The organism is Companilactobacillus jidongensis (genome assembly GCF_003946575.1).
Classification (GTDB): Bacteria; Bacillota; Bacilli; order Lactobacillales; family Lactobacillaceae; genus Companilactobacillus; species Companilactobacillus jidongensis.
In genome coordinates this window covers 1-57,671 of sequence record NZ_RHOP01000018.1, presented here as the reverse complement: position 1 = coordinate 57,671, position 57,671 = coordinate 1, and the positions used below count along the sequence as shown (strand labels likewise).

The following is a 57,671-nucleotide window of genomic DNA, read 5'->3' as shown; positions in this document are numbered from 1 at the left end:
AATTCATCATCTGATTATAGTTGTGCATGACCCTGCCCGTACTCATATAGACTATCTGATCTAAATTAAATTGACCGATACTCAAATAAAAAATAGCATAACTGGCAAATATGGTTACAGTTATCGACAACGTTAGAATGAAAAAGGCCATAATTATCGTATAAAAAGTATCCTTCTGAAAATTAGACATTCCACAAATCGAGACTTTCTACTTGATAAGTTGGCTTTTTAGTTTGGGCAGCAATATCCTCATGTGTACTAACACCGGTATAAACCATCAAAGTATCTAGCCCGGCACTCAACCCACACTTAATATCAGTATTATAGTTGTCACCAACCATAATTGCGGTTGATGGATCAAATGCTTTAACAGATACAGCGAAGTCCACGATGTCACGTTCTGGCTTACCAATATATTTGGCCTTTTGCTGTGTTGATGTCTCAACTAATGAAATAACTGATCCGGCGCCAGGGACTAATCCACGTTCATTGGGCAAATTGGTATCGGCATTAGTTCCAATGAAGAATGCACCACGTTTGATTGCCAAAGTTGCTAACTCGAACTTGTGATAAGTAACATCGTAGTCCAATCCTACAATGACAACGTCTGGATCAACTTCATTAAGTTGCACTCCTGTACCAAAAATAGCACTCTTCAATCCATATTCACCAATAACATATGCTGAATGATTCTCAGGACCGTCACCAAACATCCCTTTGACATAATCGGCAGTTGCCAGTGATGGTGTAATAATTTGTTCTGCCGTTGCAGTTATCTGGTGATTATTCATCAAATTGTCTGCCACTTGTTGCGGTGTCTTAGTAGTATTGTTGGTCAAAAAATAATAATCCAAATTATTAGCATTTAGATTATCAATAAAAATTTTAGCTTCAGGGATCTTATCCTTACCACGATACATTGTTCCATCAAGATCAATTAAGTATGTTTGGTACTTTTTCATTAGCTCTTCTCACCTATTTTTCTAATTTTAAAATTGCGTGTTTTTGTAGGACTGTTAGTTTTTTTCTTATTATGAGTAACAGGCCGTTTTTTATTCTTGTGTATTTTTGGAGCATGCAAATTATTAGTCTTCTTATGGTTTGTACTGTGATTAGAATTGTGATTAGCATGAATTTTACCATTTTGCTTATGCGGTCCCCGTTGTTGACTGCGACGACGTTTGGCAATTGGTGTTTTCTTTTCTTTTTCCAATACAAAATAAGCACATCCGAAGTTACAATACTCGATCAAATAATCTTCTAAGTGAGAAATTCGATTATCGATTCCACTTTCTTTTCGTTCATCTTCATAGAAGCCCTTAAATCTAAGTTGATCGTATCCCCAATCTCCAACGATAAAATCATATTTATCCAATACCGTATTATATCGTTCTTCAACTTTTTCTTTGTCAAATCCACCATCATGATCTTCAACGATGTTGTACTTCTCACCATTGATGGTAATTAGTTGATCTGCCAAGACAATAACGTCAGCTTGCTTCGTAACTTCTTTTTCTTCAGGTTCTTGCAAAAATTTCACCTCACAATTTACAATGGATATTTTTTACTCAAATAATCTCCAAAGACATTTCTTAAAAACTTAGGATAAAGAATTTCATTTTGCCCAACAATCTCAATTGAAGGAAAATATGGTACAAACAAGTAATGATCCAGCAAAGCTAGGCTATATTCCTTGTCCATTTGTAATTCTTCACCGTTAATATAAACATTTCTCTTCTCGTCGATCGTGATTCCACGATAAACTAGTTCGCCAAATATCTTACCACGGAAACCCTGTCCTTTTTGCTGATGATTACGTAAATAAGGACGATTTTTTTCCATTTCCATGATTAGACGCCAGATATCCGCTCCACGCATGGTTGTTTTCATAGCATGAATTGCATGCGGCAGTATATCATGTAGGTCCTTTTCAGTAATTATACCCTTATGTAAACTTTCAAGAAATAACCCTGAACTAAGAACTCCTGCATCTGCTTGAGTATAATCCATGATAGCATCAAGTCCCTCTTCAATGACAGCATTATCTGCTTGAAAATCCTGGCTCATATCATGAGAAATATTGGCAACTTTCTTTTCGTCTAATAATTCTTCACCCTTTTCGAACTGTGTATCGATCCACCTTTGATCACTATCTAATTCAGGTAATTCTGACGTTTTCTGTGTAACAGCTTTTTTGTTAACAATCTTTCCGTCATCGTCCAAGATTACATTGATTGTCCCAACATAATAGCCATACTTGCCAGCTGCAGCTAGCAGAACCCCATTGTCCATTTCGCCATTCTTAAAAAGATGATGTGTATGTGCACCAATTATAATATCTATCTCTGGACGTTTTTTAGCAATCAATCGATCCATAGAAACTCCAAGGTGTGAAAGCAATATTATTACATCACACTTTTGCTTCTTCAATTCATTCAACCACTTAGGCAGCATTTCTTGAACCAAACGAATATCCCACCCTAATAATGGATAAGTCAAAATATAAGGAGCTGTGAATCCTAGAACACCAATTTTAGTATGAGCTTTTGTTTCTATTATAATGTAGGGTTTGACAAACTTGGCTAATTTTTGACTCTTCTTATCATATAAATTACCTACAATAATTGGAAAATTAGCTTTATCATACAAGTGATTCAAATCTTCTCGACTATTACCCAACCCTTCATTATTACCGATTGTTGCCGCATCATAATGAAGCTGGTTCATCCACTCAATGTTAGCTTGACCATTGGTCGCTTCACTCAGCGGATGAGCGCGATCCATCGCATCCCCAATATCAAATAGTAAAAATTCATCTTCAGTATGACTTTTTCTTGAATCATCAATGAAACGTTTTATTTTTGGAAAATTTTCAAAATGAGAATGTAGATCATTGGTGTGCATGATTTTTATAGTTTCCATACAAGCCCCTACTTTCTATTCAATTTTGCTATGTCGACTTTCTTCTTATTGTACATTTCCAAAACCTCTTCACCACGTAATGGCGAACCCCATGGTAAATTCTCTGACAAATAATCTCTTTCTGGTGCATCAACGCCAACATTGATATTTTCAGCAATTGGAACACTATAATGGTGAATGTGTCCATGTAAATTAATTATCTTATCGACTTTTCCCAACAACATCGGATAGTGTGTGCAATAGAATTGGTGATGGTCAAATTTCAATAGGGCACCGACATCTTCAAACGTGTATTTAACTTTTCCATCAGGCATTACCGGATTACGCTTGGCTAAAAACTTAAACAATTCTCGGTAATCATGGTTTCCTTTGATTAAAACAATATGTCCATTCAATTGTTTCAACATTGCATAAGTATCTTCATTAGTTGGTGTGTTCTGAGGACGCATTGAGATGTCCCCTAAGTGATAGACTGTATCATTATCATCAACTCGAGCATTCCAAGCATCGATCATAGCTTGATTCATTTGATCAACATCGCCAAAGTGCCTTGGTGCAAAGTTATTCGGTTCTAGTAATTGATAATGATAAAAATGAGTATCTGCTATAAAATAATTCATTGTTCAGCCTGATCTTCCTTTGAAATGATTTTATTTGCCTTTAGAATATCATTAAACGCTTCACTAATTCGACCTTCAGGCTTTTGCCATTCAATCCATTCAGACATATTCATTGGTGGTACGGTATAATTCTTGTTGACATAATCTTCATAAACAGCAACTGCAGATGAATGTGGAATATTTAGTTTGAGAATGCGAACCTCTTTAATGAAACCCAGTTCGGCCGCTTTTTCAGCCCGTCCATTCATAAGAACATTTGCCATTTCATAATACTTTGTGCCATCATTACGTGTAATCTGCTCGATAATATCGAGTGATAGTTGTTCATTATCCATTTTATTTGTACCTCACAATTATTACTATCTATTAAGTATATAATATTCAGTTCCATAGGGAGTTAATTATGAATCTTAGAAATAAATCTCTTTTTACTTTTTTACTAGCTAGCTTATTATTTTTCTTTGCTAGTGGTTTTACGGTTATCGGACATCGTGGTGATCCTATCAAGGCCCCTGAAGAAACATTCCAAAGTTTCAACACGGCCTTTTCAGAAGGTGCCGACTATGTAGAATTAGACTTACATGTTTCCAAAGATAACGTTCTAGTTGTATCACATGACAAGAACCTGGAACGAATTACCGGAACACCTTATGTTGTTTCTCAGCATAACTTCTCCGAGTTGAGTCAACTGACTCAAAAAAACGGTGAACCAGTTCATAGCTTAGATGAAGTCTTCGCACACTACAAAAATAATCCTAACGCAAAGTTTTTAATTGAAACAAAGAAAACCAGTAAGGGTAATCCTCAGAATATGGAGGAGCTTTTGAAAACTTGTGTTGATAAGTATGGCATGCAAAAACGTGTTATGTTCCATAGTTTTTCCACGAAAAGTCTACAAAACGAAGCTGAACTAATGCCTGACATCCCTCGAATCTTTATTGCCGGAACTATCAAACGAGTCAACTTCGAAGTATTGTCATATGTTACAGGTGTTAATCTTTCATCTAAAATCATCACACCGGAAATCATCAACACTCTCCATTATATGGGAAAATCAGTATATATATGGGATGAAATGAACGAAAGTCCTAAAAAATGGAATACGGTCATTAACATGCCGATCGACGGTGTGGTTACTAACTACCCTGCAACTGGTAATGAATATCGAAATCTCAAGGATAAGTCTAAAAGTCAGACAATAAATCAAAATGTCTACTATATGAGTAATAAAGACGAACCAATCTATGAAAATCCTTATCGTCTGATAAAAACGGATAAATCTGTTCATCCATTGGACGGATTTCATATAACTAATATCGTCAAATTTAACGATAAAGAGTATGTCCAACTGGGTGAGAACAAATTTGCTAACTCTGAAGGGTTCAATCCAGATTACGAATTAAGTGAACTACGACCATACTTTGGAGCAAAAGCCATCTATCGCAGTCAACAACCTAACAATTATTTATACGCTGAACCAAAGAAGTCGTCACAAATTATTGACTGGATGGACACCAATAAAGCTGAACAAATTCAAACTGTTGAAAAAAATGGTGGAAATACTTGGATCAAGCTCAGTGGTGGATGGATTCAAGCAAAATACGTTTTGATTCAGCTGGTTGATGAAAACTACCTTGGTAACAATAGTAAGCTGAGTTATCACAGCTTACCAGTTACTCAGAGGTTCAGAAACATTGATTTACTGGAAACAGAAAAATCATGGGAACCGGTTCAAAACAAACAGCTTCATAACACCATTCTCATAAGAAAACTGCAAAAATCTATTGCTCCATTTGTCTTCGATATTGAGAACGATTCCATAAATCACATATAATGACATTAGCTTATAGTAACAACGTTTGGTAAAATTTGGTAAAATGATTTATAAATGAAAACACTTCATGCGGAGGTTATAGATATATGTCTATAGATTGGGAAAAAGAGGTCGCACATCGTTCTGACGAATTGATCAACGACCTATCTGAATTAGTAAGCATCAATAGTCAACGCGATATCGAACACAAGACTAGTGATTATCCACTGGGACCTGGACCTGCTAAAGCACTACAAACATTTTTACATTTTGCAGATCGAGACGGATTCAATACTAAGAATGTCGACAATCTTGCCGGTAGAATCGAATTCGGCGATGGTGACGATACAATTGCTATTCTGGGTCACGTTGACGTTGTTCCTGAAGGACCGGGTTGGAAAACAGATCCATTTGAACCAGTAATCAAAGATGGTAACTTGTATGCACGTGGTGCAAGTGATGACAAAGGACCAAGTCTGGCATCATACTATGCTCTCAAAATTATTAATGAATTAAAACTACCAACTACTAAAAAAGTTAACTTGATTCTAGGAACTGACGAAGAGAGTGAATGGGTCGGTATGAATCACTATATGGAAAAAGAAACAATGCCTGAAACAGGTTTCTCTCCTGATGCTGAATTCCCAGTTATTAATGGTGAAAAAGGTATCGTTTCATTTAGAGTTAACTTTCCTACTCCAGAAGCTGGACTAGTTAAGAACTTTGAAGCTGGAATTAGACCTAATATGGTTCCTCAAAGTGCCACAGCTGAATTGGATTTAAATTTCAGTGATGTAGATACGATCAAATCAGCTTTTAATAAATTTTTAAGTGAAAATACTGATGTCAAAGGCACTATTAAAATTAACGATGAACTCGCTACACTAAATATGACTGGTAAAGGTGCACATGCCATGGAACCATTCAATGGTATCAACGCCGCAACTTATTTATCAAAATTTTTAAGTGATTTAGACTTAAATGACAGCCAAAAGCTATATTTTGACTTCATCGCAAATAACTTGCATTTAGATTTTGCTGGATCAAAACTTGGTATTCAAAATACTGACGAAGTCATGGGTGACTTAACTATGACTCCTGATATCTTTGTTCTCAATAACTCAGAAGCTAGCATCTTATTAAACATTCGTTATCCAAAGGGTGATACTGGTGACACATTGACCGAAAAAATCAATGCTGCACTTCCAGATGGTGTAACCGCTGAAATCGAAGGACATAATCAATTACCTCACTTCGTAGCAGCTAACGATCCACTAGTTCAAGCATTAGTTGGTGCATATCGTGATCACACTGACGATGATACTGAACCATTCACTGTTGGTGGTGGTACATACGGACGTATTCTCAAACATGGAGTTGCCTTCGGTGCAATGTTCCCTGGTGATGAAAATGTCATGCATCAACCTAACGAATATATCAACTTAGATAAGCTATTCAAAGCAACGGCAATTTATGCTGACGCCATTTATAGATTAATAAAATAGTCAATTAGCAAAAGTTCTGTGGAAGGTTCTTTCCATAAGAACTTTTTTGTTTTTGCACTTATTATAAAATTTTATTATATAATTGGTGTATGTAACTTTTTAAAGGGGCTTATTTAAAAGTGAAAAATTTATGGAATAGTATAGTTTCCGGCTTTAAAAGCATTAAAAGCTGGTCAGACTTTGCTACTAAAGCTAACTTAACCATCGAAGTAATTCGACGAATTATCATTTACACTATTGCAGGGATTTTCATTCTATTGAGTTTGGCTGTGGGACTTGGCATGGGATATGTTTCGGCATTGACCAACCAAGTAGCTGTGCCAACTAAACAAGAAATGAAGACTGAACTTCAAGATGTAAATAAATCAACTTCTTTGTATTTCGCTAATAATGAAAAAGTTGAAGATCTTCAAAAAGATCTAACTGGTAAAAGCATATCCTTATCTGAAATGTCGCCATATTTAAAGAAGGCCATAATTTCAACTGAAGATAGTGACTTCTATCGTCACAATGGTGTCGTTCCTAAATCTATTTTTAGAGCTATTATATCTGACGTTACTGGTATCGGTGCCCAAACTGGTGGATCGACTTTGACTCAGCAAACTGTCAAAATGCAAATGCTGTCATCGGAAACAACTTGGAAACGTAAAGCTGTCGAAATCTTCTTAGCTATGCGTGTCGACAAGTATTTCACCAAAAGTGAAATCTTACAATACTATCTAAATGCAGCGACCTTCGGTAGCAATAATAAAGGTCAAAACATTCAGGGTGTTCAAGCTGCCGCTAAGGGGCTATTTGGTAAAAATGCTGCTGATTTGAATCTAGCTGAATCTGCTTTTATTGCTGGACTACCTCAAAGTCCTTCAATTTATACTCCCTATACTACTGATGGTAAAATGGGCGGTAAATTGAAAGATGACTATAGTCTAGGTCTGAAACGTAAGGACATCGTTCTATATCGTATGTATCGTGATAAGCAGATAACCGATTCACAGTATCAAGCGGCTAAGAAATTTAATCTTGCAAAGGATTTCCAAAAACCCGCCAAGGCTAATAGTAAGACTATCAAATATGGATATGTCTATAACCTATTGACTGAACAAGCTAGAATTGTTTTGGTAAAACGTCTAGTCAAGAGTGATGGTCTTAAATACAGCGATGTCAAAAAAGACTCTAGTTTGCTAGAGAAATATACTGAGCAAGCTGATACTGAACTACATAACAAACACTACCGTATTGACAGTACCATCAATAAAGACCTTTATGTTGCAATGAATGAACAGGCTCAACAATACAAGGGAAATCTTGGTACGACGCACAATACTACAACTACCGATCCTAATACTGGTAAGACCATCAAAGTTACTGAACCTGTGCAAAATGGTTCTGTCTTACTAGATAATAAGACTGGACAAGTCCTATCCTTCGTTGGTGGTGTGGACTTCAAACAATCACAATTGAATCATGCTTTTGATTCAACTAGATCACCCGGTTCTTCTATCAAACCATTGATTACTTTTGCACCTGCAATTGAAAATGGCTTAATCGGTTCACAAACAATGTTGGCCGATTTCAAGACTAAGTTCAAGGGTTACTCACCTACTGATTACGGTTCAACAATTCAAAACCGCTTTGTTTCAGCTCGTGAAACACTTGAAGAATCATACAATATTCCTTCAGTTAATTTATACAATTATCTAAGAAACCAAGGTGTGGACTCAAGTAAGTACATGTCTGCGATGGGAATTGACTTAACTCAAAAGGAATATAGTCAACTAGGTATTACCCTTGGTGGTACTGCAACTGGTGTAACTGTTCTTCAACAAGCCAGTGCCTTCTCAACCTTTGCAAACAAGGGAGTTCACGTTAATCCATATGTGGTTTCTAAGATTACTGATCCATCTGGAAAAACGATCTACGCTCACAAGTCTGCCAAGAAGCATGTATTCAGTAAACAAACTTCTTATATCATTAAGAATATGCTTCACGGAGTTGTTACTAAAGGTACTGCCTCAGCATTGTCATATGAAGCAAACTTCAGTACCAAGAACTTATTTGGTAAAACCGGTACTTCCAATGACTATCGTGATAATTGGTTTATCGGTAGCACTGACGGTGTTACCCTGGCATCTTGGATCGGTTACGATGTTGTTGGTACTAACAATTACAACCTGGCAAGTAACTCTACTGATATTAATCAGGAATTATGGTCACGAATGGCAAATGCTGTCTATAAGCAAGATCCTGAAGTCATGAATGTCCATAAGCAATTCAAGAAACCAACTGGTGTCACAAGTTACAAGGTTGATAAAGAAACTGGTACTAAGACTGGTAATGTCAAGTACAATGGCATGACAGCTAGTGTCAATCAACACAAAACGACTTCGCTATATTACAAAGGAAGTCCTAAATCGATGTCATACAGTAACTTCGCTATTGGGGCTAAATCAAAGAATTATAAGCTATTCTGGAATAATTACTTTGGTCGTAGCAATGGCTATGGTGTTGTCACAACAGTTGGCGATACTAATAAGTCTGCCGATGAATTAGCTTCCGAAAACGGAAGCGGACGTACATCCGGATTCAGTAACAGCACTAACAGCAGCGACTCATCTGATGTTACGACTAACAATTACACATCAAACTCTACTAGTTCCACTAACTCGACAACAAGCAACGGTACCAGTGAAACAGGTACTGGATCAAGTGGTTCCGGAGGGACAGGCTCATCAACATCAACAGGTTCTTCTACTACTGGTGACACTACGACCTCAACTACCGAAACTGGCACCGGATCTACTGGCGATAGTACAAGTACTGAGCAAGGAACCGGTGGCGTAACTGGTGGAACAATTGGACAATAAAAAATCAAATCCTTCGGGGTTTGATTTTTTTATTTAAATATTTATTCGATTTAATGAGCCAGTAATGATAAAATGAAAACGTTATTCTTATTGTCAGAATTAAGGAGAATTATATGTACTTTAGTCCAATATTTTTACAAAACTCACTCTACGTGGTTGCTGCACTCCTGATTATTTTTATGATTGGCGTATCCATCTATAAGATCAGACACAACATCAAACTTTGGGATAAATCATTTACCCTGGCTCTCATCGTTTTGATTAACATCTGTTATTCACTGCTCGAAAGATTCATTGACTTACCTTACGAAATGAATTCGATCGTAACCGGCGGTCTTTCGTTAGTAGCATTTGGATACATCGTTGTAATTGTGTGGGAACTACATAAGCAGAATAAAATATCAAAAAGTAAATAATTAATATTACTGGGGGAAGTATCATGAACACATTTAGTAACGCAAGTGGTCCTGAATTAGCTAAGGATGTCATTACAATTGCTATAACTGTCTTATTGATCGTTATTTACGCAATTTATTTATTTTCAAAATGGAACAAACAAGAAAAGGTTCTTACGACAGATACAGTTCTTTTAAGCCTGATTGTGATTTATGCAATCTATACGACCTTTATTGGATTTGTCAGCATACCTGCAAGTCTTGAAATAGTTAACACAATCATTACCTTGATATTCATTATCGTCTGCATTGCCTTCATTTATCGTTCCGCCAAAGAACGACGTTCAACTAAAAAGTAAATACAAAATAAGCCGTCACTTCCAATTAAGAAGTGACGGCTTATTTTGTGTTCTGCAAATTATTTTGTTGATTCACGTTTTACGATTGAATATGGTAATTTAATCGTATTATCATCAATTGATTCTTGATTCATCATCTTAGTCAACAAACGCATGGCAACAGCACCAATATCATACAATGGTTCTTCGATTGAGCTCATCTTAGGACGAGTTACTTCACAAAGAATTGTATCGTTACTTGTAATTACTTCAAAATCATCTGGAATTTTTGTTCCAGATTTAACAGCAGAATTCAATAATCCTGAAGCCAATAAGTCTTCTGTTACGTAAGCAGCAGTTGCGCCACTATTCTTAACAGCATCCCAAATTGCTTCTCCAGCTCTAACTGAGTATTCAGCTTCAAATACCAAGTTTGATGAGAAGTTGATATGAGCTTTCTTCAAGGCTTTTTTATATCCGTCAAGACGGAACTTGCCATCAATAGGGTTCTCAAGACTTCCACCAACAAAGGCAATCTTCTTGTGACCATTTTGTACTAATTGATTTACAACACTGTATACAGCATCAGAAAAATCAATATTCACACTAGCTGTTTCGTTGTTCTTATCAACTGATCCAGCCAACACGATTGGTGTCTTAGAATTGGACAAATTACGTTTTAGCTTCTTTGATAATTGTTTGCCCATGTAAATCAAACCATCAACTTGCTTTGAAAGTAAGTTGTTCAAGATTTGTTCCTCATCACCAACTGATTCTTGCAAACTTGTCAAAATGATATTGTATTTGTACATTGAAGCAACATCATCAATACCTTTGGCAAGAGAAGCATAATACAAATCAGTGATGTCGGGTAAAATAACACCGATTGTTGTACTCTTCTTGCTGGCAAGTCCACGAGCCACGGCATTAGGACGATAGTTCAAACGATCAATAACTTCAAGAACTCTCTTTCTTGTTTCTTCTTTTACATTTGCATTTCCGTTAACAACACGAGATATTGTCGCCATGGAAACATTAGCGGCCTCGGCTACATCATATATTGTTACTACTTTTTTTTCCATTAATATCCACTCTCTCAAACAAATTTCCATTTAGATAACTCTAATTTATCAAAAGTTTTCACATTTTGCAAGCGGTTTCCATATTATCGTTGTAAGTTTTCATATTTTTTCAAAAAGAAAATCATTTTCAGTGATATACTTATACAAAATTATAAAGGAGTGTTTTTTCATGAAGAAGCAACTAACTGAATTACAAAATTACTTATCTCAAAATGGTTACGACGCTGCATATGTGTCAAATCCAACAGACATAAACTATTTTACTGGATTTTACAGCGAACCTGAAGAAAGAATTTTGGCACTTTTAGTTTTCCCTGATAAAGACCCATTTATCTTCGCCCCTCAACTAGAAGTCGAAGCTGCTAAAAAGGCTGGTTGGGATAAAGATGTTTTCGGATACTTAGATCATGAGAACCCATTCGAACTGATGGCTGGTCATATCAAGGATGCTGCTGGTACACCGGCTAAATGGTCAATTGAAAAAGATCATCTATCAGTCGACAAATTAGAATCGATCAAGAGTCAATTTCCAGATGCTGAATTCCCCGGAAACCTTTCACGTTATATGGAAAATGCTAAACTAATTAAAACAAACGAAGAAATCGAAAAATTAAAAGCCGCTGGTGCTGAAGCTGACTATGCCTTTGAAGTTGCCTTCAATGCTATTAAAGCAGGCCGTACAGAACAAGAAATCGTTGCCGAAATCGAATATGCCATGATGAAGAAAGGTGTCATGCACATGAGTTTTGACACAATTGTTCAAGCAGGCGCAAATGCTGCTAATCCACACGGTGGCCCTGAGAAGAATGCTCTTGTACCAAATGAACTAGTATTATTCGACTTAGGTACAATTCATGAAGGTTACATCAGTGATGCATCTAGAACAGTTGCCTTTGGCAAACCAGATGACAAATCATTGGATATTTACAAAGTTGACTTAGAAGCTAACTTGGCCGCCATGGATGCTGCTAAGCCTGGCATTACCGCCACTGAATTAGACAAAGTTGCCCGTGACGTTATCACTAATGCTGGTTACGGCGAATACTTCATTCACAGATTGGGACACGGTATGGGTACTTCGGAACACGAATTCCCATCAATCATGGAAGGCAATGATATGGTGCTCAAACCAGGTATGTGCTTTTCAATTGAACCAGGAATCTATATTCCACATGTTGCCGGTGTTAGAATTGAAGATTGCGTCTATATCACAGAAGACGGTTGCGAACCATTCACACACACATCAAAAGATCTTAAATATATCGACTAATAGGTACAAAAAAATCCATCAGGCACATGTCCGATGGATTTTTATTTGTATTTATTTATTTGAATCATTATCAAAGTTTTCAGATGCACCACTAGTTGCATCCTTATCTGAATCATCTGTTGCATTAGTTGTTTGTGATTCTAAATCTCCTTCATCGAAGACAATATTTGAAGCATCTTCATCTTCACGAAGTTTATCAGCTGTAGCAAGCATTTGTTCTTTCAAGGCATCAGTTTTTTCACTGAAGTTATTTACCAAGTCATTGTTGCCGGCAAAACCAACTCCACCGTTGTTAAAGTCACCACGAATAGTTTTGATATTTTCTAGTGCTGCTTGACCTGATTCGCTTGTCAAATACTTTGAGGCAGCGTAACCAGCCGCACTACCCAAGACTACTCCAAGTAAAAATTGATTATTTTTCATTACTATCTCTTCTTTCTTGGCATAAATTTGGCAATTGTTTTAACAAGAGTTGCTGCATTTCCAATTGTCATGATATTTTGTAATCCAAAACCAGTATTAGGCTTTTCAGCAGTAGCATTAGCTGACTTCTTACCTAGGTTCTCAACTGTATCAAATAGTGGATTCAACTTACTAGATTTACTGTTAACATCGTCCATCAATGTGTTCGTCTTATCCACTAATTGATTAGTTTGTTGCATGATGTCATCAGTATTCTTAGAAAGAACGGTAACCATCTTAGTTGTTTCTTTGATAGTATCTTGTAACTCATTCAATAACTTAGCTGTTGAAATAAGAGTTTTGGCTAAATATACTACCAAAGCTACAAAAGCCAACGCAGCTATAAGTCCTGCAATTTGTCCCAATGTCATATGTAATCCTCCTGTATACGCTCTCTTTAATTCTCGTACTTTATACTAGCATTATAACAATTTTACGGCAATTAATTACCAATTAATCCAACTTTGCCACTCGTCTTCTAGTTTTCTGATAGCACGACCTCGATGACTGATCTTGTTCTTCTCATCCATTGACATCTGCCCCATCGTTTTATCCATTTCTGGTAAATAAAACAATGGATCATATCCGAAACCATCATCGCCCTCGGGTAATGTTGCAATCAATCCCTTGACCTCACCTTCGACGATAAGGTCATCATCATTCTTAGGATTAGAGAATACCAATGTCGTAACGAATCTAGCTGTCCGCTTCTCCATTGGCATTCCACCTAATTCAGAGAGCAGTTTAGCATTGTTTGCAGCATCATTGTGATCACCCGCATAACGTGCTGAATAGATTCCCGGTTGACCAAACAAAGCGTCAACTTGCAATCCTGAATCGTCAGCAATCGTTGGTAAATTAAATTCTTGCATAACCGCATGTGCCTTTAACTTAGCATTTTCTTCAAAAGTAGAACCAGTCTCTTTAACATCTGGAAAGTTGGGAAAATCTAATAATGTTTTTAACTCGATCTCTGATTCGTCAAAAATTCTTTTGAATTCCTTAGCTTTGTTAGGATTTTTAGTAGCAATGATTATTTCTTTCATTTGTTATCTCCCACATTAACTAGACTAATTTCATCAACATCGATATGTAGCCATTCTTTGGCTAAACGTTCAAATTCATTGATGCCACCAGTGGCATGTAATTTGATGCTGCGGCTATCTTTGTTGTTAGTTAACAAGTGATTAGCTTCTAGATAATCTTTTACATAAGAGACTGTTTCAACGCCTGAATCAATTAACTTGATCTTGTTACCTAAGACCTCACGAATTTGTGGTTTGAGCATTGGAAAATGCGTACATCCCAATACTAACGTGTCAAACTTAGGATCCTTGTATGGACTTAATGTTTCAGCAATATTCTTCTTAGCTTCATCTGAATCAGCATTATCATTCTCAACAAAGGAAACAAATTTTTGAGCAGCAATTCCTAACACATCAACTGTTGGATCAGCTGCTGCAATGGCCTTACTGTAGCTTTTGGACTTAATGGTAGCCTCAGTACCAATAATTCCGACGTGTTTTGTCTTAGTGCTTAAGCTGGCAGCGACTGCACCTGGTTGAATTACACCAAACATTGGAATAGAAAATTCTTCCTTCAATGTGGGTAAAGCATTAGCCGTAGCAGTATTGCAGGCATAAATGATAACTTTTACATCTTGCGAGATGAGATATTTCACCAAGTCACGTGTATAGTCAGTAATTTGTTCCTTAGTCTTAGTACCGTATGGCATTCTGGCTTCATCCCCAATAAATACAACATCTTCATTAGGCATTTGTTTGATGACTTCTTTGGTGACGGTCAAACCACCTAATCCTGAATCTAATAAGCCGATTGGTCTTTTATCACTCATAATGCACCTTCTAATTTTTTTATTTCTGTAATTAATTAAAATTCTTATGCTTGGTGTTATACAATAGCTTAAAAACCTAATAGTCTAATGATATAATAAATTGTCTAGAAAAAGGAGTAAAAATAATGGCCGCAAAATCTAAAGATGCTTCAAAAAATACTGAAGAAGAGTTAACTGACATCCCTGACGTTCTGAAACCTGGCAAAAAAGGTGAAAGCACAGATGAGTTAACTGAAAGTTATTTTGCAGTTTCAGTACTCCGTGATTTCGTTCTCCCCGATCTGTTGGACAAAGATACTGTGGAACTACTATACTGGGCTGGAAAAAATCTGAGCCGACAATTAATTCTTGATATGTCGAGTCTTCCAGAATTGTTTTCAAAAGCTGGTTTGGGCAAGCTAGAGATCACTAAGCAAACCAAAAACAGTTATCAATATACCTTGACTGGTCCTGAAGTAGAACAACGTTTTAATCTTAACAACGACAATCCAGAATTCTCGCTCGAAACCGGAATAATTACTGAAACTGTCGAAAAAACTATTGAGGCTTTCTGTTTGGGCACATACACTGTCAACAGCAAAGCAAAGAGTGTTTCAATTAAAGTTCAAATTGATCGAAACTAAAGTTTACAACAAAAAAGATGCTTAGGCAAAACCGCCTAAGCATCTTTTTTTGTGCAACTTATTGAATTAATAAATTAGTCAGTGTAACCATCAAGAATCTTAGCAAGTTGAGCTTTGCTATGGAAACCAGTCAACTTTTCAACAACTTCGCCATCTTTTTTGATAACTAGTGTTGGAATAGCCATAATTCCAAATGATTCTGGAGTCTTAGGGTTAGCATCGACGTCCATCTTTGTAAACTTAACTGCGTCATTTTCGTCTGACAATTGTTCAATTACTGGTGATTGCATACGACATGGACCACACCATGTTGCCCAAAAATCTGTAATTACGACGCCATCTTTTGTTTCTTCTGCAAAATCCTTATCTGTTAGTTCATCAACCATAAGATCACTCCTCTTTATACTCTGTCCATAAAATATTAACACTTCGCTACTTTCCAGGGAAACATTTTGTTTCGAGATTACAAATCAACGATTGTTGCGCCTGAACCACCGGAACTAGCTGGTGCATATCCGAATGACTTAACACGTGGATTACGTTGTAAGTACTTTGTAACACCTTTTCTAATCACACCCGTACCAAATCCATGGACGATCGTAACTTGATTGTATCCGGCAAGTAAGGCTGAATCAATATACTGATCAAGCTCTGTCATCGCTTCTTCATATCTCTTACCACGTAAATCTAGCTTACTTGATAATCCAGTACTCTTAGTTCTTCTAATCATTGTTGGCTTCTTCTCAGCTTCCTCTGGCTTAGCATCAGTCTTCTCCAAGTCATCTTCTGAGAATTTCATCTTCAATATACCTAGTTGAACTTCATATTGGTCGTTCTTATCTTTACGAACGATTGTACCGATTTGACCATATGTCAAAGCTTTAACTTCATCGCCAACTTTAAGTTGTTGCTTACGTTTGTTTCGTCTAAGGACTTTATTCTTCTTAACTGCTTCATCTTGATGAAGATTCTTCAAACCAGTCTTGGCAGAAATAATCTGATCTTCCTTAACAGCCACACCATCTTGTTCTAATTTACGCAAACGATCAATGATCTTATCAGATTCCTTACGTGACTTAGAAACAATTTGATTAGCCCGAACCTTGGCTGCCTGAAGCTCAGATTCCTTAGAATTATCTAATTCTGTACGCTTCTTCTCATAATCATCTTCAATTTCTTTGTTATGAGTAAGTTGAGAACTAAGATATTCATTTTTCTTTTCAAACTCTTTACGACGATTTTCAAGATCTTTGATCATATTGTTCAAGTCTTGGCTTTCACCACTCATCAAACTTTGTCCACGATCAACGACTTCTCGATCCATGCCTAATCTAGCCGCAATATTAAAGGCGTTACTTGATCCAGGAATACCAATCATCAAACGATAAGTTGGCTTCAAAGACTTCTCATCGAATTCCATCGAAGCATTGATCGTATCAGTTGTATTGTAAGCATAAACTTTCAATTCAGGATAGTGAGTCGTTGCCATAATGACACAATTTGATTTGGATAATTTCTCCAAGATGGCAATTGCAATCGCTGCACCTTCTTGAGGATCAGTACCAGCACCTAACTCATCGATCAAGACCAAACTACGATCAGATACCTTGTGCATAATATTAATAATATTATCCATGTGAGATGAGAAAGTACTTAAATTTTGTTCGATTGATTGTTCATCACCAATATCAACGAATATTTCATCGAAGACAGAGACTTGACTCTCTTCATGAGCAGGAATGAATAATCCCGCTTGAGCCATTGCTTGAATTAATCCCAAAGTCTTCATTGTGATAGTTTTACCACCAGTATTAGGACCCGTGATCAACATTGTCTTGAAATCATCACCAATTTTTATATCATTCGCAACTACACGATCTGGATCAATCAAGGGATGTTTGGCTTCTTTTAGATCCACAACGTGATTATCCGAGATCAATGGTTCAGTTCCCTTGATTTCATTACCATATTTAGCCTTAGCATTAATCAAATCAAACTCACCTAAAACTTCGTTATTCTTGACAATATCATCGATTTCCGGACGTACCAGATCAGACAATTGATTCAAGATTCTAATTTCTTCAAGTTTCTCTGATGTTTGTGCATCGTGTAAACGATTATTAAGCCCTACAACAGCTTCTGGCTCAATATAAAGGGTTTGGCCACTAGCACTTTGATCGTGTACTACACCGCCAAATTTTGCACGGTACTCCGTTTTAACAGGAACAACGAATCTATCATCACGTAATGTCACAATAGCTTCACTCAAATACTTCGTACCTTTACCACGTGTGTATCGTTCCATCGAACTTCTGATCTCATCATTTAAACGACTGATTTGTTCACGAATATATTTGAGGTCTTCAGATGCAGTATCCAATACTCGACCCGTATCATCGACCGACTTAGTGATCCGTGATGTCAGACTGGGATTATCGATCAAGTTTTCATTCAAATCATATAATTGTCGTAAATCAACTTGATCATCTTTTAATTTTTCAAAAAATGCTTTTAATTCACTGGTATTCTTTAGAACTTCGCCAATCGATGCAAGTTCAGTTCCATTAAGATTACCATCTTTTTTTAACCGATTAGCCTGATCATGCAGATCAGCTAACTTTCTAACCGGAATTTCTCCCTTAAGACGGACAATATCCATTCCGTCTTTTGTTTGGTCGATCAAACGTTGAACGATCGACTCAACTGACATGGGCATAAGCTTCTTAAGAAGAGTATTCCCACGTGAAGTGATTAAGAACCTGCCAATCTCAGCTTTGATCTTGTCAAACTCTAACACGTTTAAAGCTTTATTATTCATATCTACTCCCTATACCTATAAAAGAAGGCTGAAACAAAATAAATTGTTTCAGCCCAATTATTAAATTTTATATCCATAAACCAGTTAACATCGAAGTTAGACCTGGTGTGCTTCTAATCATTGTTGAAGCTACAAATGAATGTTGCAATGCATTTTGAATGCCACTTACAGGAATCATTGCAAGTATTAAGAGAACCATGAAGACTGCAACGTAAGTAACAATCAATCCCAGAATTCCCCCACTCAACAAATTAACATCATTAAACATTGGATAATAAGTCAGACGCTTAAAATATAGTCCTGCGAAACGCACAATTATCCATCCGATAAAGCACACAAAGATAAAAGCAAAGGCACGATAAAATGCATCATCCAATCCCATCCCTACTTTAGTTGAGAAGAAAGCAAATTCACTTCCTAAACTAGCAGAAGGATAAGGAACAATCATTTCAAATTTTGGTCCTAATGCTCTGAAGGACAACAAGGCGATTCCAAAGAAAATCGCATATCCAACTGTAAAAAATGCTTGCATAACTAGTCCACGTCGGGCACCAACGTAAAAACCATAGACTAAAAATAAAATTAGTAACAGACTCAGCATTATATCCCCTTAAATAAAAAGTTCCAAAAACCATGGATCAATAAATAACTCGATCCATGGTCATTGATAAACTATTGATCTTGACCGTCATCTGACGTAAAAGTATTTAAAACTTCTTGAACCATATCCCATTCCTCTGGGTCTTCAATAGGAAGAAGGTCTCCGGCAGTAACATCACCGTTTTCATCTGGTTCAAATGAGTAAGCTTGAAGTTCTACTTCATCAGAATCCTCATCTGCTTTGGGATATAGAAAGACGTAAGACTTACCATAATCCTCTGAATCAAAAGTAAAAAGAATTTTATAAGTTTCCTCAGTACCCTTGTCATCACTTAGTGTAACTTCATCCAAATCTTTTGGTGATTCTGGATTTTCATTCATAAATATCACCTCAAACAGGTCTTCAGACCTGCCCTATTCTTTTGTTAATTTGCCTTTTGAATCGAGATAATTTTGTAAAATCATCTCAGCGGCAATTTTGTCGATAACTTTTTTTCTTTTACTGCGCGAAACATTTGCTTCATCAACTAACATTCGTTCAGCTTGAACAGTAGTTAGCCTTTCGTCAATAAAATCAACTGGCAAGTTAAATTTATCTACTACCATCTGTCCATATTCACGGGATTTTTCAGCTCTAGGTCCTTCGGTGTTATTCATATTTTTAGGTAATCCCAAAACAACTCCTGTTGCTTGTTTTTCCTTAATGATCTCACCTAATCTATCCAAACCAAAGTCTTCCTTATCCTCATTGATTCGAATGATCTCTACACCTTGGGCAGTCCATCCCAATAAGTCACTTACAGACACACCAACGGTTCTGGATCCGACGTCTAATCCTAATAACCGCATTTATTTACCTTCATTGAGATAACTTTTAACTAATTCTTCAATTATCTCATCTCGTTCGTGTTTTAAAATCAAGTTTCTAGCGTCATTATGACGTGGAATGTAGGCAGGATCACCAGACAATAGGTATCCAACAATTTGATTAATTGGATTATAACCCTTTTCTTCTAGTGATTGGTAAACACTTTGCAATGTCTCTTTGACGTCCTTGCCTTTATTTTCATTAAAATCAAAACTCATTGTTTTATCAAGTGAACTCATGGCAAACCTCCATATAGCAAAAATTTAAGTGACCAGAAAGATTCATTACAATTATAGCCCACTTTAATAAGATTTAATAACATCTTTGGCTAATTGTAACGCATTTGTAAGACCAGCCGGATTTTTACCACCAGCTTGAGCCATATCTGGGCGACCACCGCCGCCACCTTGAATTTCCTTTGCAATCTTCTTGATCACATCTCCAGCTTTGACACCACGACCTTGAGCATCCTTGCTAACAGCTACAACAAGACTAGCTTTTTGATCAGCACTACCACCTAATACCAAGATATCAGATGTCTGATCATTCTTCCATTTATCAGCTAATTGTCTCAATGTTGCCATGTCAGCTGGAATTGCATTCGCAATAACTTTGAAATCATTGATTTCTTCAACTTCATTGAAGACCTCAGCTGATTTTTGACTTGTAAGTTTGACTTTCAAGTTTTGATTATCACGAGCTAATGCTTTGTTATCATCAACCAATTGAGCTGCACGAGCTGGTACATCTTTCAATTGATTGACTTTCATATTTCTAGCTGTTTCTTGTAATAATTGTAATTGATTGTTTAAATATTCGAATGCTTCTTCACCAGTTACAGCTTCAACTCTTCGGATACCTGATCCAATAGCTGATTCTGAAGTTATCTTAAATAATCCTAGTTCAGAAGTATTACGAGCATGTGTACCACCACAGAATTCAGTTGAGTAATCGTCTATTTCAACAACACGTACGATATCACCGTACTTTTCGCTGAACATGGCAATTGCACCCTTTTTCTGTTTGGCCTCTTCAATTGGTAATACTTCGGTTTTAACAGGAATAGCATCCCAAATTTTTTCGTTAACGATTTTTTCAAGTTGACTAATTTGTTCATCAGTTAGAGCTTGATTGCTATTGAAATCAAATCTGAGATAACCCGGTTCAACCAATGAACCGGCTTGATGAGTTCTGTCACCAACAACTTCACGTAAAGCTTGATCTAACAAGTGAGTTGCCGTGTGATTATGACGAACTTTTTCACGGAAATCTCCATCAATCTTAAGTTCATATTCGCTATTCTTATTTATAGCACTTGAGACAGTAACGATATGAATATTTTGACCATTTGGCGCGTGCTGAACATCAGTAACTTCAGCCACTTGATTGCCGCTCATATCATAGATACCACCAACATCAGCAACCTGACCACCCATCTCAGCGTAGAATGGTGTCTTATCAAAGATTAATTGTGCTTGACCATCACTGACAGAATCCATCTCTGAATCATTTACAATGATATCTTTCAATGTAGCTTTAATTTCGTTGTTATCATAACCAACGAACTCACTCGGAGTTTTGATTTCCATCAAAGTTTCATCTTGCATACCCATTGATTGTAAAGTTCCACGAGCTGAACGTGCGCGTTGCTTTTGTTCTTCCATGTTCTTCTTGAAACCATCTTCATCGACATCAAGACTTTCATCATGGGCATACTCTCGAGTCATTTCCAATGGGAATCCGTAAGTATCATAAAGTTTGAAAGCGTCGGCACCGTCAATGATTTTTTTATTACTTTTATGAAGAGAATCAATTATACCATTCAATAGTGATAATCCATCATTAAGTGTTTCAGAAAAACGTTTCTCTTCTAATTCAATTGTTTTAGCAATAAATTCTTTTTGTTGGCTAACTTCAGGATAGTAGCTGTCCATGATTTGACCAACGATTGAAACTAGCTTGTATAAGAATGGTCCATCGATACCCAACTTCTTACCATTAAGAACTGCACGTCTGATCAAACGTCTGATAACATAGCCACGGCCTTCATTTGAAGGTAACGCACCATCAGCAACAGCAAACGAAACCGTTCTGGCATGATCAGCGATAATCTTAAATGAGACATCGTCTTCTTTACTTGCGCCATATTTGCGACCATCGCTCAACGACTCAACATGGTCAATAATTGGCTTGAACAAGTCAGTTTCAAAGTTAGTTTTTGTACCTTGAAGAATGGAAACCAATCGTTCTAGTCCCATACCCGTATCAATATTCTTATGTGGTTGTTCAACATACTTGCCACTTGGTAAGTGATTTAATTCTGAGAAGACGATATTCCAAACTTCAAGATATCTTTCATTCTCTCCACCAGGATAATTCTCTGGATCGTCCTCAGCCAAATTGTTAAAGCTTTGTCCACGATCAAAGAAGATCTCTGAATCAGGACCACATGGACCCTCACCAATATCCCAAAAATTGTCTTCTGTTTTTAAAATGTGATCTTGAGCAATACCAACTTCTGCCCAAAGTTTTTGAGTTTCAGTATCCTTGGGATAAGTTGTTATATATAGTAAATCCTTGTCCATATCTAACCAATCTGGACTTGTTAAAAATTCAAATGCCCAAGGAATAACTTCTTCCTTGAAGTAATCACCAACTGAAAAGTTACCAAGCATTTCAAAAAATGTTTGGTGACGTGCCGTTTTACCGACATTTTCAATATCGTTTGTACGGATACACTTCTGAGCATTAGTGATACGTGGATTCTTAGGAATCACAGTACCATCAAAATATTTCTTTAATGTAGCCACACCAGAGTTGACCCACAATAATGTTGGATCATTGACTGGTACTAGCGATGCACTAGGCTCAATCGTGTGACCTTTTGTTTGAAAGAAATCCAAGAACATCTTTCTTATTTCAGCACTTGATAAATTTTTCATTTTTACTCCCCTTAAAAAAAGAGAAAATCGTTGCATAACCAAGGACGCTACTGCGCGGTACCACCTTGTTTGCAACGATTTTCGTTAGCCTCTCAACAATTATCTATTTATATTTTAATTGGCAGCATCTAACGAACAACAACCTAGGCGTTCACACTAATTAGCCCTCTCTGATAGGGTTGACAGTTAGATATATCCAATGAAAATATTAACTACCGATGGAAAAAAAGTCAACTACTAACTTCCACGACGTTTATCTCTTTGCGCCTTCATAGCCTGACGATTCTTGATACGGGTCTTTTGACGTTTATCAGTTGAAATAGCTTGTCTAATTCTCTTTTTATAACCTGGCTTTTTCTTAGTCTTTTGTTTTTTAACGAATCCGACTAATTTTGGCTCAAGTTTTTCTTGTGTAGCATGACGTTGAGTACGACGATCTCTATCATAAGCTTCAACGATTTCACCATTCTTCAAATCCTTTGGTAAGAACTTGATTCCCATGTGTTCCAATTCAGCAATTTTGTTTTCTTCACCAGGATTATACAAAGTAATGGCAATTCCAGACATCTTGTTACGTCCAGTTCTACCGACACGGTGAATGAAGAAATCCAAGTCATCGGGGATTTCAGCATTAATAACATGTGATACACCATTGATATCAATTCCACGGGCTGCCAAATCTGTGGCAACAACGAATTGATATTCCATGTTCTCAACTTGTTTCATGACACGTTTTCTTTCACGAGGACTCAATCCACCATGAATTCTAGCTACCTTCAAGCCCTTAGACTTTAAGTAGTTATAAATTTCATCCACCGACTTCTTAGTATTGGCAAAAATAAGTGCCAAGTATGGTGAACCCAAAGTCATGAGTTGATAAATCATTTCTTTTTTGTCTCGTCCGTGGGCAAACATCAACCAGTTATCAACATTCTTAGCGATAACACTAGAATTCTTGAGTTCGACACGTTGTGGACCCTTCATGTACTTCTTCAAGAATGGTTCTAATCGCTGTGGAATTGTAGCTGAGAAGACCATCATTTCATGATTATCAGGCATCTTGGCAGCAATATGATCGATATCATCTAAGAAGCCCATATCTAATGTCATATCTGCTTCATCAACAACAAAACGTTGAACATCATCAACATGCAAGTCATTCTCACGAATCATATCCCATAATCTACCAGGAGTTCCGATAGCAATTTGAGGTTGATGTGCATCAAGCTTTCTCTTTTGACGGTCACGATCTGCACCACCAACATAAATAAAAGCATTGTATTCTTCTGGATAATTTTTAAGGATAGCTTGTGTATCCTCATAAATTTGGTAAGCCAATTCTCTACTTGGAGTTGCAATCAATGCTTGGACCGTCTGATCCTTAGTAATTGCATTCAAAATTGGCAATAAGAAAGCATGTGTCTTACCAGAACCCGTTTCTGATTGGACAATGATATCTTTCTTCTTATTAACAAGTGAAATTACAGCTTCTTGAACCGGTGTTGGTTCATCAAAACCTATCTCCTTGAGCGATTTATTTATCGCATCATTAAAATTGTATTGTGAAAATTTAGTCATCTATTCACCCTTCGATTTGAAATCTTCAACGATTTCAATCAATTCCTTAAACATTTGGTTTACTTCATCCAAATCCTTAGCATTTGCGCCACTAGCTAATGGATGTCCACCACCATTGTGTTCCTTAGCTAACCCATTAATAATTGGTCCTTGTGAACGCAGGTGCATTCTAAAAGTACCATCGTCTTTTTGAACAGCCTCTAACCATGAAGTTACTTCGTTCAAACGACCTGGTGTAGAAACTACTGAATTAGCCTTTTCTTGGTTAATACCCAATTTTTTCATTAAATCTAAATCGATAACAGCCATCGCTGCACCTGACTTATCAACATTTAGGCGATTAAACAATTCACCTTGTAACTTGGCTTGTGCCAAAGTGATTTCATTCATGTTCTGATTAATACCAGAAAAGTTAATACCTAGATCAACTAGTTTAGCAGCAATATTCAATGTGTGTCCCGTAGTAGCTGGATACATGAAGCGACCAGTATCCCCTACTATACCAGCATATAAATAATACGCAACGGATTTAGTCAAAGTAAGTTCATCAGTTGAATCAATTAAGTCAGCAATTATCTCTGAACATGAACTTGCATCAGTATCAACAAATAATTGATCACCATATGGTTCATCATTAGGATGATGATCGATTTTGATCAAAAAATTACCACTACTGAAACGTTCATCATCAACACGTGGAGTATTTGCGGTGTCAACGGAAATAACCAAGGCTCCATCATAGTCGTCATCACTAACTTCGTCCATGGTCGACAACCATTTGAGTCCTTCAGCATTCTTCCCACCAATCAAAACTTTTTTATCTGGATACGCTTGGCGTAATGCTGTTGCAAGTCCTGCTTGCGAGCCTAGCGCGTCAGGATCCGGATTCTGATGGCGCAAGATAACAATCTTATCATATTTTTTAATTGTTTCGATAATATCTGAAAAACTATTCATTTATTTCCCTCCGAGGTAAATAACTTTAATGAAACTTCTTCATAAGATAAAGAATCAAGATTGGTAAGTGTAATACCAAGTAACCTTATCTTTTGATCACTTATGTCTAATTTATCATAAATCTCTTTAGCAATACGATATATTTCACCTTTATCTTGCACATAATCTTGAAATGTCATGCGTTTAGTAATTGTTTCAAAATCAGAATTACGCAGTTTTAGAACAACTGTTTTCCCATGTTGACGTTGTTTCTTTAAATCCTTACTGACAAGATCTGCCAAAAACTTTAACTCTTTTTCAACTTGTTCCTTCAAAACCAAATTCTGATTATAGGTTCTCTCACGACCGATAGACTTACGAACACGATGTCCTTCAACTGAAGCATCATCGATTCCATGAACTCTCCGAAACATCACATAGCCCATTTTACCAAAGGTATTAATGAAGACATCTTGATCCAAGTTCTGTAGATCACCACCGGTGTAAATGTCCATATCATGTAATTTTTTTTGCATTGCTTTGCCAATTCCATTGAATTTTTCAACCGGAATTGGTTTCAAAAAATCCTCTGCATATTGTCCTAATATTATCGTACGACCAAATGGCTTGCGATAATCAGATGCCATCTTGGCCAGAAACTTATTATATGAAATACCAACTGAACAAGTCAGATGGGTTTCACGGATAATTTTTTGCTGGATATAATTAGCAACTTTTAATGTATTCGGCTCATTTAACTTATTAACCGTCACATCAAGGTAAGCTTCATCTAAGGCTACAGACTGATAATTATCCGTTACTTCCGCAAAGATACTATGAATGTAATCTGAAGTCTTACGATACAATTCAAAATTTGGCGGAACTATTACAAGTTTATCACGAGGTATAAGTTCTATAGCTTGCTGTGCCGGCATGGCCGAATGAGCTCCATATTTTCTAGCATTATAATTGGCTGTAGTAACAACTCCGTGATGATGGTTCTTCCGTGGATCAGGTGCTACGATCAAACATTTTTTCTTATATTGTGGATGTTCGCGTTCTTCCACAGAAGCGAAAAAAGCATCCATGTCAACATGGATGATTTTTCGATTTTCTTCAATTCTAATTGGTATTTTTAAAAATCCGATAGTGTAGCACCACCTAGTCTAGTCGTCCCAGACCCATGAATTACCCTCACGTTCAAGCAAGGTATCAGCTGCTTCTGGTCCCATAGTTCCACTAAGATAGTTAGGAAAATCAGGTTCTTCAGCATCCCATTGTTCTCTTACAGCATCAATATACTTCCATGTGCTTTGAAGCTCATCCCACAATGTGAAGTGAACATGATCACCAGCAAGAATATCGATGATCAAACTCTCATAGGCCTCACGAGCGTTGTCAAAATATGTCTTATCTTCTGGGAATTTGATAAAGTCTTGGTTTGCTTCAAGATAATCAATTCCGTTGATCAAAATACTGTGACCATCTTCTGGCTCAATTAATAAACTAACAGTTGTATTAGCTTTGATACCTAGGTCTGCAACTTTTTCATTAAATACAATATCTATTCTTGAAGATTTAGCAGGCATACGTTTTCCAGAACGAACGTAGAACGGTGTCCCATTCCAACGATCATCGCTAAATTCGATTCTTCCAGCAACATATGTCTCAATATTAGAATTTTCATCAACGTTATCTTCATCACGATAGGCCTTTTGGTCACCCAAATTGTCAGTATCGTATTGTCCACGAACGAATTCCGTCTTAACATCTTCTGGTTGGAGTACCTTCAAGCTAGCAAATAAGTCAGTCTTAACTTTATGAACAGCTTCAGCACTTAATTCCTCTGGCTTATCCATCGCAATTGATCCAATAATTTGCATGATGTGATTTTGAATCATATCACGTAAGGCACCAGATGTTTCATAGTAACCACCGCGATCTTCAACACCAAGTGATTCACCCAAGGTAACTTGAATGTTTGAAACATACTTACTATTCAAAGCTTCTTCAAACTTAGGATTATTCAAACGAATTTTCGAAATTTCTTGAATCATCTTTTTGCCTAAATAATGATCAATTCGATAAACTTCATCTTCTGGGAATACTCTTGATAGTGAATCGTTCAATTCAGTTGCACTTGCCAAGTCACGGCCAAAGGGTTTTTCGATAACCAAACGGTTATATCCGCCTTCAGTCTTCAAACCTTCTGACTTAATGTGTTCTGCAACTGTACCGAAGAATCTTGGTGCTATTGCCATGTAGTAGACACGATTATGACCTGCGTCAAACTTATCATCAAGTTTGGCTGCTAATTCCTTCAAAGCAATGTAATGTTCTGAATCATTAACATTATGTGATTGATAGAAGAAATGTTGTGCAAAAGCAGTCATTTCTTCCTTGTTGTCGTCGATGTCCTCTAGTGAAGTTATAACCGTTTCACGGAAATATTCATCACTCCATGGACGACGTGCAGTACCGATCACTGCAAAGTGATCTTTTAACATTCCTGCTTGATACAGACGATACAATGCAGGATAGAGCTTTCTGTGAGCTAAGTCACCAGAACCTCCGAATATAATAAAAACTGCTGATTTTTCTGTTGCCATTTTCCAAACCCCTTTAGATAACGTCATTAATTATATTTTACAACATGTCTAATTAAACATCTGTAATATTGTCTTTTTAGTTTTTGTTTTTTTGATTAGAGCCGCTTACGAGTGACAGTGATTCCACCTGCTGTGGGACCTTCACCATCGCTCTCCAGCTAAGGTACACTCCATTAATATTTACTATCTTAATTGCTAACAATCATAGTACAAGTACCAAGTGGAGTCAGGCAGATATGGTATCCCGTGTCGATGCAGTTAGTCAGCGTATTATGCTGGCTTACTGCATGGGACGACCTTGAAGACGTGATTTCCGGCTTCAAGGCGAGGCAATAGACCGCCCTTTGGCGATGGCCGTTCCCCACGGATACCATATCTGACCGACGGAACGACATTTACAAATTCAATACTAACCCTTAGAGTGCACTTTAAGGCAAGAAAAAAGATTGAAATTTTTACATTTCAATCTTAAATAACCATCTAAATAATTATTTTTCTTCTGTTGTATCTTCTGATTCTGTCTTTTCAGTAGCATCATCAGCCTTAGCGTCATCACTAGTTTCAGCTTTATCTGATGTAGTTTCTTCAACTTTTTCTTCTGGTTTAGCTTCTTCTTTAGGAGCTTCTTCAGTTGATTTGTCATCAGCTTTGTCATCTGACTTAACTGCTGGCTTATTCTTATTGTCTGATTCTTTAACATTATCCTTTGAACTTGCCTTACGGATAAAGTTCAAATCAAATGTTAAATAAATACCATCACAGTCAACAACAACTTCTTTGTTATCACGATCAATAGATGCGATTGTTCCCTTAATACCACCCAATGTAACAACTTTGTCGCCTTTACTCATATTGCTGAGCATTTCTTGACGTTTTTGTTGTTGCTTCTTTTGTGGACGAATAGAAATAAAGTACATACCAACGAACATGATCACGATAAATACTAAGAAAATCGTTGATGATCCACCTGCTGCAGCGCCTAATGTTAAATAATTCAAATTTTCCACCTCTTAATAGTTTACATACCTATATGTTATCAAAAATTCAAAGGTCTAACCACATACATTGCCCTTTTAATTAAAAATAATATTAAAAATTTCGTGCATTTGCTTTATTTAAGCCATATTCTTCAAAAACATGCTCTCTAAATTCTAATAAATTGTCATCTCGGATTGCTTGACGAACGCCTTTCATCAAATTCAACAGATAATAGAGATTATGATAACTTGTTAAATGCGTTCCAAATAATTCATTAGCATTAATTAAATGACGAATATAAGCTCGACTGTAGTTACGACATACATAGCAATCACAATCTTCATCAATTGGACGGAAGTCACGAGCGTACTTGGCGTTTTTAACAACCAAGCGTCCTTTAGTTGTCATACATGTACCATTTCTGGCAATTCTAGTTGGCAAAACACAGTCAAACATGTCAATACCACGGATAGCGCCATCGATCAAGGCATCAGTTGAACCAACACCCATCAAATATCTTGGTTTATTCTCAGGCAGTAGCGGAGCCGTGAAGTCTAACACGTGATTCATTTCTTCTTTAGACTCACCAACAGACAGTCCACCGATCGAATAACCGGGAAAGTCCATGCTTGTTAGATCCGCAGCACTCTGCTTACGAAGATCTTCGAATCCTGCACCTTGGACAATACCAAACAATGCTTGCCAGTCCGGATTACGGTGTGCTTCAAGTCCACGCTCAGCCCACCGGCTAGTACGAGCAATCGACTTCTTGATGTAATCATAACTCTCGAAGAACGGTGGACATTCGTCCAAACTCATCATGATATCTGGTCCCAAGTAATTTTCGATCTTAATAGCTTTCTCAGGTGATAAGAATTCACGACGTCCATTCAAATGGTTCTTAAAATGAACTCCTGCTTCAGTAATATCACGAGTATTGGCCAATGAAAAAACTTGGAAACCACCTGAATCAGTTAAGATACCCTTGTCCCAATTCATGAACTTGTGAAGCCCACCGGCTTCCTTAACGATATCCTCACCGGGACGAAGCCATAGATGATAAGTGTTAGCTAAGATAATACTGGCACCTATCTTTTTTAGATCCTCAGGCGCCATATTCTTAACTGATGCTTCTGTTCCAACTGGCATGAACATTGGTGTTTCGAATGTACCATGAGGTGTTTCTAATTTTCCAAGACGTGCGCCAGTGTGCTTTTCTTTTTTGATTAAAGTATATTTAACAGCTGGTTCCATGTATTCCCCTCTCTACTTGATAAACATTGCATCACCAAAACTAAAGAAGCGGTACTTCTCATCAATGGCGTGCTCATAAGCATTCAAAATATTTTCTCTTCCTGTAAATGCGGCAACCAACATAACCAATGTTGACTTAGGTAAATGGAAATTAGTAATGAACTCATCAACAACTTTCCATTCATATCCTGGTTTTATAAAAATATCTGTCCAACCGCTATCAGCTTTGATCTCACCGTTGAATTTGGTACCAATTGTTTCCAAAGTTCTAATTGATGTTGTACCTGTGGCAACGATTTTACCACCATTTTTACGTACATCATTCAATGTTTTGGCTGATTCTTCGTCCAAACGATAAAATTCAGAATGCATTACGTGCTTGCTGATATCTGATTCTGTCACTGGTCTAAATGTTCCTAATCCTACGTGAAGTGTTAAGTATACTAGTTTAACACCTTTCTCCTGTACCTTTTCAAGCAGGTCCTTCGTCCAGTGTAATCCTGCCGTTGGTGCAGCGGCTGAACCATTTTCCTTGGCATAGACTGTTTGGTAACGATCAGGGTCATCGAGTTTTTCTTTGATGTATGGAGGCAGAGGCATTTCACCTAACTTCTCCAAAATCTCTAAAAAGATTCCATCGTAATGAAATTCGATAATTTTACCACCATGCTCTAATTCTTCCAAAACAGTGGCTTCTAGTTGGCCGTCACCAAATTGAACCTTCGTGCCAACTTTTGCACGACGAGCTGGTTTCATCAGTACTTCCCATTTGTCGCCTTCAATATTGTTCAATAGCAACACTTCTTCGTGACCATCGGTGTCTTCCTTAGTACCGTAAAGGCGAGCTGGCAAAACACGGGAATTATTCATAACTAGAGCATCCCCGGGATTGAGATAATCTAAAATATCATAAAAGTGCTTGTCTTGATATTCGCCTGTTTCATGGTCTAAGACCAATAAACGTGAGTGGTCACGATCTTTGATAGGTGTTTGTGCAATAAGTTCTTCTGGTAAATTATAATCAAAATCTTCGGTTGTTAATGTCATTTCTAATCTCTCTTTTCTGGGTACGTATATCCTAAATGTTCATAACCTTTTTTAGTTACGATACGGCCTCTAGCTGTACGCTTCAAAAATCCTTTTTGCATCAGATATGGTTCATAAACCGATTCGATGGTTTCTTGATCTTCACCGATATTAGCTGCAATAACCTTGATACCTAATGGTCCACCACCGTACAATTCAATCATCATCGATAAGATTCGACGATCCAAACGATCTAATCCAGCGTCATCAACTTGTAATTGATTCAATGCTGACTCTGCAATGTCATAGTCGATCATGTCCTTGCCCGCCACTTGAGCGAAGTCACGAACACGCTTCAACAATCTATTAGCAATTCTAGGTGTCCCACGAGAACGACGTGCAATCTCATGTGCGCCTTCCTCATCCACATTAATTTTTAGAACTCCGGCTGTTCTGAAAACGATCTTTGACAATTCTTCTTCAGAATAATACTCCATATGAATGTCGATTCCAAATCGATCACGCAATGGTGCCGACAGCTTACCTGAAGTGGTCGTTGCACCAATCAAAGTGTAGGGAACTAATTCATGATGAAGTGAACGAGATTCCGTTCCTTGACCAACAATTATATCAATATAGAAGTCTTCCATCGCTGAATAGAGAACTTCCTCTATTGCACGAGGCATACGGTGGATTTCATCAATAAACAAGACATCTCCCGGTTCCAATTCATCGAGAACCGCAACCAAGTCACCAGACTTCTCAATTGAAGGGCCCGTAGTCGTATGGATATTTACACCCATCTCGTTGGCAATGATCATTGCTAATGTTGTTTTACCAAGTCCAGGAGGTCCATATAGTAAAACATGATCTAGTGTCTGTTGACGTTGTTTAGCAGCTTTGATATAAACTTCTAATTCTTTTTTAGCCTTTTCCTGACCCAGGTACTGATCAAATGTCTTTGGACGAATGGTTTGTTCCGCCATGTCTTCAGCTTCATTCAAGGCATCTGCATCAGTTAAACGATCATCATCATTTTCCATTGGCTAACCTCCTTATTAGTTAGTAAGCAACCTTAATCCCGCACGCAAATACGCATCGGCTGAATCTAAGTTTTCTTTTTGTAATTTTGGCTTGATACGAGAAATATCTCTAGCAGTATAACCAAGAGATTCAAGTGCCAACATACCATCTTCTAATTCCTGATTACCCGAACTTAGTGGTGTTGGATCTTCGCCCAATACCATTTGACCTTGAGCAGACATCTTCCCACCAAGATCCAAGATGATCTGTTGAGCCGTCTTCTTACCGATCTTAGGAAACCTCGTTAAGAACTTAACATCGTTATTTTCAATCGCCGAAATTAATCCATTCAAATCTTGACCAGCTAAGATTGCCAAGGCACTCTTAGGACCAATTCCTGAAACACTGATTAGATGTAAGAAAATACGTTTTTCGTTGATATCATAAAATCCATACAAGGCTTGTTCATTGTCACGTACGATTTGTTCAACATAAACCTTGGCTTTTTCATCTTGTTGATAACGATAAGGATTGGCAACTTGAACTTTATAGCCAACGCCGCTTACATCTACTACGACATAAGTTGGATCAATATAAGTAATTACTCCATTTAAGTATTCAAACATAATTATTCACTTTCTCTGGTGTCATGAGGATCTTGGATTCGTTTGAACATCTTCTCAAGATCTTTGTTACTAAATTCTACCAATACTGGGCGTCCATGTGGACAATTATATGGATTTTCGGCTTTGGTCAAGTTTTTCAATAGTGAAATAGCCTGAACCTCATCCAAATGATGATTGGCCTTAATTGCCCGTTTACAACTCATCATGATGGCATTCTTTTCTCGAAATGCCGCCACACTTATTTTGGAATCGTTCAAAACATAGTCAATCATTTCACGAATAGTTGATTCTTCCTGACCGGCCACAAACCAAGTTGGATGTGTATTTACCACAAAACTGTTTTGACCGAAATCTTCCAAATACAATCCAATGCTCTCAAGTATATCCTTCTTTTCACGAATCAAAATACTTTCAGAATTAGGATAATCCAAAACAATCGGCACTAATAATCTTTGCTGATCATTTGATACTTTACCAATTTCCTTACGATAATATTCATAGTTAACCCGTTCTTGCGCAGCATGTTGATCGACCAAATAGAAACCATCCGGACTCTCCGCAACTAAATAAGTGCCATGAATCTGACCAATGTATCTTAAATCAGGAAAACCAGAAGTATTGGTCTCTTGCCCCTCATTATTCTCTTCTTTAGCAAGGACTTTGACTTGTTTTTCTTGTTCCATCCGTTCATCCCAAGATTTAAGATGTTCTGGATCATCAAATATTGGTGTACCCAATATTTGTTCTGCTGGTTTTTCCACCTGTGGATTATTCTCAGGTTCAACGTCATTCACATTTTCGGGTAGTTTAGTTGGTAATGGCTCACTTATTTTGTTCATTAAGGACAAATCGTCAAAACTGATTTGTTCTGACTTATAGCCGATATTTGGCTTTTGATCCGTCGTTGTCTTACGATTCAGATTTTTCACTGCATCTGGGATCAAGTTTTGTGTGGATAACTTAGACTTAATTCCTTCACTTATCAGGTCGGCGATGTGACCTTCGTTTGTTAGTCTAACTTCTTGTTTAGTTGGATGCACATTGATATCTACCAGACTAGGATCTAATCCAATATCAATCACAGCAATTGGAAATCTTCCTACCATTAACTTAGATCCATAACCGCGAATGACCGCATTAGCCAACTGATAATTTCTAATATAACGACCATTCAGTATCAATGAAATATAAGAGCGATTGGAACGCGTCGTATCAGGTTTTGAAAAATATCCTTTGATAGTGTAATCCTCATCGGAGTTTTCAAATTCCATCATATGGCTGGCAATTGTTCTTCCATAAATCCCAGCAATTGTCTGTTGTAAATTATTATTTCCAGATGTCCAAACAATATCCTTGCCTTCATGTATCAACCTAAAAGATATTTCGGGATGTCCCATTGCCAATCGATCGACAATATCCACAATTTTGTTCAGTTCAGTATGAAGCGACTTAACGTATTTCAAACGTGCTGGTGTATTGAAGAATAAATCTTCAACTTTAATTGTGGTTCCAATTGAACGAGCATGCGTTTCTTTATTTAACAAAGAATTTCCCGCAAATTCAGCTCTAACAGCTGACTCGCCATCCGTACTTGTTACAACTGTTAAACGTGAAACTGAGGCAATACTTGCTAAAGCTTCACCACGGAAACCTAACGTTTTAATATTGAACAAATCATGATCGGTAGAAATCTTACTGGTGGTATGAGGTTGAAAGGCAATCTCAACGTCATCAGCAGCGATACCAACACCATTGTCATTGATCTCGATCGATTTGATTCCTGATTGTTTAACAGTTATCAACACCTGTGTTGCTTGAGCATCAATTGAGTTTTCAACCAGTTCCTTAACAACCGACGCTGGACGTTCAATTACTTCACCTGCGGCAATTTGGTTACTCAATTCAACTGGTAATTGATGAATCAACCCCAACTTTTCCACCTTCTTTTTTACTTAAGTTCTTTTTGCCATTTGTATAACAAATTAATAGCATCAATTGGTGTGACACCCATCAAATCTTGATTTTGCAATTCATCAACGACCTTCTTTTCACCTTTGTTGAGCTTAGCTTTTGGCTTTGCATCAAGCTCTGGAAAAAGTGAGAGTTGTGAATCCGGTTCTGGTTCATTAACTGTTTCCACATCTGGTTGTGTTTCTACCTTTTGCTCAACGACTGGTTTGGCCTCTTCAACCTTAATACCCTTAGGAGCAGTATCTTCTAGGCTACTTAAAATCGTATCTGCACGACTCAAAACTTCATCCGGTAATCCAGCTAATTTAGCCACATGAATACCATATGACTTATCCGCAGGTCCTGGTAAAACCTTATGCAAAAACACCAAAGTCCCATTCTCTTCTGATGCGTCAACATGGACATTTTTGACTCCTGGTAATTGACCTTCAAGTTCCGTTAATTCGTGATAATGAGTTGAGAACATGGTCATTGCTTGAACGTTCTTATCAATATATTCAATGATCGCTTGTGCCAACGCCATACCATCATATGTTGCGGTACCACGACCAATTTCATCAAAAATAATCAAACTGTTCTTAGTTGCATTCTTCAAGGCATCATTGGCTTCACGCATTTCAACCATGAAAGTACTATCGCCAGAAATCAAATCATCAGCGGCGCCAATTCGTGTAAAAATATGATCAAAAATCGGCATGGTTGCGGATTCGGCGGGAACAAAGCATCCCATCTGAGCCATAATGACTGTCAATGCCATCTGGCGCATATAAGTACTCTTACCAGACATGTTAGGTCCAGTTATTAACAGGATATCGGTTTCGTTGTCAAAAGTTACATTATTGGGAATATAACTATTGTTACTGAGAACTTTTTCCACAACCGGATGACGTCCGTTGACAACCTTCAAATCATGGCCATCTACAAACTTAGGTGCAACATAATGATATGTCTCACTTATCACCGCAAAACTCTGTAACACATCAAGTTGTGACAAAACATTAGCTAAGGCCTGAAGCCGTCTGATCTGTTCTTTTACCGATCTGCGAATGTCAGTGAACAATTGATGTTCCAAGGCTTGGGATTTATCTTCAGCTTCAAGAATCAAGGTTTCTTTTTCTTTCAATTCAGGTGTGATATATCTTTCAGCATTTGTCAAAGTTTGCTTGCGTTGGTAACGACCTTCTGGAACCTTATCAATATTGGACTTCGTAACTTCAATGTAGTATCCGAAAACTTTGTTATAGCCAATCTTCAAATTACTGATCCCAGTAACTTCTTGCTCTTGAGCACGAAGTTCTGCGATCCATTTTTTACCATTCTTAGAAGCATCTGTGTACTTATCAAGTTGTTCATTATAGCCTTCCTTGATCAACCCGCCACCAGTAGTAGAAATTGGTGGTTCATCAACAATAGCGTCTTCGATTAATTTACGAACATCGCTAACATCGTCGATCTGTTCAATGTAGGCGTCTAAATCATAATCACCAATATCTAATAATATTTCTTTGATCTTAGGAACTTGTTCCAATGAAGTCTTCAATTGAATTAAATCACGACCATTGACCGTTCCGTATGCCACACGACCCGCCAAACGTTCCAGATCATATACTTTGGTCAAATAGTCTTGAAATGAAGAACGTTGAAAATAATTATCCAAGAATACTTGCACAATGTGTTGACGTTTTTTCAATTCAGTTTGATTTAACAATGGTCTTGCCAACCACTGCTTCAACAGACGTCCGCCCATGGCCGTTTTTGTTTCGTCTAATAACCACAAAAGTGTCCCTGATTTTTTATTTGTTCGCAGATTTTTGAACAATTCCAAATTACTTTGGGCAGTATGGTCCATTGATAAATAAGCTGTCGTCTTATAGGTCTCGGCAACCTTCAAGTGATCCAACGAACGCATCTGTGTATCAACTAAATAACTAATTAGTGTTTTAACAGTATCGACCTGCAAATCTTCAGTCACATGACTGTAGTCAAAAGCAAAGTTTTCATCAAGACCCTCAATAGTAGAAACTAGAATTCCAATCTTTTTGATTGGATCGAGGTATTTCTGTGGAAAATCTTCAGCAACAACTGTCTCCTTAGTATTGAGATTCTGTAATTCATTAGTTAGATCCATAAAGTTATCCACTGAGGTAACTTTTACTTCACCAGTTGATAAGTCCGCATAGGCTAGGCCAAAACGATTTTTGTCATGATTGATAGCAGTGATATAGTTATTCTCAGTTGCTGTATTGGCTGATTCATCCATGATCGTACCCGGAGTGACAATTCGTGTAATTCCACGCTTGACCATTCCTTCGGCAAGTTTGGGATCTTCCAACTGATCACAGATGGCAACTTTGTAACCTTTATCCACAAGGGTATCGATATATCCTTGGATGGCACGGTGAGGAACCCCACACATGGGAATATCCTCATCGGCTTTTTTATTTCTCGATGTCAATGTCAGTTCCAAAATTTGTGAACCTTTGATTGCATCGTCATAGAACATTTCGTAGAAGTCACCAACACGATACAACAAAAAAGCATCTGGATTTTCCTTTTTCATATCCAGATATTGTTGCATCATTGGTGTCTCTTTAGTTTTTTGTGGCATGAATTTCCCCCACCATTTGAAATTAATTTAAAAAGTTAAAAAGCTTTGATTATCAGGACTTATAACATAATTTTTGATACTGCGTGCATAATTTGTTTGGTCATTAATATCAATCACACAGAAACCAATTTGCATACGACCATCTTCATCTACATCGAACTTAGTAGGACGTTGAGTTAAGAATCTCGTGATAATTGGTTCATCTTTGACACCCAGAATACCATCATATGAACCGGTCATACCAACGTCGGTTAAATAAGCTGTCTTCTTGTCGAATACTCGTGCATCGTTAGTTTGAACGTGAGTATGCGTGCCGACAACAGCGGCAACACGACCGGTCAAATATTTAGCAGTCGCAATTTTTTCACTAGTTGTTTCTGCATGAAAGTCAACAAACTTAACTGCATCCTTATCTAACGTTGGCAATAATTTGTCGAATGCCAAGAACGGATTATCTAGTGGTTGCATCAAGGCTGTACCCTGCATATTGATAATGTAAACTTTTTTTTGATTGACCTTTTTTTCAATTACTCCGCGTCCAGGTACGTTATCGCCTGAAAAATTATATGGACGCAAAATATTTTTCTTAGGATCATCTATGAAATCCAATATTTCTCGTTTGTCCCAACTGTGATTCCCGCCAGAAACAACATCTGCACCAGCAACTTGAATTCTTTGGTAGTCATCAACTTTGATTCCTTTACCACCATTGGCATTTTCACCATTTACAATCGTCAATTGTGGTTTGACCTTCTGTTTGATCTGTGGCAAATAAGTCTCCACAGTCTTAAGTCCGATGTTACCGACGACATCTCCAACGAAAAGTATTTTCATTATATAAAATTCCCCCATCTTTACCTATGATATTGTATCAATATTGACCAAATTTAAAAAGAGAGTGTGCTTATACAACGAAAAAACACTTCTGATTTTTTTCAGAAGTGTTAACTATGCTTTATTATTTTTTATCTTGTTGTGCTTTAGCAGCAATTGCAGCTTTGATTTGACCCTTGGCAGCTCCATATACACCACCACTGTATAAACCACCATCAACTGGCACATCTAATCCTTTAACATAAGATGAGTCATCACTTGCTAAGAACAATGCTACTGATGCAAGCTCTGCAGGCTGACCATCACGGCCCAAGAGTGACATGTTACCAAGTCCACCTTTATTACCAGTTTTGGCTAGAATCGCCTTTGTCATATTAGTGTTCTCAATGAATCCTGGTTCAATCGTGTTACTACGAATTCCCCAATCAGCATATGTGAAAGCAGCATTCTCAGATAGTCCACGCATTGCCCATTTAGAAGTTGAATAGGCAGTTGAAGGAGTTCCATACATCCCTCCTAATGATGAAATGTTTACGAACGCACCGCCACCACTTTCTTTCATCAATGGTGCACAAGTTTGAATACCCATCATAGGTCCAGTTACGTTGATTGACATAATTTGGTTCCACTTGTCGATATCAATTTTTGGAAAGGCATTAGCGGCATTGGTACCAGCATTGTTAACTAAGATATTTAGACCACCAAATTCTGTTTTCGCAGCCTTAACTGCAACGTCCCAATCACTTTGATCTGTAACTTCTAGATGAATAAACTTAGCTTGACCACCTTGGTCGTTGATTTCTTTGGCAATATTCTCGCCGATTTCTACTTTACGTCCACCCAATAATACCTTGGCACCTTCAGTAGCAAAACAACGTGCAATAGCTTCACCAATACCACTTGTAGCACCTGTAACAATCGCAACTTTATTTTCTAAACGCATAATCGAAACCTCTTTTTTAATTTATTTTATCTAGTGAGTAATTACTTACTTATCTAGCGAAGCTTATTATAACTACTTCAAATAAAAAATCAACCATAAAACAAAAAAACCATCATTATTTTTCAAATGACGGTAGGATCTATAATCTTAAAAAAGTTGTAACAGCGGTACAACAATGATTGGAATCAATAATGATGGTAATAAATTTAAAACGCTGATTTTTTTGATTTCTAACAGTCCTAATCCAGAAGCCAAAATCAAAATACCACCTACAATAGTTAATTCATTGATCATACTAGTGTTGATAGCACCCTGTAGGAAAAACGCAATGGCATAAATACTCCCCTGCCAAACAAAAACAGCAATTGCGGCTAATGCTATTCCTAGTCCAAACGTTGATGCTAAAACAATTGAAGTAATTCCATCTAACATTCCATTGGTGAATAGAAATGTATAATCATGCTTAAGTGCTGCTTCAATCGGACCCAAGATAGATAATGAACCAATACAGTATAACAATATGGCGGTAGCTAAGCCTTCGGCTAAATCACCACCAGAGAACTTACCTACTAGATTATCGAAACGTTTTTGAAGATCTATCCACTGACCAAATAATCCACCTACTGCCAAACTGACAATGAATAATACTGGATACTTGCTGCCAGACATATGTTGAACGACCGCATTGATACCAATAACCATTGCTGCTAAGCCTAACCCCTGGGTAAGAATCTTTTGAAATTCAGGCTTCATACCCTTGTGTAAAAAACGTCCAATAATACTACCAATCAAAATCATTGCAACGTTAAAAATAGTTCCTATCATAATATTTTTCCCCTCATATAAAAAATTCGATAGTTTAAATATAAACTCTCTAGTAACTGGAGGGTCAATATAGTTATCGGACTGGAACACGAATTTCTGTCACATACTTAGCGTAATCATTAGTTATTCCATAATCAATCAGCGCTGTTTCAATCGCATCACCAATAATCGTCAGTAAATGATCTTCACAAAACTTAATCAATTGCCGATAAGATTCTGTTGCATTACTGTGTGTTCCATGAAATCTAACTCTTAAATATGATCCGGCTGGTAATGTCGCCGTGGCTTCACCTTCGTCTCCAGACTCCAATATCAACAGTATTCCATTATATTGATTAAAATTATTATTATTAAGTTTATCTCGATCCATAGATAATGCAATTTTTCCCAAAAATATTGATTTATCTAATTTATACTGTTGTCTCATAGCCGTTAGTGGAAGTTCAACATCTTCACTTAATTGATAGTTCTGACGCAAATAAATAACTGGTATTTTTGGAAGATTAACAAGCTCAACTTTATTAAGAATGGTTTTTTCAGCACTCTCTACTTGCATCAATCTCGTATTGATTCTTTTGTTGACTGACTGCAAAGTTTGAATTTGTTGCTCAACTTTTGCCTGTTGTTCCCGAAGAATTTTTTCTAGTGTCGATATATCCTTCGCATCGAAGAAATTTTTAATTGATTCAATCGGAAGATTCAATGCACGAAAATACTTAATAACATCCAATCTTTCAAATTGTTCTGTAGAGTAATAACGGTAATGTGTCTCTTCGTCCACTTTGGCCGGTTTTAACAGGTTGATTTCATCGTAATACCGCAATGTCTGTATCTTGATATTGAATAATTTCGATAATTGACCAATTGTGAATAACTGATTCATTATTATTACCCCCACTTTGTATTTAATTTTATCATAGAAAATAAATAACCATCTCTACGTTGGCGTAGGGATGGTTATTTTGGTTTTGTTTTTAAGTTATTGTCTAAGTAACTTTTATAGTAGTTTGTTTAAGATTCTTGGAGATTTAGTACTGAAATGCGTTTCGGAATTCTTTTACATCATTCCGCCCATACCACCGGCTGCTGGATTAGCTCCTGCGGCAGGTTGAGCATCTTTTGGTTCTGGCTTGTCAGCAACAACTGCTTCTGTTGTCAAGATCAATGCGGCAACACTAGCAGCATTTTGTAATGCTGAACGTGATACTTTAGTTGGGTCGATAATTCCGGCGTCAACCATGTTTTCCCATTTGTCAGTTGCAGCATTGTAACCAACTTCTGGTTTTTGGCCCTTCATGTGTTCAACGATAACTGAACCTTCAAGACCAGCATTTTCTGCAATTTGACGTACTGGTTCTTCAAGAGCTCTAACAACGATGTTGATACCTGTTTGAACGTCGCCTTCACCTTTAACAGCCTTAACTGCATCGATGATGTTCAAGAATGCTGTACCACCACCAGCTACGTAGCCTTCTTCAACAGCAGCACGTGTAGCGTTAAGAGCATCTTCAATTCTGTACTTACGTTCCTTTAGTTCTGTTTCAGTAGCTGCACCGACTTTAACAACGGCAACACCACCTGATAACTTAGCTAAACGTTCTTGTAACTTATCACGATCGAAGTCTGATGTTGTGTCTTCGATTTGTTTCTTGATTGTTTCAACACGTTCATCAATAGCTTCCTTTTGGCCAGCGCCTTCAACGATTGTTGTGCTGTCCTTTGTTACAGTGATCTTACCAGCTGAACCTAATTGATCCATTGTTGTATCTTTTAGTTCTAGTCCAAGGTCTGAAGTAACAACTGTACCACCAGTTAATGTGGCAATATCTTGTAATTGTTCCTTACGACGGTCACCAAAACCAGGTGCCTTAACAGCAACAACATTGAATGTTCCACGAATCTTGTTCAATACAAGTGTTGGTAATGCTTCACCATCAATATCGTCAGCAACAATCAATAATGACTTACCTTGTTGAACGATTTGTTGTAGTAATGGCAAGATATCTTGAATATTTGAGATCCTCTTGTCTGTGATCAAGATATATGGATTGTCTAAGTCGGCTTCCATCTTGTCATTATCTGTAACCATGTATTGTGAAATATATCCACGGTCAAATTGCATACCTTCAACAACGTCTAATGTTGTATCAATACCCTTTGATTCTTCAATTGTTATAACACCATCGTTACCAACTTTTTCCATGGCGTCAGCAATTAACTTACCAGTATCTTCACTTGCTGATGAAACTGAAGCAACTTGAGCAATATCAGACTTGCCAGCTACCTTGTGTGAAATTTTGTGTAATTGATCAACGGCAGCTTCTGTAGCCTTTTCGATACCAGTTCTGATACCAACAGGGTTAGCACCAGCGGTAACGTTCTTCATACCTTCTTTGATGATAGCTTGAGCCAAAACTGTGGCTGTAGTAGTACCATCACCGGCAATATCATTTGTCTTTGAAGCAACTTCAGAAACAAGCTTTGCGCCCATGTTCTCGAAGTGATCTTCTAATTCAATACTCTTAGCAATAGTAACACCATCATTTGTGATTTCAGGTGAACCATAACTCTTTTCAAGAACAACATTTCTACCCTTAGGTCCGATAGTTGTTTTAACTGTGTCAGCTAACTTATTGACACCATCTAACATTTTTGAACGTGCATCTTCTGAAAACTTAATTTCTTTTGCCATGCTTTCACACTCCAATAAAATTTTTTGTAATTTAACTTCTCATTTTTAAATTATTATTTTTCAACGATTGCCATGATGTCTTTTTCGTGTAAGATTAAATAATCAGTGTCATCAAACTTAACATTTGAGCCAGCATACTTATCAAAAAGTACCTTGTCGCCAACCTTAATGTGCATTGGTAATGTCTTTCCATCTTCTGTTATTGAGCCTTCACCCACAGCTACAACTTCGGCTGTTTGTGGCTTTTCTTTAGCGTTGTTAGCAAGAACAATGCCACCTACTGTCTTCTCTTCTTCTTTATCGACTGTTACAATAGCTCTGTCTCCAAGTGGTTTTAACAATTTGAATGCCTCCGATGATTAATATTTATTTTTAATTTAGCACTCCAAGTTCTGTTGTGCTAATCACATGTTTTATATTAACATTTTATTGTGAACATGCAAGTATTTACCTTTAGAAAAAATAGGAGAAATTATGAAATATTCAACAAATCAATTTTTAACTCTTGCTACATATGTGGCACTACTCTTCATTGGTTCGCTGCTATCAATGGTTAAAGTAACCGGTTCAGCGTATTTTATCGTTTTAACTTTGGCCGCAATTTTGGCCACCGGTATCATGATTTATTTAACACAAAAAAGCTCACCAAATGAATTAGAAGAAAAGACTGACTTCAACAACAAACTGCAGTGGGTTATCATCGGAACCGTTGGCGCCTTAATAATTCAACTTGGCCTGGGATTCATTGATCAACAAATTTTCCATACCAGTACAGATTCGGCTAATACCATGCAATTACTTACACTAGTCCACGCTTATCCATATTACTTTGCTTATGTTTTGATCTGTGCACCAATCATGGAAGAAATAATTTTCAGACGTGTCTTCTTCGCTAATTTGATCAAACCAACAAATATTTACTGGGCTGCAGCAATTTCAGCATTGTTCTTTGCATTTATGCATCAAGACACAAGATTCATGATCTATGTGGCAATGGGATTATGGTTCTCATTTGTTTATTACAAATCAAAGAATATTTATGTTAGTGCCGGCAGTCATTTAGTTATGAATACTTTGGTGGTTATGATCAGTATGCGATAGGGTTTACGCTTCCGGTAGTAAAAAATTACCTGCCGTTGGACCGGTTCGAGCCACGGTCTCTCACCTCGACTTTAAGCTTTGCTTCGCAAATCTTAAAGCTCGTCCTGTGGCTTACGCCACTTTCACGGCTGGTAAATTTTTCACCACCTCCAGCTAATGTAATGGCAGTTATATATTTTTTAGTAATATACCAAATCACACGCTAATTTAACCGTAGACGAAAAAAGAATTACAACTTCAAAAAAGTTGTAATTCTTTTTTACATCCCTCGTTTATAACTAGCGACATACTTCTTTCGTTTCTCATCATCGAACTCGTCTTCACTCTTAGCAATGATAATTGTAGCAAGTGAATTACCGACTACGTTAACAGCTGTACGTCCCATATCGACTAGACGGTCGATACCAGCGATAAATGTTAAGCCTTGCATCGGAACACCGATAGTTGAAACAGTGGCCAACAGAACGACAAATGAAGCTCCTGGAACACCGGCCATACCTTTTGATGTTAGCATTAGAACAACGATCAATGTGATCTGTTGTCCAATAGACAAATTAATATGATAAGCCTGGGCTAAAAATAATGCAGCCAATGATTGATAAATGGCGGAACCATCAAGGTTAAACGTATATCCAGTTGGAATGACGAATGAAACAATCCCTTTGCTTGCTCCGTATTTCTGCATCTTATCCATCATCTTAGGTAGTGCAGCTTCTGAACTAGCAGTTGTAAATGCCAAAACAAATTCATTTTCAATAATTCTAAATAATTCAAAGAAATCAACGTGGAATAATTTCCCAACAAAATACATTACGACAAAAACAAAGAATGCCATGGTTGCGTATGCGATAACAATGAACAATGCCAATGGTTTCAACGAATCGAATCCCATTTCAGCGACTGTAACACCGATCAAAGCACAGACGCCTATAGGTGCGGTACGCATGACCCAATTTGTTACCTTGAACATTACATTAGCAACTGCATTGAGCAAATCAGTAATAATTTTGCCCTCTTTACCAAGTGATGCTGTTCCTAGACCAAATAGAACTGAGAAGAAGATAACAGGTAACATATCTCCTTTACCCATAGCGGCAAAAATGTTCGTAGGAATAATTCCCATCAGCACTGACCAAATACCTGAATGCTTCGCAGCTGAAGCAGAGGCCGTGTATTGCGAAATACTTGAACCTTTCAGTTCATTAATGTTGATGTATGAACCTGGATGTGTAACATTAGCAACAATAATACCAATAATAATAGCTAAGGTCGTCATAACTTCAAAGTAGACCAAAGTCTTCAGACCAATACGACCTAGTTTTCTAATATCCCCCATATTGGCGATTCCAACTGTCAAACATGAGATAACAATAGGTAAAACAATCATCTGAATCAATGAAATGAACATTGTACCAATGTTCTGCATAACTGTGATTGCACCCTTATTGTGATAGAAGATCTGTCCTAAAATTATACCCAGAACTAGGCCGATAATAATTTGCCAGCCTAAACTAAGTCGAAAAAACTTTTGCTTTTGCAATTTAATGCCCCCTTAAAACGTCGGTTTTTATTATAGCAGATTTTTTACAAATTTAATCATATTAGAAAAAAATTAATAATTTTAAGTGAATTTATTAAAATATAATTTTGATTCATAAATTTATTATTAAACAATAAAAGCGCCCCGTTACTTACTATTGTAAATAACGAGGTGCTTTTAGTTTGATGTTCTAAAACAAATTGCCAAAGGGCAAATTTCCTATAATCTCTAGTCTTCTCCAGATTCTGAGGCAATAATATCCAAATCACCAGAAATTGTCCATGAATCAACTGTCGCAGGTAAGATCAAATGATCTCCCTTGTTCAAATCATAGTCTTTGTTGTCCACAGTGATTTTACCAGCACCGCTAATAACAGATACTAATGTGTACTTGCCAATATCATGTTTCAATGTAACAGGTTCTTTTATTTCCCAACGATATACTGAGAAATATGGTGATATTGGTGGCTTAACGAAGGTTGTAAATTTGTTCTTGCCTTCAGTCTTGCTTTGAATATCTAGTTTTGGATCTTGATTTGGTACTGTAATTGTATCTTCTGATTGTTTAATGTGTAATTCACGTTTCTTACCCGTACTCTTTTCAACACGATCATAGTCGTACAAACGATATGTGGTATCTGAGCTTTGTTGTGTTTCAAGAACCATGATTCCCTTGTTCAAGGCATGAACCGTACCACTTGGTACGTAGTAGAATTCACCAGGTTTAACAGGAACTTTTCTTAATAAGTGATCCCAGTCACCTGATTCGATCATCTTATCTAATTCTTCTCTAGTCTTTGCGTGATGACCATAAACCAAATATGAATTTGGTTCAGCATCAATAATATACCAACATTCTGTCTTACCTAGTTCATGTTCGTGCTTCCATGCGTAGTCATTGTCCGGATGTACTTGAACAGATAGACTAGCGTTGGCGTCCAAAATTTTAGTTAACAAAGGAAATACTCTACCTTTTGGATTACCAAATAATTCTGCATGACTACTCCATAGGTCTTCAACAGTTTGTCCTGCGAATTCACCATTCTTCACTTCTGAATGACCATGAGGATGGCCGGAGATAGCCCAACATTCACCGATATCACCATCAGGAATATCATAGCCGAATTTTGTCTCTAATCTACGTCCACCCCAGATTTTCTTATGAAAAACAGGTTTCAAAAATAATGGTTCACTCATGCAATTACCCTCCAGTATTTTGTACGCTAAGTTATTTATTTTCGTTCTTTTCTTCCTCAAGTGACTTATCACGATCCAAGAAGAAGATCAGTGTTTGCAATTCGTTGGCTAAGTCAACGTAGTGCACACGAATCGAACTTGGAACGTTGATGATCACAGGTGTAAAGTTAAGGATACCCTTAACTCCCGCCTCAGCTAACAGATCCGCTGTCGTTTGAGCAGCATTAGATGAAACAGTCAAGATGCAGACATCGATCTGTTGCAAAGTAAGTTGTTCCCTCAATTCATTAACGTGATAAACGGGAACACCACTCTTAACTGTTCCAACAATTGATTCATCAATATCAAAAGCTGCGGCAATTCTCACATTATTCGTACGAGAAAAGTTATAATTTAATAAGGCATTACCCAAATTACCAACGCCAACTAAGGCAACGTTGGTTCTCTTATCTTGATTCAAGAGTTTTTTGAAGAAAGCTACAAGTTCATTAACGTCGTAACCGTATCCTCTCTTACCAAGTGCACCCAGATATGAAAAGTCACGTCTGATAGTTGCACTATCGATTTTTACACCTTCAGACAATTCACCTGAAGAAATTTTCTTGGTACCTTCATCCTTTAAGAATTGGAAGTATCTATAATAAATTGGTAAACGTTTTATAGTAGCGTTTGGTACTGTTGTTTTTGTCATATTATCCCACCATTATGTGCGTACTTTCACTAACTATTATAGTAATTAAAAACGGATGAAAACGCAACAGGTTACGGCTAGAAAAGGCAAAAAATTCGAATTAATGATAAAATTGTGAATATACAAAGGAGTTTATTAACTTGATTTTATTACAAGCCCAAAGCATAACTAAGAATTTTGGAACCAAAAAACTTTTTTCCAATGTAAGTTTTGAAGTCCAAGACAACAGTAGAATCGGACTCGTTGGTCGAAATGGCGTGGGTAAATCTACCCTGCTTAAGATAATTTCTGATCAAGAGAGTTACAACAGCGGAAACATTGCGCTCAAAAAAGACACAAATATCGGCTACTTGGCTCAGGACTCTGGACTAAACAGCGATAACAAAATATTCGACGAGATGGAAAAAGTCTTCGAATATCTAAAGAAACAAGAAAAGAAAATGCATGAACTTGAATCAAAACTCGCTGACAATACCGTCAGTGACTACGATCAAATCCTTAAACAATATGACCAACTTCAAAACACCTTTCGTCAAGAAAACGGCTACGGATACCAGTCTGAAATAAGAAGTGTCCTCAAAGGATTCGGATTCGATGAAGATGTTTGGCAAGAAAAGATCTCTACCCTGTCTGGTGGTGAGAGATCACGTTTGGCTATGGCCAAAATGCTGCTGGAACACCATGACATATTACTTCTTGACGAACCTACCAACCATTTGGACATTGATACCGTTGAATGGCTAGAAGGTTATTTGAAAAACTACCGTGGTGCACTCGTAATTATTTCCCATGATCAGTATTTCTTAGACAAAGTTGTTACAAAAATCGTTGAGATCAATCATCATTCTTCATCACATTATTCCGGAAACTATACTTTTTATTTGAAAGAGAAAAAGCGTAATCAGGATGTTGAATGGAAACATTATGAAGAACAACAAGCCGAAATCAAAAAGACTGAAGAATACATTCAAAAAAATATTGTTCGTGCTTCGACTACCAAAATGGCACAAAGTCGTCGTAAAAAGCTAGAAAAAATGGACATCATGGATCGGCCTGATTCTGATCAAGGTTCAGTTCACTTCTCGTTTCAGATCGACAAAGACAGTGGCAATGATGTGCTCTTGATCAAAGATGCTGCAATTGGATATGAGACAGATCAAGTTATGTCTCAACCGATCAATCTTGATGTAAAAAAAGGCGAACGTGTTGGTATTATTGGACCTAATGGAATTGGTAAGTCTACCCTACTCAAAACTATTTTAGGACAAATTCCAATTTTGAAGGGAACTTATCAATTCGGTGCTAACGTTCAAATTGGATACTACGATCAGAACTTGAATAATCTTGATCCACACAAAGATGTTCTTCACGAAATTTGGGATCATTATCCAATGCTCGATGAACAAATTATTCGTAATACTTTAGGATCATTCTTGTTCAGTGGAGATGATGTTTTGAAACCCGTTGCCGGATTATCTGGTGGTGAAAAAGCTCGACTTACTTTGACCAAATTATCAATGGAACACGATAACTTTTTGGTAATGGATGAACCAACTAACCATTTGGATATCGACAGTAAGGAAGTTCTGGAAGATGCTCTGAATTCGTTCGCAGGTACAGTTCTCTTCGTATCCCATGACCGTTATCTATTGAATACACTTGCAGACAGAATCGTCGATATCGGATCAAGTGGCAGCACCATTTATCTTGGTGATTATGATTATTACCTCGAAAAAATCAATGCTGATAAAGAATCATCTGAAGAAAATACCGAAACTCATAATGTTAGTGAGAAAAAAGTTCAGTATCAACAATCAAAAGAGCAACAAAAACAAGAACGAAAGTTACAACGACAAATTGAGGAAATCGAAAGTAAAATTTCTGAATTAGATAAACTCAGTAAAGAAATACAAGTTGAAATGACTAAAGATGAGAATCTGTCTTCGTATACTAAATTAGCTGACTTCCAAAAAGAACTTGACGAAAACAATACTAAGCAAAATAATTTGGAAGATCAATGGACCGAATTATCAATGGAATTGGAAGATATGGACTAGGCTATTAATTGCCTAGTTAAAGGTATTTTGATATTCTTTAGCTTACAAATAAAACAAGTCGAGAAAAATCATGCAGAATAAACGACAAGAAAATTTTTTCATCCGGTTTCTTAAGGGTGTCATAATTGCACTTGGTTTTATTTTACCGGGAGTCTCAGGTGGTGTTCTTGCAGCCATCTTAGGGATTTATGAACGACTACTTCATTTTATGGCGCACATTCGTGAGAATTTCAAAGCTGACTTCATGTACTTTTTACCAGTTGGTATTGGTGGTATCGTCGGGATCGGCTTATTATCTAAGCCATTAGAATTCTTATTGGAACACTATCAAGTAATTGTCTTGTGGGGCTTTGCTGGAGCAATTATCGGTACCATGCCATCATTAATACGTGCATCAACTTCAAGAAGCCGTCGTGATATGGTTGATGTTTTATGGTTCTTTTTCATGTTGATCTTTGGTGGATTATTCTTATTCTTCATGAGTAAAATATTTGGTGCCATCCCCGCCAACTTCCTTGGATTCACCATTGCTGGGATGCTGATAGCATTGGGGGTCCTAGTTCCAGGACTCAGTCCTTCTAATCTGTTATTGATATTAGGATTATATACACCAATGCTGACAGGATTTAAGAATTTCGATATTGTCGGTGTCTTCTTGCCTATTGCTATCGGTGGTATTATCTCAATGGTGTTGTTTTCCAAAGGAATGGAATACTTAATTGAGAATCATCATTCACGTGTTTACCACTTTATTCTGGGAATCGTATTAGCAAGTACTATATTGATATTGGTTCCTAACCCCTACTCTTCTGAAAGTATCTCCTATGCTGGAGTTACTGGCACTACAATTGTTTTGAGCATTATTGCGTTCGTAGCTGGTACGTTGTTGGGGCTTTGGATGAGTGGATTGGAAGAGAAATATAAATAGATTTAAGTATAGAAAAAGCCACCCTGATTTTCCTCTTTAGGAAATCAGAGTGGCTTTTTATCATTGCTAAATCTTTAAGAGTACAGAAACAAACTCCAACAACTATAACTTCATTATTTAATCATTGCTAAATCTTTAAGATATGTACTCTAGTATTCTAACATGATACACCCTTTGCTTACTATTCTTTTTACAATTGAATATTCATATAATTTTTCGAATGTAGTTTTATCATTGCTAAATCTTTAAGAGTACAGAAACAATTGCCAGCCTGTTTATAAAGTTGACTATGTTTTATCATTGTTAAATCTTTAAGAGTACAGAAACAATTTTTATCATTATCTTGAACAACCTTAAGTTTTATCATTGCTAAATCTTTAAGAGTACAGAAACGAAGAGTTCAAAATTAATCCGTTAGAAATGGTTTTATCATTGCTAAATCTTTAAGAGTACAGAAACCTACCAGGTGAAATTTTAGAAACTAAAATAGTTTTATCATTGCTAAATCTTTAAGAGTACAGAAACACGCTCAAATCTTTACTGACAAGGTCGAACGTTTTATCATTGCTAAATCTTTAAGAGTACAGAAACTATTTCCACACCATCAATAACAGTTGGCCAGTTTTATCATTGCTAAATCTTTAAGAGTACAGAAACCGCGTCTTTTAATAAATCGGGTAACTCTTTGTTTTATCATTGCTAAATCTTTAAGAGTACAGAAACTGGTTATCCTGCCCAATCCAGACTTTGGATGTTTTATCATTGCTAAATCTTTAAGAGTACAGAAACCATCAAAAATTACGTTAGGTGTCATATATGGTTTTATCATTGCTAAATCTTTAAGAGTACAGAAACTCTAAATGATATTTTATTTTAATCAATTAAGTTTTATCATTGCTAAATCTTTAAGAGTACAGAAACAAAGGCAATTACGAAATGGTTATTCAATCAGTTTTATCATTGCTAAATCTTTAAGAGTACAGAAACAGTAGGCTTATTCAAAATCAATGAAACAATGTTTTATCATTGCTAAATCTTTAAGAGTACAGAAACATAATGATATTGATATTACTATCACACCAGGTTTTATCATTGCTAAATCTTTAAGAGTACAGAAACTTTAAATCCATAACCCACCAACTCCTCGTCGTTTTATCATTGCTAAATCTTTAAGAGTACAGAAACTGTCTTCTTCTTTGTGTTCTTGATTTCTGGGTTTTATCATTGCTAAATCTTTAAGAGTACAGAAACCTCAAATTAAAAAAATTTATCTAAAATAAGCTAATTCTCCAAAAATTTGGTTTCTGCACTAGTCAGCAAATGATCATCTAAAGAGTATGACGTCTCATAATTTAAAATCTCATTTACTACCTTCAATAATACCAAATCTTTGCCAGAAATATGCACTTTTTCATCGTTTCCCACAAAAGAGACAATTCTCTTTACACATTCCGTAAATTCTAAAGTTTCAATATCCAACTCATTCGGATATCTCATTTTAACTGACCTAAATAATTCATCAACAGGTAATAACTGATGAAAATCTTGAGCAGAAACAACTATGTTTCCTATTTCTGTTACAGTTATTGGAATATTTACAAGATTATTACCTATAAAAATTACTTTTAAGTCATAATTATCCATCAATAATTTTAAAGCATTAATAAAATCTGCTTCATCTACAGATGAAACAATATTACCTATGTTGTACATAACTATCCATGTCGGATTACCATTATTTTTTAACTTAAATTCTAAAAAGTTAAGAAACTCATCGAGCAGACTCTCGGTGTCCATGAATTCTAACGGATATGTAAGTGAATCCTCTTCATAATTCAATAACAAAAAGTTTTTCAACATATCAAGATAATTCAAATCGCCAAAGTTTACTTTTAAATTATTTGAATAATTTTTCAAGTAGTTTTGAATTTCAATCTCCAACTTTAAATTATCATCATTCAATTCATCAATAATATGATTAATTTCGATATCATCACTCAAACTATTCAAATTATCATATAATAAAGTACCTTTTTTATATTGCATTTGATTATATATACTTTCACGATCATGAATAAAATATACATCAGTATTTTTTACAGAAACCTTATTATCATCTAATGAAATTTCAATATTATTATCTCCGTATACATTCGAAGAAAGACTTGGTGTCCGATTAAAGTAATAGTACAAACTTCTAAATACTTTCCAAAGATTTTTTTGATTACATCCGGTTAAATAAACAATATCATCAAAATCTATGTCCAAGAATTTTTGGTTTTCTAATTCAATTTTTAATATCATATGATCACCAGATCCTTATTGCCAACAATTGTCTCTTGCTTACTTCTATTGCCTACAAGAACCGCCATATCATTAAATTGTTTTTCACTAACCGGAAGTAATCTTACCTCACCATGTTCAGGTAAGAATTCACTAATAGCATTCTTGTATTTCTTACCTGATGACCTATTTTGAATCGATCGATAATAAACAGAATATTGCAGCATTGTAAATCCGTTTCGAATCAATTCTTTTCTAAAAATTCTATATTGGCGTTTTTCTCCCGGTGTATCCATTGGCAAATCAAACAAACATATTAATCTCATATTTTGATATTTCAACTTTCTTCACCTATAAAATTCTTAAGCTCAATTTTTAAAATTGCATCTGGATCATTACTATCCATTGCCGATATAAAACTGGCAACAAACTCTTGCATAGAATTATCAATGGTCATTTTTTTGCCATTAATTTCTATCTTCTCATGCATAAAACTAATGATATTCTGCCTAGATTCATAACTAAGATAGTCATCATCCCCAAGAACATACTTATTTATCCAGTAATCCATTAAGGGACGGTACGGCTCCATTAAGTCATCAGCAAGATTAAAACTATTGAATTCATTACGGTGAAATATTCCAAGCATTGTAACAAGACCACTTCCAACTACTATTCTAGCCATACACGATCTAACTATGGCATAGCCAAAATTCATTGCTGCATTTGTTAAACAATCTTCATCCCTAGTAAATGATTTGCCATATAAGGAATCAAAATAAACTTTGGCCACGTGCCCTTCTCTATTTGTCTTATCACCAGATATCAAGTTACTAACTAAATCTTCCATAAGTTCAAGCCGCTCTTGCTCAACTCCAGCGAACCTAGCAAATGCAACTTGGTTATCCATTTTTTGTTTGATTACCCTTTGCCAAATATCTCCTTTCTGATCATCTGACCAATTCGATTGATTAATAACTCGCTTAGCATTGTGATGATACTGGCCATATGGCAGATACATACCGACTGGTAAATATTTGTCATCACAAATTACTAATCCAACATTATTCTGACTAAAACTAGATAATAATTTTGTAGTAATAGTCGTTCTGTTTCCTTCAAGTACAACCATTGAAATATCCGAGAGTGGTATATGAAGCTTGTTGTCCATCTTAATAATCTCCACATTATCAAGACGGAGTCTCAGCGTATCTCCTTCTTTAACATGAACAATTCTCCATGCCATAAGCACTATCCTCCAAATTTTTATATAAAAAAAACCACCTATAAATATAGGTGGTAAATTCGGAATAAATCCTTATTTCTGTAGATCCTTAAAGATTTAGCAATGATAAAACAAAATGCATGCATTATAAGGCGTCCCTTACAGACATATAATAGCATATATTGTGTTTTAATCAAGGATATCTTTAGGTTCTTCTCCTTCTTTTTCAATGTAAAATGGATTACCTAATATATCAGTATTTACTTTCCAAATTTTACACTTTTTGGGAATTAAACGCTTTATAAGCCTTCCATTACTTCCCTTCCCGTATATCGGTAATGTATTTACACTCTCTGATTTATCAATTGGTTTTAGTTCAGCGTAGCCCTTTTTTTTCTCCATTGTTCTCGACCAAAATAGCACTTCAACATTTTCTTTTGTCTCCAAATTTTCAACTTTAATTCTATCTTTTCGATATAAGGTAAATACAAATTCTGAATCATTGGATACATTTTCACGTGCCTTTATTTCAAGATACTTTTCCTTATTTATCCCATAAATTCCCGATTTATTGAATTTTAAATCTGAATATTTAAGTCCCATTATTTCATATTCCCCTGTATTGCGATTGAAATATACATCTGTTCGCCATGGAGACAAAGATTGTAATACAACATGCTTATTTTTCGCATTACAAGGTGTTATATCAATATTGGAGCCGACTTTTTTATCCAAATATTTTAACTGCTTAATTTCAGGACCATTATTTTTTTTAGAATATTTACGAACCATTCCATGATCACGTCTGTATAACTCAAAAGGTGAAATTTTTATGGACTTAACACTTCCATTATCCTGCACTTTTTCAATATGATCCGGATAATTATTCATAATATTTTCTAATTTACTAAAACTTCGTATATCATATTTGTACAACAAGAATTTACTCATATCTTTATCGTATATTTTCTTAAATTTGCTATATTGACCTGCATCATAAATATTTTTAATTTTAGAAACTACATATTCTGATTCCTGTTTATCCTTAGACAGCTTTGCAATTCTTGTAGAATATAATGTCGCATCACTTACTTTACGATTCATTTTTTTGTCTACTTGATGTGAAAACTTTACCCTTTTATCAGAATTATTTAATTCTTCAACAAAACCCACATATGGCTCTACATAAGTTACTTTATCAAAAGTTTTATCATCCAATATTTCTCCAGTTTCAATATCAATTGAATTCCCCACAATCTTATCTGGAAACATTGTCGCACCTTTTTCCCAAATTTTTAAGAATGGAGTTGCTGCTATTATTGATGCATCAATTGCATGATGGTAATATGTTTCACGGCTTTTATAGATATGCCAATGTTTTCGCATATTTGATGTAAACTTACCACGAATCACTGATATTTTCGTATCAATATTTTTTTCACTAAAAAATTCTTGTAAGTTATTCAAAACAACTTTTGAAGCATATCTAGTATCCACTAAATTCCTAGCAATGAATCTTTTTCTAGTTTCAATATCATTAATGTCTTCCATGAATAGATAATTTTTTCTTTTTTCTGCTAACTTATTATTACTCATTACCATTGCTTTCATGACTTCAAATCCCTGTCCATAACCTTTGTTCATAAAACCTAATGGTGTCATCTTGTCCTTTACCTTATTCATATCAGAATAACAAAGTGTTTTATTATTTATACCATCATCTAAAGAAACTGACTGAGGAATAATATGATCAATTTCAAACATATCTGGATTACTCAATAGATCTGATACAGATATCGTTTTGCCACTATATAAATCAATCCCATCTTGTTGATACCATAATCTTATTTTGAAGAACAACTTTGATCCATACATTCTAAGTGCATCATCCACTATAGACTTATTCCCAATCTCTTCAACCACTGCCGTAAGCGCGGCATTCTTTTGTTTCTTATTTTCTTTTTGGAAATCTTCAATTTCTTTTTTAGCATCTTTTTCATTATCATCTCGAGGCATCTCTATAACAATATAATTAATTGAGCCATAATTCTTAATAATTTTATTAACAACTTTTAAGGCCTCCGTAACGGATTTAGATACAACTGGGTTAAAAATATCACTTGAAATTTGTTTATAAGGAATAAATTTATTGTTAATAAACTTTTTACTATTATTTCTATTCAATCCCATTTCATTAAACAATGTCATTTGTTCGACTGGACGTTCAACCATTTCTGGAATCAATAAATTCATTGATTTTACAGATAAACGATGCCATTTGTTATTAGTGCTGATATTAAAACTCGATTTATGATCAATGATAAATTGAATTAAATCATCATTAAGAAAACCATATATCGGCACAAGGTCCTCCTCAATCCGCTTTCTAATTTCACCATTTTCAGTATTTAAAGTTAATATAAAACTCAAATCATCTATGAATTTGACCGGCCAATTGCTTATATCAACACCATCTTTTAAATAATCTACATGTATTTTTCTGTAGATTGACATTGAACTTATCTCCGGTTTATCATTATTGTCTGTTCTGAATCCCTGTATATCATCGTCTGAACATTTCGCGATTTTCTTAATTAATTTAACCATCTGAATTCTTTTCGTTTCCGTGCATAGTTCATCTAATATTTCTTTTTTTTCATTTGTTGTAAGTTTCTGATCTTCATGATTAAGAATTCTAAGGTTGTTTAAATCATTTAAAACATTAAATTTCTGAGCAGTGTATGATGCTGCCGATGCTCTAAGCTCTTCAGGGTATATTTTGTCGTGACCAATGAGTTCTTCAAATAAATTCTTCAATGTACGACCATCTTCTTTAAAAATTCCATAATTAGTTCTTGATTTCTTACTACCAGGACCAACAAAATAATTTCTTTTTCTAGATAAAATTGTTATGTAGTCATTTTCAAAATCATTAGATAAGATTTCAGGATAAAATTCTCTTTGCTTTTCAATTATTTTTTTGGCTTCTTCAACAAAATTTTTTGTTGGAAATACATTTAGTAAAATATCTGAATTATTCACATTCGGATCAATTACAGTATTTCCCCTTACAGTTCCATATTTGCGAAGCCTTTCTAACTGAATTTCACCTGGTGTTTTGTTAATCAATTCTTTGGAATTCAATTTTAAACTTTGCGAATAATCAGATCCATTTTCCTCTTCGTCATAATCACTTAAATCATAACTTATACCACGTCGTTTGACCAAATGATATAATGCCTTAGAAAGCTCTAAGATAGTTAGCCTTTCTGTTAAGCCTTTTACTCTCAATACGTAAGGATTAATATTATTATTGAACTTTTCAAAATAAGAAAATCCCCTATTATCAATTAATCCATATTTTTCAAAAAGCTTTACAGTATCTATTCTGCGCTGACGTTTACGACGAATTAATCTTCGTATGCCCCTCATAGTTCGTCTATCTTTATTTCTAGATGCATCAGCACCGTTAAAAATTCGTGCCCCTAATTCGACAATTTTTCCTGTATCAACGTCAACTACACTGAACCCCACTGACGATATTCCAATATCTAATCCAAGACTAATATTCTTTTTCATTTGCTTAAACTCCAACCTATAACTTACTTAGTATATTTTGTTATTTAATAACTTCAATATAGCATAGCACTTATATTTTGTCAGTATAAAAAATCAATAAAGCAAAAAAGAGCGGTTCTATACTTTCTGGTATTGATGAATAATCAATACCAGTTTTTTTGTACTCTTTTAAAACAAAAAGAACATCACT

The 57,671-nt window shown here is 36.2% G+C and carries 52 protein-coding genes and 1 CRISPR repeat array (1 of these 53 running past the window's edge); of the genes, 10 read left to right on the top strand and 42 right to left on the bottom strand.

Going from position 1 to position 57,671, the window contains the following annotated elements:
* The 6 genes in view from EKM68_RS10835 to EKM68_RS10810 are tightly spaced (at most 17 nt apart) and all read right to left on the bottom strand, a layout consistent with a single transcriptional unit that may run on beyond the window.
* Positions 1 to 190 carry the 5' portion of a TIGR01906 family membrane protein gene (locus EKM68_RS10835; RefSeq protein ID WP_125590648.1) on the bottom strand. 416 nt of this gene lie to the left of the window's left edge, so the window shows 190 of its 606 coding nt (coding positions 1-190); the start codon lies at positions 188 to 190; its stop codon lies off the left edge, out of view.
* A complete protein-coding gene (locus EKM68_RS10830) occupies positions 183 to 962 on the bottom strand; it encodes a TIGR01457 family HAD-type hydrolase (protein ID WP_125590646.1) in 780 nt (259 codons plus the stop codon). The genes EKM68_RS10835 and EKM68_RS10830 overlap by 8 nt, the downstream gene beginning before the upstream one ends.
* On the bottom strand, positions 962 to 1,531 hold the full coding sequence (locus tag EKM68_RS10825) for a YutD family protein (protein ID WP_225423001.1): 570 nt from the start codon (positions 1,529 to 1,531) through the stop codon (positions 962 to 964). Before EKM68_RS10825 ends, EKM68_RS10830 begins: the two co-directional genes overlap by 1 nt.
* A 17-nt stretch (positions 1,532 to 1,548) precedes the next feature.
* Entirely contained in the window at positions 1,549 to 2,922 is a 1,374-nt protein-coding gene (locus tag EKM68_RS10820; protein ID WP_125590642.1) for a bifunctional metallophosphatase/5'-nucleotidase, read from the bottom strand.
* Between the two features lie 8 nt (positions 2,923 to 2,930).
* Complete coding sequence (locus tag EKM68_RS10815; protein ID WP_125590640.1) at positions 2,931 to 3,542, bottom strand: metallophosphoesterase; 612 nt, start codon at positions 3,540 to 3,542, stop codon at positions 2,931 to 2,933.
* Positions 3,539 to 3,877: a hypothetical protein gene (locus tag EKM68_RS10810; protein WP_125590638.1), complete on the bottom strand. Its 339-nt coding sequence runs from the start codon at positions 3,875 to 3,877 to the stop codon at positions 3,539 to 3,541. The genes EKM68_RS10815 and EKM68_RS10810 overlap by 4 nt, the downstream gene beginning before the upstream one ends.
* A gap of 68 nt (positions 3,878 to 3,945) precedes the next feature.
* Between EKM68_RS10810 and EKM68_RS10805 the strand changes: the two genes are divergently transcribed.
* From EKM68_RS10805 to EKM68_RS10785, 5 genes are all read left to right on the top strand, one after another.
* Positions 3,946 to 5,376 carry a glycerophosphodiester phosphodiesterase gene (locus tag EKM68_RS10805; RefSeq protein ID WP_125590636.1) on the top strand — a complete coding sequence of 477 codons (1,431 nt, stop codon included), beginning with the start codon at positions 3,946 to 3,948 and terminating at the stop codon, positions 5,374 to 5,376.
* Between the two features lie 86 nt (positions 5,377 to 5,462).
* Positions 5,463 to 6,860, top strand: coding sequence for a dipeptidase PepV (gene pepV, locus EKM68_RS10800; protein ID WP_125590634.1), 1,398 nt, complete (start codon positions 5,463 to 5,465; stop codon positions 6,858 to 6,860).
* Between the two features lie 119 nt (positions 6,861 to 6,979).
* Positions 6,980 to 9,724: a transglycosylase domain-containing protein gene (locus tag EKM68_RS10795; RefSeq protein ID WP_125590631.1), complete on the top strand. Its 2,745-nt coding sequence runs from the start codon at positions 6,980 to 6,982 to the stop codon at positions 9,722 to 9,724.
* A 113-nt stretch (positions 9,725 to 9,837) separates the two neighbouring features.
* Positions 9,838 to 10,140 carry a hypothetical protein gene (locus EKM68_RS10790; protein ID WP_125590629.1) on the top strand — a complete coding sequence of 101 codons (303 nt, stop codon included), beginning with the start codon at positions 9,838 to 9,840 and terminating at the stop codon, positions 10,138 to 10,140.
* 23 nt (positions 10,141 to 10,163) lie between these two features.
* Positions 10,164 to 10,478, top strand: a complete 315-nt coding sequence (locus EKM68_RS10785) for a hypothetical protein (protein ID WP_125590627.1) — start codon at positions 10,164 to 10,166, stop codon at positions 10,476 to 10,478.
* A gap of 59 nt (positions 10,479 to 10,537) precedes the next feature.
* Here EKM68_RS10785 and ccpA read toward each other — a convergent pair whose 3' ends face one another.
* The gene (gene ccpA, locus EKM68_RS10780; RefSeq protein ID WP_125590625.1) at positions 10,538 to 11,539 is read right to left on the bottom strand and encodes a catabolite control protein A; all 1,002 of its coding nucleotides are present in this window, start codon (positions 11,537 to 11,539) and stop codon (positions 10,538 to 10,540) included.
* Between the two features lie 169 nt (positions 11,540 to 11,708).
* On the opposite strand from ccpA, the gene EKM68_RS10775 reads away from it, so the two are divergent.
* Positions 11,709 to 12,809, top strand: a complete 1,101-nt coding sequence (locus EKM68_RS10775) for a M24 family metallopeptidase (RefSeq protein ID WP_125590623.1) — start codon at positions 11,709 to 11,711, stop codon at positions 12,807 to 12,809.
* A gap of 51 nt (positions 12,810 to 12,860) precedes the next feature.
* On the opposite strand, the gene EKM68_RS10770 is transcribed toward EKM68_RS10775, so the two are convergent.
* From EKM68_RS10770 to murI, 4 genes are all read right to left on the bottom strand, one after another.
* Positions 12,861 to 13,232 carry a hypothetical protein gene (locus EKM68_RS10770; protein ID WP_191987384.1) on the bottom strand — a complete coding sequence of 124 codons (372 nt, stop codon included), beginning with the start codon at positions 13,230 to 13,232 and terminating at the stop codon, positions 12,861 to 12,863.
* 2 nt (positions 13,233 to 13,234) lie between these two features.
* Positions 13,235 to 13,642 carry a DUF948 domain-containing protein gene (locus EKM68_RS10765; protein ID WP_125590621.1) on the bottom strand — a complete coding sequence of 136 codons (408 nt, stop codon included), beginning with the start codon at positions 13,640 to 13,642 and terminating at the stop codon, positions 13,235 to 13,237.
* 75 nt (positions 13,643 to 13,717) lie between these two features.
* On the bottom strand, positions 13,718 to 14,317 hold the full coding sequence (locus EKM68_RS13710) for an XTP/dITP diphosphatase (RefSeq protein WP_125590619.1): 600 nt from the start codon (positions 14,315 to 14,317) through the stop codon (positions 13,718 to 13,720).
* On the bottom strand, positions 14,314 to 15,126 hold the full coding sequence (gene murI, locus EKM68_RS13705) for a glutamate racemase (RefSeq protein WP_125590616.1): 813 nt from the start codon (positions 15,124 to 15,126) through the stop codon (positions 14,314 to 14,316). The genes EKM68_RS13710 and murI overlap by 4 nt, the downstream gene beginning before the upstream one ends.
* Before the next feature lie 125 nt (positions 15,127 to 15,251).
* On the opposite strand from murI, the gene EKM68_RS10750 reads away from it, so the two are divergent.
* The gene (locus EKM68_RS10750) at positions 15,252 to 15,749 is read left to right on the top strand and encodes a DUF2507 domain-containing protein (protein ID WP_125590615.1); all 498 of its coding nucleotides are present in this window, start codon (positions 15,252 to 15,254) and stop codon (positions 15,747 to 15,749) included.
* A 74-nt stretch (positions 15,750 to 15,823) separates the two neighbouring features.
* Here EKM68_RS10750 and trxA read toward each other — a convergent pair whose 3' ends face one another.
* From trxA to groES, 24 genes are all read right to left on the bottom strand, one after another.
* A complete protein-coding gene (trxA, locus tag EKM68_RS10745; protein ID WP_125590613.1) occupies positions 15,824 to 16,135 on the bottom strand; it encodes a thioredoxin in 312 nt (103 codons plus the stop codon).
* A gap of 77 nt (positions 16,136 to 16,212) precedes the next feature.
* Positions 16,213 to 18,567 (bottom strand): endonuclease MutS2, encoded by a 2,355-nt coding sequence (locus EKM68_RS10740; RefSeq protein ID WP_125590611.1) that lies wholly within the window; start codon positions 18,565 to 18,567, stop codon positions 16,213 to 16,215.
* 67 nt (positions 18,568 to 18,634) lie between these two features.
* Positions 18,635 to 19,168, bottom strand: a complete 534-nt coding sequence (locus tag EKM68_RS10735) for a CvpA family protein (protein ID WP_125590609.1) — start codon at positions 19,166 to 19,168, stop codon at positions 18,635 to 18,637.
* 71 nt (positions 19,169 to 19,239) lie between these two features.
* Positions 19,240 to 19,548: a DUF1292 domain-containing protein gene (locus EKM68_RS10730; RefSeq protein ID WP_125590607.1), complete on the bottom strand. Its 309-nt coding sequence runs from the start codon at positions 19,546 to 19,548 to the stop codon at positions 19,240 to 19,242.
* Positions 19,549 to 19,581: 33 nt separating this feature from the next.
* Positions 19,582 to 20,016 carry a Holliday junction resolvase RuvX gene (gene ruvX / locus EKM68_RS10725; RefSeq protein ID WP_125590605.1) on the bottom strand — a complete coding sequence of 145 codons (435 nt, stop codon included), beginning with the start codon at positions 20,014 to 20,016 and terminating at the stop codon, positions 19,582 to 19,584.
* Positions 20,017 to 20,274 (bottom strand): IreB family regulatory phosphoprotein, encoded by a 258-nt coding sequence (locus tag EKM68_RS10720; RefSeq protein WP_025023696.1) that lies wholly within the window; start codon positions 20,272 to 20,274, stop codon positions 20,017 to 20,019.
* Positions 20,275 to 20,337: 63 nt separating this feature from the next.
* A complete protein-coding gene (gene alaS / locus EKM68_RS10715) occupies positions 20,338 to 22,977 on the bottom strand; it encodes an alanine--tRNA ligase (RefSeq protein ID WP_125590603.1) in 2,640 nt (879 codons plus the stop codon).
* A gap of 237 nt (positions 22,978 to 23,214) precedes the next feature.
* Positions 23,215 to 24,555, bottom strand: coding sequence for a DEAD/DEAH box helicase (locus EKM68_RS10710; RefSeq protein WP_125590601.1), 1,341 nt, complete (start codon positions 24,553 to 24,555; stop codon positions 23,215 to 23,217).
* Positions 24,556 to 25,512: a DHH family phosphoesterase gene (locus EKM68_RS10705; RefSeq protein ID WP_125590599.1), complete on the bottom strand. Its 957-nt coding sequence runs from the start codon at positions 25,510 to 25,512 to the stop codon at positions 24,556 to 24,558.
* Positions 25,509 to 26,639, bottom strand: coding sequence for a DNA polymerase IV (gene dinB, locus EKM68_RS10700; RefSeq protein ID WP_263853647.1), 1,131 nt, complete (start codon positions 26,637 to 26,639; stop codon positions 25,509 to 25,511). Before dinB ends, EKM68_RS10705 begins: the two co-directional genes overlap by 4 nt.
* Positions 26,640 to 26,657: 18 nt before the next feature.
* Positions 26,658 to 28,100: a glucose-6-phosphate dehydrogenase gene (gene zwf, locus EKM68_RS10695; RefSeq protein WP_125590595.1), complete on the bottom strand. Its 1,443-nt coding sequence runs from the start codon at positions 28,098 to 28,100 to the stop codon at positions 26,658 to 26,660.
* Between the two features lie 488 nt (positions 28,101 to 28,588).
* Positions 28,589 to 29,098: a preprotein translocase subunit YajC gene (yajC, locus tag EKM68_RS10690; protein ID WP_125590593.1), complete on the bottom strand. Its 510-nt coding sequence runs from the start codon at positions 29,096 to 29,098 to the stop codon at positions 28,589 to 28,591.
* Between the two features lie 91 nt (positions 29,099 to 29,189).
* Complete coding sequence (gene tgt, locus EKM68_RS10685) at positions 29,190 to 30,332, bottom strand: tRNA guanosine(34) transglycosylase Tgt (protein ID WP_125590591.1); 1,143 nt, start codon at positions 30,330 to 30,332, stop codon at positions 29,190 to 29,192.
* A 12-nt stretch (positions 30,333 to 30,344) separates the two neighbouring features.
* Complete coding sequence (gene queA, locus EKM68_RS10680; protein ID WP_125590589.1) at positions 30,345 to 31,379, bottom strand: tRNA preQ1(34) S-adenosylmethionine ribosyltransferase-isomerase QueA; 1,035 nt, start codon at positions 31,377 to 31,379, stop codon at positions 30,345 to 30,347.
* Positions 31,380 to 31,381: 2 nt separating this feature from the next.
* Complete coding sequence (ruvB, locus tag EKM68_RS10675; RefSeq protein ID WP_125590587.1) at positions 31,382 to 32,401, bottom strand: Holliday junction branch migration DNA helicase RuvB; 1,020 nt, start codon at positions 32,399 to 32,401, stop codon at positions 31,382 to 31,384.
* 15 nt (positions 32,402 to 32,416) lie between these two features.
* Positions 32,417 to 33,007, bottom strand: coding sequence for a Holliday junction branch migration protein RuvA (ruvA, locus tag EKM68_RS10670; protein ID WP_125590585.1), 591 nt, complete (start codon positions 33,005 to 33,007; stop codon positions 32,417 to 32,419).
* 2 nt (positions 33,008 to 33,009) lie between these two features.
* A complete protein-coding gene (gene mutL, locus EKM68_RS10665) occupies positions 33,010 to 34,938 on the bottom strand; it encodes a DNA mismatch repair endonuclease MutL (RefSeq protein ID WP_125590658.1) in 1,929 nt (642 codons plus the stop codon).
* Between the two features lie 17 nt (positions 34,939 to 34,955).
* Complete coding sequence (mutS, locus tag EKM68_RS10660) at positions 34,956 to 37,586, bottom strand: DNA mismatch repair protein MutS (RefSeq protein WP_125590583.1); 2,631 nt, start codon at positions 37,584 to 37,586, stop codon at positions 34,956 to 34,958.
* 27 nt (positions 37,587 to 37,613) lie between these two features.
* Entirely contained in the window at positions 37,614 to 38,420 is an 807-nt protein-coding gene (locus EKM68_RS10655; protein ID WP_125590581.1) for a TIGR00282 family metallophosphoesterase, read from the bottom strand.
* A gap of 124 nt (positions 38,421 to 38,544) precedes the next feature.
* Positions 38,545 to 39,363 (bottom strand): SDR family NAD(P)-dependent oxidoreductase, encoded by an 819-nt coding sequence (locus EKM68_RS10650; RefSeq protein ID WP_125590579.1) that lies wholly within the window; start codon positions 39,361 to 39,363, stop codon positions 38,545 to 38,547.
* A 147-nt stretch (positions 39,364 to 39,510) separates the two neighbouring features.
* Positions 39,511 to 40,188 carry a DUF554 domain-containing protein gene (locus EKM68_RS10645; protein WP_125590577.1) on the bottom strand — a complete coding sequence of 226 codons (678 nt, stop codon included), beginning with the start codon at positions 40,186 to 40,188 and terminating at the stop codon, positions 39,511 to 39,513.
* Positions 40,189 to 40,261: 73 nt separating this feature from the next.
* Positions 40,262 to 41,071 carry a MerR family transcriptional regulator gene (locus EKM68_RS10640; protein ID WP_125590575.1) on the bottom strand — a complete coding sequence of 270 codons (810 nt, stop codon included), beginning with the start codon at positions 41,069 to 41,071 and terminating at the stop codon, positions 40,262 to 40,264.
* Between the two features lie 174 nt (positions 41,072 to 41,245).
* Positions 41,246 to 42,880 carry a chaperonin GroEL gene (gene groL / locus EKM68_RS10635; protein WP_125590573.1) on the bottom strand — a complete coding sequence of 545 codons (1,635 nt, stop codon included), beginning with the start codon at positions 42,878 to 42,880 and terminating at the stop codon, positions 41,246 to 41,248.
* Positions 42,881 to 42,933: 53 nt separating this feature from the next.
* Positions 42,934 to 43,221: a co-chaperone GroES gene (gene groES, locus EKM68_RS10630; RefSeq protein WP_125590571.1), complete on the bottom strand. Its 288-nt coding sequence runs from the start codon at positions 43,219 to 43,221 to the stop codon at positions 42,934 to 42,936.
* 133 nt (positions 43,222 to 43,354) lie between these two features.
* Between groES and EKM68_RS10625 the strand changes: the two genes are divergently transcribed.
* The gene (locus EKM68_RS10625) at positions 43,355 to 43,981 is read left to right on the top strand and encodes a CPBP family intramembrane glutamic endopeptidase (protein WP_225423000.1); all 627 of its coding nucleotides are present in this window, start codon (positions 43,355 to 43,357) and stop codon (positions 43,979 to 43,981) included.
* A gap of 259 nt (positions 43,982 to 44,240) precedes the next feature.
* Here the strand turns inward: EKM68_RS10625 and EKM68_RS10620 are convergent, their stop codons facing one another.
* From EKM68_RS10620 to EKM68_RS10610, 3 genes are all read right to left on the bottom strand, one after another.
* Entirely contained in the window at positions 44,241 to 45,521 is a 1,281-nt protein-coding gene (locus EKM68_RS10620; RefSeq protein WP_125590569.1) for a cation:dicarboxylate symporter family transporter, read from the bottom strand.
* A 228-nt stretch (positions 45,522 to 45,749) separates the two neighbouring features.
* Positions 45,750 to 46,718 carry a mannose-6-phosphate isomerase, class I gene (gene manA, locus EKM68_RS10615; RefSeq protein WP_125590567.1) on the bottom strand — a complete coding sequence of 323 codons (969 nt, stop codon included), beginning with the start codon at positions 46,716 to 46,718 and terminating at the stop codon, positions 45,750 to 45,752.
* Positions 46,719 to 46,749: 31 nt separating this feature from the next.
* Entirely contained in the window at positions 46,750 to 47,409 is a 660-nt protein-coding gene (locus EKM68_RS10610) for a redox-sensing transcriptional repressor Rex (protein WP_125590565.1), read from the bottom strand.
* Positions 47,410 to 47,549: 140 nt separating this feature from the next.
* Here EKM68_RS10610 and EKM68_RS10605 point away from each other — a divergent pair, with 140 nt between their 5' ends.
* Both EKM68_RS10605 and EKM68_RS10600 read left to right on the top strand, forming a co-directional pair.
* Complete coding sequence (locus EKM68_RS10605; protein ID WP_125590563.1) at positions 47,550 to 49,466, top strand: ABC-F family ATP-binding cassette domain-containing protein; 1,917 nt, start codon at positions 47,550 to 47,552, stop codon at positions 49,464 to 49,466.
* A 70-nt stretch (positions 49,467 to 49,536) separates the two neighbouring features.
* Positions 49,537 to 50,394 carry a DUF368 domain-containing protein gene (locus tag EKM68_RS10600; RefSeq protein ID WP_125590561.1) on the top strand — a complete coding sequence of 286 codons (858 nt, stop codon included), beginning with the start codon at positions 49,537 to 49,539 and terminating at the stop codon, positions 50,392 to 50,394.
* Positions 50,395 to 50,619: 225 nt separating this feature from the next.
* Positions 50,620 to 51,645: a CRISPR direct-repeat array (repeat unit 36 nt; unit sequence GTTTTATCATTGCTAAATCTTTAAGAGTACAGAAAC).
* Between the two features lie 30 nt (positions 51,646 to 51,675).
* Here the strand turns inward: EKM68_RS10600 and EKM68_RS10595 are convergent.
* From EKM68_RS10595 to cas9, 4 genes are all read right to left on the bottom strand, one after another.
* Positions 51,676 to 52,698 carry a P-loop NTPase family protein gene (locus tag EKM68_RS10595; protein ID WP_125590559.1) on the bottom strand — a complete coding sequence of 341 codons (1,023 nt, stop codon included), beginning with the start codon at positions 52,696 to 52,698 and terminating at the stop codon, positions 51,676 to 51,678.
* A complete protein-coding gene (gene cas2 / locus EKM68_RS10590) occupies positions 52,695 to 53,003 on the bottom strand; it encodes a CRISPR-associated endonuclease Cas2 (protein WP_125590557.1) in 309 nt (102 codons plus the stop codon). The genes EKM68_RS10595 and cas2 overlap by 4 nt, the downstream gene beginning before the upstream one ends.
* Before the next feature lie 11 nt (positions 53,004 to 53,014).
* Entirely contained in the window at positions 53,015 to 53,923 is a 909-nt protein-coding gene (gene cas1, locus EKM68_RS10585; RefSeq protein WP_125590555.1) for a type II CRISPR-associated endonuclease Cas1, read from the bottom strand.
* Between the two features lie 168 nt (positions 53,924 to 54,091).
* A complete protein-coding gene (cas9, locus tag EKM68_RS10580; RefSeq protein WP_125590553.1) occupies positions 54,092 to 57,481 on the bottom strand; it encodes a type II CRISPR RNA-guided endonuclease Cas9 in 3,390 nt (1,129 codons plus the stop codon).
* Positions 57,482 to 57,671 lie beyond the last annotated feature (190 nt).

Coding starts and splice junctions, on each gene's coding strand:
- cas2 (WP_125590557.1), bottom strand. CDS start 53,003: ATGAGATTAATATGTTTGTTTGATTTGCCAATGGATACACCGGGAGAA.
- EKM68_RS10815 (WP_125590640.1), bottom strand. CDS start 3,542: ATGAATTATTTTATAGCAGATACTCATTTTTATCATTATCAATTACTA.
- pepV (WP_125590634.1), top strand. CDS start 5,463: ATGTCTATAGATTGGGAAAAAGAGGTCGCACATCGTTCTGACGAATTG.
- EKM68_RS10775 (WP_125590623.1), top strand. CDS start 11,709: ATGAAGAAGCAACTAACTGAATTACAAAATTACTTATCTCAAAATGGT.
- EKM68_RS10650 (WP_125590579.1), bottom strand. CDS start 39,363: ATGCGTTTAGAAAATAAAGTTGCGATTGTTACAGGTGCTACAAGTGGT.
- EKM68_RS10750 (WP_125590615.1), top strand. CDS start 15,252: ATGGCCGCAAAATCTAAAGATGCTTCAAAAAATACTGAAGAAGAGTTA.
- tgt (WP_125590591.1), bottom strand. CDS start 30,332: ATGGAACCAGCTGTTAAATATACTTTAATCAAAAAAGAAAAGCACACT.
- manA (WP_125590567.1), bottom strand. CDS start 46,718: ATGAGTGAACCATTATTTTTGAAACCTGTTTTTCATAAGAAAATCTGG.
- queA (WP_125590589.1), bottom strand. CDS start 31,379: ATGACATTAACAACCGAAGATTTTGATTATAATTTACCAGAAGAACTT.
- groL (WP_125590573.1), bottom strand. CDS start 42,880: ATGGCAAAAGAAATTAAGTTTTCAGAAGATGCACGTTCAAAAATGTTA.
- alaS (WP_125590603.1), bottom strand. CDS start 22,977: ATGAAAAATTTATCAAGTGCTGAAATAAGAAAGATGTTCTTGGATTTC.
- ruvA (WP_125590585.1), bottom strand. CDS start 33,007: ATGTTTGAATACTTAAATGGAGTAATTACTTATATTGATCCAACTTAT.
- EKM68_RS10600 (WP_125590561.1), top strand. CDS start 49,537: ATGCAGAATAAACGACAAGAAAATTTTTTCATCCGGTTTCTTAAGGGT.
- EKM68_RS10625 (WP_225423000.1), top strand. CDS start 43,355: ATGAAATATTCAACAAATCAATTTTTAACTCTTGCTACATATGTGGCA.
- trxA (WP_125590613.1), bottom strand. CDS start 16,135: ATGGTTGATGAACTAACAGATAAGGATTTTGCAGAAGAAACAAAAGAT.
- EKM68_RS10735 (WP_125590609.1), bottom strand. CDS start 19,168: ATGCTGAGTCTGTTACTAATTTTATTTTTAGTCTATGGTTTTTACGTT.
- EKM68_RS10640 (WP_125590575.1), bottom strand. CDS start 41,071: ATGAATCAGTTATTCACAATTGGTCAATTATCGAAATTATTCAATATC.
- ruvB (WP_125590587.1), bottom strand. CDS start 32,401: ATGGAAAATGATGATGATCGTTTAACTGATGCAGATGCCTTGAATGAA.
- EKM68_RS13710 (WP_125590619.1), bottom strand. CDS start 14,317: ATGAAAGAAATAATCATTGCTACTAAAAATCCTAACAAAGCTAAGGAA.
- EKM68_RS10785 (WP_125590627.1), top strand. CDS start 10,164: ATGAACACATTTAGTAACGCAAGTGGTCCTGAATTAGCTAAGGATGTC.
- EKM68_RS10655 (WP_125590581.1), bottom strand. CDS start 38,420: ATGAAAATACTTTTCGTTGGAGATGTCGTCGGTAACATCGGACTTAAG.
- EKM68_RS10810 (WP_125590638.1), bottom strand. CDS start 3,877: ATGGATAATGAACAACTATCACTCGATATTATCGAGCAGATTACACGT.
- EKM68_RS10820 (WP_125590642.1), bottom strand. CDS start 2,922: ATGGAAACTATAAAAATCATGCACACCAATGATCTACATTCTCATTTT.
- EKM68_RS10805 (WP_125590636.1), top strand. CDS start 3,946: ATGAATCTTAGAAATAAATCTCTTTTTACTTTTTTACTAGCTAGCTTA.
- EKM68_RS10765 (WP_125590621.1), bottom strand. CDS start 13,642: ATGACATTGGGACAAATTGCAGGACTTATAGCTGCGTTGGCTTTTGTA.
- EKM68_RS10830 (WP_125590646.1), bottom strand. CDS start 962: ATGAAAAAGTACCAAACATACTTAATTGATCTTGATGGAACAATGTAT.
- EKM68_RS10740 (WP_125590611.1), bottom strand. CDS start 18,567: ATGAATAATAAAGCTTTAAACGTGTTAGAGTTTGACAAGATCAAAGCT.
- murI (WP_125590616.1), bottom strand. CDS start 15,126: ATGAGTGATAAAAGACCAATCGGCTTATTAGATTCAGGATTAGGTGGT.
- EKM68_RS10710 (WP_125590601.1), bottom strand. CDS start 24,555: ATGACTAAATTTTCACAATACAATTTTAATGATGCGATAAATAAATCG.
- EKM68_RS10770 (WP_191987384.1), bottom strand. CDS start 13,232: ATGAAAAATAATCAATTTTTACTTGGAGTAGTCTTGGGTAGTGCGGCT.
- EKM68_RS10730 (WP_125590607.1), bottom strand. CDS start 19,548: ATGAATGAAAATCCAGAATCACCAAAAGATTTGGATGAAGTTACACTA.
- mutS (WP_125590583.1), bottom strand. CDS start 37,586: ATGCCACAAAAAACTAAAGAGACACCAATGATGCAACAATATCTGGAT.
- EKM68_RS10610 (WP_125590565.1), bottom strand. CDS start 47,409: ATGACAAAAACAACAGTACCAAACGCTACTATAAAACGTTTACCAATT.
- EKM68_RS10720 (WP_025023696.1), bottom strand. CDS start 20,274: ATGAGTTCACTTGATAAAACAATGAGTTTTGATTTTAATGAAAATAAA.
- ruvX (WP_125590605.1), bottom strand. CDS start 20,016: ATGCGGTTATTAGGATTAGACGTCGGATCCAGAACCGTTGGTGTGTCT.
- EKM68_RS10595 (WP_125590559.1), bottom strand. CDS start 52,698: ATGATATTAAAAATTGAATTAGAAAACCAAAAATTCTTGGACATAGAT.
- EKM68_RS10705 (WP_125590599.1), bottom strand. CDS start 25,512: ATGAATAGTTTTTCAGATATTATCGAAACAATTAAAAAATATGATAAG.
- EKM68_RS10790 (WP_125590629.1), top strand. CDS start 9,838: ATGTACTTTAGTCCAATATTTTTACAAAACTCACTCTACGTGGTTGCT.
- cas1 (WP_125590555.1), bottom strand. CDS start 53,923: ATGGCATGGAGAATTGTTCATGTTAAAGAAGGAGATACGCTGAGACTC.
- zwf (WP_125590595.1), bottom strand. CDS start 28,100: ATGGCAACAGAAAAATCAGCAGTTTTTATTATATTCGGAGGTTCTGGT.
- cas9 (WP_125590553.1), bottom strand. CDS start 57,481: ATGAAAAAGAATATTAGTCTTGGATTAGATATTGGAATATCGTCAGTG.
- EKM68_RS10645 (WP_125590577.1), bottom strand. CDS start 40,188: ATGATAGGAACTATTTTTAACGTTGCAATGATTTTGATTGGTAGTATT.
- ccpA (WP_125590625.1), bottom strand. CDS start 11,539: ATGGAAAAAAAAGTAGTAACAATATATGATGTAGCCGAGGCCGCTAAT.